The sequence below is a fragment of the Streptomyces sp. NPDC048659 genome (genome assembly GCF_040650575.1).
GTDB lineage: Bacteria > Actinomycetota > Actinomycetes > Streptomycetales > Streptomycetaceae > Streptomyces.
Window position 1 is genome coordinate 112,004 of sequence record NZ_JBEZHM010000011.1, and the last position, 55,161, is coordinate 167,164.

Annotated in this window: 58 protein-coding genes (2 of these 58 only partly in view); 29 read left to right on the forward strand and 29 right to left on the reverse strand. The window is 72.7% G+C overall.

The window, feature by feature from the left end:
- The 8 genes from AB0C99_RS11750 to AB0C99_RS11785 form a co-directional block, all read right to left on the reverse strand.
- A protein-coding gene (locus AB0C99_RS11750) for an aminoglycoside phosphotransferase family protein (protein ID WP_362473019.1) crosses the window boundary here: on the reverse strand, window positions 1-25 show its 5' portion. Its footprint begins 863 nt before the window's first position; only the first 25 of its 888 coding nucleotides appear in the window; the start codon lies at window positions 23-25; the stop codon falls past the left edge of the window.
- Between the two features lie 21 nt (window positions 26-46).
- Entirely contained in the window at window positions 47-1,225 is a 1,179-nt protein-coding gene (locus AB0C99_RS11755; protein WP_362473021.1) for a GNAT family N-acetyltransferase, read from the reverse strand.
- Between the two features lie 13 nt (window positions 1,226-1,238).
- Window positions 1,239-1,769, reverse strand: a complete 531-nt coding sequence (locus AB0C99_RS11760; RefSeq protein ID WP_362473024.1) for a MaoC family dehydratase — start codon at window positions 1,767-1,769, stop codon at window positions 1,239-1,241.
- Window positions 1,766-2,623: a CoA ester lyase gene (locus AB0C99_RS11765; RefSeq protein WP_362473027.1), complete on the reverse strand. Its 858-nt coding sequence runs from the start codon at window positions 2,621-2,623 to the stop codon at window positions 1,766-1,768. Before AB0C99_RS11765 ends, AB0C99_RS11760 begins: the two co-directional genes overlap by 4 nt.
- The gene (dmpG, locus tag AB0C99_RS11770; protein WP_362473030.1) at window positions 2,620-3,648 is read right to left on the reverse strand and encodes a 4-hydroxy-2-oxovalerate aldolase; all 1,029 of its coding nucleotides are present in this window, start codon (window positions 3,646-3,648) and stop codon (window positions 2,620-2,622) included. The genes AB0C99_RS11765 and dmpG overlap by 4 nt, the downstream gene beginning before the upstream one ends.
- Window positions 3,645-4,523 carry an acetylating acetaldehyde dehydrogenase gene (locus AB0C99_RS11775; RefSeq protein ID WP_362473033.1) on the reverse strand — a complete coding sequence of 293 codons (879 nt, stop codon included), beginning with the start codon at window positions 4,521-4,523 and terminating at the stop codon, window positions 3,645-3,647. The genes dmpG and AB0C99_RS11775 overlap by 4 nt, the downstream gene beginning before the upstream one ends.
- A gap of 34 nt (window positions 4,524-4,557) precedes the next feature.
- Window positions 4,558-5,358, reverse strand: coding sequence for a fumarylacetoacetate hydrolase family protein (locus AB0C99_RS11780; RefSeq protein ID WP_362473036.1), 801 nt, complete (start codon window positions 5,356-5,358; stop codon window positions 4,558-4,560).
- A 193-nt stretch (window positions 5,359-5,551) separates the two neighbouring features.
- Entirely contained in the window at window positions 5,552-5,719 is a 168-nt protein-coding gene (locus tag AB0C99_RS11785; protein WP_362473039.1) for a hypothetical protein, read from the reverse strand.
- A gap of 347 nt (window positions 5,720-6,066) precedes the next feature.
- Here AB0C99_RS11785 and AB0C99_RS11790 point away from each other — a divergent pair, with 347 nt between their 5' ends.
- The 4 genes from AB0C99_RS11790 (at window position 6,067) to AB0C99_RS11805 (ending at window position 9,367) form a co-directional block, all read left to right on the forward strand.
- The gene (locus AB0C99_RS11790) at window positions 6,067-7,047 is read left to right on the forward strand and encodes an XRE family transcriptional regulator (protein WP_362473042.1); all 981 of its coding nucleotides are present in this window, start codon (window positions 6,067-6,069) and stop codon (window positions 7,045-7,047) included.
- Window positions 7,048-7,063: 16 nt separating this feature from the next.
- On the forward strand, window positions 7,064-7,636 hold the full coding sequence (locus AB0C99_RS11795) for an HD domain-containing protein (RefSeq protein WP_362473045.1): 573 nt from the start codon (window positions 7,064-7,066) through the stop codon (window positions 7,634-7,636).
- A 163-nt stretch (window positions 7,637-7,799) separates the two neighbouring features.
- Window positions 7,800-8,723: a hypothetical protein gene (locus tag AB0C99_RS11800; protein WP_362473048.1), complete on the forward strand. Its 924-nt coding sequence runs from the start codon at window positions 7,800-7,802 to the stop codon at window positions 8,721-8,723.
- Between the two features lie 92 nt (window positions 8,724-8,815).
- Window positions 8,816-9,367 (forward strand): YciI family protein, encoded by a 552-nt coding sequence (locus AB0C99_RS11805; protein WP_362473051.1) that lies wholly within the window; start codon window positions 8,816-8,818, stop codon window positions 9,365-9,367.
- 58 nt (window positions 9,368-9,425) lie between these two features.
- Here the strand turns inward: AB0C99_RS11805 and AB0C99_RS11810 are convergent, their stop codons facing one another.
- From AB0C99_RS11810 to AB0C99_RS11825, 4 genes are all read right to left on the reverse strand, one after another.
- The gene (locus AB0C99_RS11810) at window positions 9,426-10,541 is read right to left on the reverse strand and encodes a GGDEF domain-containing protein (protein WP_362473054.1); all 1,116 of its coding nucleotides are present in this window, start codon (window positions 10,539-10,541) and stop codon (window positions 9,426-9,428) included.
- Between the two features lie 129 nt (window positions 10,542-10,670).
- On the reverse strand, window positions 10,671-11,468 hold the full coding sequence (locus AB0C99_RS11815) for an enoyl-CoA hydratase-related protein (protein WP_362473056.1): 798 nt from the start codon (window positions 11,466-11,468) through the stop codon (window positions 10,671-10,673).
- 40 nt (window positions 11,469-11,508) lie between these two features.
- On the reverse strand, window positions 11,509-12,648 hold the full coding sequence (locus AB0C99_RS11820; RefSeq protein WP_362473203.1) for an adenylate/guanylate cyclase domain-containing protein: 1,140 nt from the start codon (window positions 12,646-12,648) through the stop codon (window positions 11,509-11,511).
- A 210-nt stretch (window positions 12,649-12,858) separates the two neighbouring features.
- Complete coding sequence (locus AB0C99_RS11825; protein WP_362473059.1) at window positions 12,859-13,710, reverse strand: biotin--[acetyl-CoA-carboxylase] ligase; 852 nt, start codon at window positions 13,708-13,710, stop codon at window positions 12,859-12,861.
- A 134-nt stretch (window positions 13,711-13,844) separates the two neighbouring features.
- Between AB0C99_RS11825 and AB0C99_RS11830 the strand changes: the two genes are divergently transcribed.
- From AB0C99_RS11830 to AB0C99_RS11845, 4 genes are all read left to right on the forward strand, one after another.
- The gene (locus AB0C99_RS11830; protein WP_362473061.1) at window positions 13,845-15,446 is read left to right on the forward strand and encodes an acyl-CoA carboxylase subunit beta; all 1,602 of its coding nucleotides are present in this window, start codon (window positions 13,845-13,847) and stop codon (window positions 15,444-15,446) included.
- Between the two features lie 44 nt (window positions 15,447-15,490).
- Window positions 15,491-15,703, forward strand: a complete 213-nt coding sequence (locus AB0C99_RS11835) for an acyl-CoA carboxylase subunit epsilon (RefSeq protein WP_362473063.1) — start codon at window positions 15,491-15,493, stop codon at window positions 15,701-15,703.
- 97 nt (window positions 15,704-15,800) lie between these two features.
- Window positions 15,801-15,929 carry a hypothetical protein gene (locus AB0C99_RS11840; RefSeq protein WP_362473066.1) on the forward strand — a complete coding sequence of 43 codons (129 nt, stop codon included), beginning with the start codon at window positions 15,801-15,803 and terminating at the stop codon, window positions 15,927-15,929.
- Between the two features lie 101 nt (window positions 15,930-16,030).
- Window positions 16,031-16,636 carry a nucleoside triphosphate pyrophosphatase gene (locus AB0C99_RS11845; RefSeq protein WP_362473069.1) on the forward strand — a complete coding sequence of 202 codons (606 nt, stop codon included), beginning with the start codon at window positions 16,031-16,033 and terminating at the stop codon, window positions 16,634-16,636.
- A 34-nt stretch (window positions 16,637-16,670) separates the two neighbouring features.
- On the opposite strand, the gene AB0C99_RS11850 is transcribed toward AB0C99_RS11845, so the two are convergent.
- Window positions 16,671-17,096: a hypothetical protein gene (locus AB0C99_RS11850; protein WP_362473072.1), complete on the reverse strand. Its 426-nt coding sequence runs from the start codon at window positions 17,094-17,096 to the stop codon at window positions 16,671-16,673.
- Between the two features lie 373 nt (window positions 17,097-17,469).
- On the opposite strand from AB0C99_RS11850, the gene AB0C99_RS11855 reads away from it, so the two are divergent.
- Together AB0C99_RS11855 and AB0C99_RS11860 are read left to right on the forward strand one after the other, a co-directional pair.
- Complete coding sequence (locus AB0C99_RS11855) at window positions 17,470-19,224, forward strand: biotin carboxylase N-terminal domain-containing protein (RefSeq protein WP_362473074.1); 1,755 nt, start codon at window positions 17,470-17,472, stop codon at window positions 19,222-19,224.
- A 133-nt stretch (window positions 19,225-19,357) separates the two neighbouring features.
- Window positions 19,358-19,903: a helix-turn-helix domain-containing protein gene (locus AB0C99_RS11860; protein ID WP_362473077.1), complete on the forward strand. Its 546-nt coding sequence runs from the start codon at window positions 19,358-19,360 to the stop codon at window positions 19,901-19,903.
- A 184-nt stretch (window positions 19,904-20,087) separates the two neighbouring features.
- On the opposite strand, the gene AB0C99_RS11865 is transcribed toward AB0C99_RS11860, so the two are convergent.
- Window positions 20,088-21,062 (reverse strand): DeoR/GlpR family DNA-binding transcription regulator, encoded by a 975-nt coding sequence (locus AB0C99_RS11865; RefSeq protein ID WP_362473079.1) that lies wholly within the window; start codon window positions 21,060-21,062, stop codon window positions 20,088-20,090.
- A gap of 188 nt (window positions 21,063-21,250) precedes the next feature.
- Entirely contained in the window at window positions 21,251-22,690 is a 1,440-nt protein-coding gene (locus tag AB0C99_RS11870) for an NAD(P)H-quinone dehydrogenase (RefSeq protein WP_362473082.1), read from the reverse strand.
- A 232-nt stretch (window positions 22,691-22,922) separates the two neighbouring features.
- On the opposite strand from AB0C99_RS11870, the gene AB0C99_RS11875 reads away from it, so the two are divergent.
- The 4 genes from AB0C99_RS11875 to AB0C99_RS11890 all read left to right on the forward strand — a co-directional run bounded on the left by AB0C99_RS11875 (window position 22,923) and on the right by AB0C99_RS11890 (window position 27,572).
- Window positions 22,923-23,360: a gamma-glutamylcyclotransferase gene (locus AB0C99_RS11875; protein WP_362473085.1), complete on the forward strand. Its 438-nt coding sequence runs from the start codon at window positions 22,923-22,925 to the stop codon at window positions 23,358-23,360.
- A 246-nt stretch (window positions 23,361-23,606) separates the two neighbouring features.
- Window positions 23,607-24,410 (forward strand): purine-nucleoside phosphorylase, encoded by an 804-nt coding sequence (locus tag AB0C99_RS11880; protein WP_362473087.1) that lies wholly within the window; start codon window positions 23,607-23,609, stop codon window positions 24,408-24,410.
- 117 nt (window positions 24,411-24,527) lie between these two features.
- Window positions 24,528-26,183: a phospho-sugar mutase gene (locus tag AB0C99_RS11885; RefSeq protein WP_362473090.1), complete on the forward strand. Its 1,656-nt coding sequence runs from the start codon at window positions 24,528-24,530 to the stop codon at window positions 26,181-26,183.
- A gap of 240 nt (window positions 26,184-26,423) precedes the next feature.
- Window positions 26,424-27,572 (forward strand): hypothetical protein, encoded by a 1,149-nt coding sequence (locus AB0C99_RS11890; protein ID WP_362473206.1) that lies wholly within the window; start codon window positions 26,424-26,426, stop codon window positions 27,570-27,572.
- A 150-nt stretch (window positions 27,573-27,722) separates the two neighbouring features.
- On the opposite strand, the gene AB0C99_RS11895 is transcribed toward AB0C99_RS11890, so the two are convergent.
- The gene (locus AB0C99_RS11895) at window positions 27,723-28,370 is read right to left on the reverse strand and encodes a PH domain-containing protein (protein WP_362473093.1); all 648 of its coding nucleotides are present in this window, start codon (window positions 28,368-28,370) and stop codon (window positions 27,723-27,725) included.
- Window positions 28,371-28,606: 236 nt separating this feature from the next.
- On the opposite strand from AB0C99_RS11895, the gene deoC reads away from it, so the two are divergent.
- Genes deoC through AB0C99_RS11910 form a run of 3 tightly spaced genes read left to right on the forward strand, consistent with a single transcriptional unit; the run spans window position 28,607 to window position 31,891 of the window.
- Window positions 28,607-29,566: a deoxyribose-phosphate aldolase gene (gene deoC / locus AB0C99_RS11900; RefSeq protein ID WP_362473095.1), complete on the forward strand. Its 960-nt coding sequence runs from the start codon at window positions 28,607-28,609 to the stop codon at window positions 29,564-29,566.
- 5 nt (window positions 29,567-29,571) lie between these two features.
- Window positions 29,572-31,008, forward strand: a complete 1,437-nt coding sequence (locus AB0C99_RS11905; protein ID WP_362473098.1) for an aldehyde dehydrogenase family protein — start codon at window positions 29,572-29,574, stop codon at window positions 31,006-31,008.
- Entirely contained in the window at window positions 31,001-31,891 is an 891-nt protein-coding gene (locus AB0C99_RS11910; RefSeq protein ID WP_362473101.1) for an aldehyde dehydrogenase family protein, read from the forward strand. The genes AB0C99_RS11905 and AB0C99_RS11910 overlap by 8 nt, the downstream gene beginning before the upstream one ends.
- Before the next feature lie 60 nt (window positions 31,892-31,951).
- Here AB0C99_RS11910 and AB0C99_RS11915 read toward each other — a convergent pair whose 3' ends face one another.
- Entirely contained in the window at window positions 31,952-32,344 is a 393-nt protein-coding gene (locus tag AB0C99_RS11915) for a hypothetical protein (protein WP_362473104.1), read from the reverse strand.
- A 52-nt stretch (window positions 32,345-32,396) separates the two neighbouring features.
- On the opposite strand from AB0C99_RS11915, the gene AB0C99_RS11920 reads away from it, so the two are divergent.
- Window positions 32,397-33,092: a uridine kinase gene (locus AB0C99_RS11920; RefSeq protein WP_362473107.1), complete on the forward strand. Its 696-nt coding sequence runs from the start codon at window positions 32,397-32,399 to the stop codon at window positions 33,090-33,092.
- A gap of 127 nt (window positions 33,093-33,219) precedes the next feature.
- On the opposite strand, the gene AB0C99_RS11925 is transcribed toward AB0C99_RS11920, so the two are convergent.
- Entirely contained in the window at window positions 33,220-33,942 is a 723-nt protein-coding gene (locus AB0C99_RS11925; protein ID WP_362473110.1) for a SigE family RNA polymerase sigma factor, read from the reverse strand.
- Between the two features lie 170 nt (window positions 33,943-34,112).
- On the opposite strand from AB0C99_RS11925, the gene afsQ1 reads away from it, so the two are divergent.
- The 5 genes from afsQ1 (at window position 34,113) to AB0C99_RS11950 (ending at window position 37,904) form a co-directional block, all read left to right on the forward strand.
- Window positions 34,113-34,790: a response regulator transcription factor gene (afsQ1, locus tag AB0C99_RS11930; protein WP_205628185.1), complete on the forward strand. Its 678-nt coding sequence runs from the start codon at window positions 34,113-34,115 to the stop codon at window positions 34,788-34,790.
- A complete protein-coding gene (locus tag AB0C99_RS11935; RefSeq protein ID WP_362473113.1) occupies window positions 34,787-36,325 on the forward strand; it encodes a HAMP domain-containing sensor histidine kinase in 1,539 nt (512 codons plus the stop codon). Before afsQ1 ends, AB0C99_RS11935 begins: the two co-directional genes overlap by 4 nt.
- Window positions 36,322-36,942 carry a hypothetical protein gene (locus tag AB0C99_RS11940; protein WP_362473116.1) on the forward strand — a complete coding sequence of 207 codons (621 nt, stop codon included), beginning with the start codon at window positions 36,322-36,324 and terminating at the stop codon, window positions 36,940-36,942. Before AB0C99_RS11935 ends, AB0C99_RS11940 begins: the two co-directional genes overlap by 4 nt.
- 104 nt (window positions 36,943-37,046) lie before the next feature.
- Complete coding sequence (locus AB0C99_RS11945; protein WP_362473119.1) at window positions 37,047-37,613, forward strand: VanZ family protein; 567 nt, start codon at window positions 37,047-37,049, stop codon at window positions 37,611-37,613.
- Window positions 37,614-37,703: 90 nt separating this feature from the next.
- Window positions 37,704-37,904 (forward strand): PspC domain-containing protein, encoded by a 201-nt coding sequence (locus tag AB0C99_RS11950; protein ID WP_362473122.1) that lies wholly within the window; start codon window positions 37,704-37,706, stop codon window positions 37,902-37,904.
- A gap of 89 nt (window positions 37,905-37,993) precedes the next feature.
- Here AB0C99_RS11950 and AB0C99_RS11955 read toward each other — a convergent pair whose 3' ends face one another.
- Window positions 37,994-38,428, reverse strand: coding sequence for a hypothetical protein (locus AB0C99_RS11955; protein ID WP_362473125.1), 435 nt, complete (start codon window positions 38,426-38,428; stop codon window positions 37,994-37,996).
- A 141-nt stretch (window positions 38,429-38,569) separates the two neighbouring features.
- A complete protein-coding gene (locus AB0C99_RS11960) occupies window positions 38,570-39,724 on the reverse strand; it encodes an adenosine deaminase (RefSeq protein ID WP_362473128.1) in 1,155 nt (384 codons plus the stop codon).
- Between the two features lie 105 nt (window positions 39,725-39,829).
- Between AB0C99_RS11960 and AB0C99_RS11965 the strand changes: the two genes are divergently transcribed.
- Together AB0C99_RS11965 and AB0C99_RS11970 are read left to right on the forward strand one after the other, a co-directional pair.
- Window positions 39,830-40,693, forward strand: coding sequence for a GNAT family N-acetyltransferase (locus AB0C99_RS11965; RefSeq protein WP_362473130.1), 864 nt, complete (start codon window positions 39,830-39,832; stop codon window positions 40,691-40,693).
- 98 nt (window positions 40,694-40,791) lie between these two features.
- A complete protein-coding gene (locus AB0C99_RS11970; RefSeq protein ID WP_362473132.1) occupies window positions 40,792-41,565 on the forward strand; it encodes an alpha/beta hydrolase in 774 nt (257 codons plus the stop codon).
- 53 nt (window positions 41,566-41,618) lie between these two features.
- Here the strand turns inward: AB0C99_RS11970 and AB0C99_RS11975 are convergent, their stop codons facing one another.
- Window positions 41,619-42,572, reverse strand: coding sequence for a LysR family transcriptional regulator (locus tag AB0C99_RS11975; RefSeq protein WP_362473135.1), 954 nt, complete (start codon window positions 42,570-42,572; stop codon window positions 41,619-41,621).
- 62 nt (window positions 42,573-42,634) lie between these two features.
- Between AB0C99_RS11975 and AB0C99_RS11980 the strand changes: the two genes are divergently transcribed.
- The 3 genes from AB0C99_RS11980 to AB0C99_RS11990 all read left to right on the forward strand — a co-directional run bounded on the left by AB0C99_RS11980 (window position 42,635) and on the right by AB0C99_RS11990 (window position 45,725).
- Window positions 42,635-43,906, forward strand: coding sequence for an MFS transporter (locus AB0C99_RS11980; protein ID WP_362473138.1), 1,272 nt, complete (start codon window positions 42,635-42,637; stop codon window positions 43,904-43,906).
- A gap of 65 nt (window positions 43,907-43,971) precedes the next feature.
- A complete protein-coding gene (locus AB0C99_RS11985) occupies window positions 43,972-44,667 on the forward strand; it encodes a L,D-transpeptidase (protein ID WP_362473140.1) in 696 nt (231 codons plus the stop codon).
- 92 nt (window positions 44,668-44,759) lie between these two features.
- Entirely contained in the window at window positions 44,760-45,725 is a 966-nt protein-coding gene (locus tag AB0C99_RS11990; RefSeq protein ID WP_362473143.1) for a sigma-70 family RNA polymerase sigma factor, read from the forward strand.
- Here AB0C99_RS11990 and AB0C99_RS11995 read toward each other — a convergent pair whose 3' ends face one another.
- Window positions 45,726-46,001, reverse strand: a complete 276-nt coding sequence (locus AB0C99_RS11995; RefSeq protein WP_362473146.1) for an STAS domain-containing protein — start codon at window positions 45,999-46,001, stop codon at window positions 45,726-45,728. It abuts the gene before it with no gap.
- A gap of 69 nt (window positions 46,002-46,070) precedes the next feature.
- Between AB0C99_RS11995 and AB0C99_RS12000 the strand changes: the two genes are divergently transcribed.
- Window positions 46,071-46,718 (forward strand): HAD family hydrolase, encoded by a 648-nt coding sequence (locus AB0C99_RS12000; protein WP_362473149.1) that lies wholly within the window; start codon window positions 46,071-46,073, stop codon window positions 46,716-46,718.
- A 28-nt stretch (window positions 46,719-46,746) separates the two neighbouring features.
- Here AB0C99_RS12000 and AB0C99_RS12005 read toward each other — a convergent pair whose 3' ends face one another.
- The 7 genes from AB0C99_RS12005 to AB0C99_RS12035 all read right to left on the reverse strand — a co-directional run.
- Complete coding sequence (locus AB0C99_RS12005) at window positions 46,747-48,024, reverse strand: thymidine phosphorylase (protein ID WP_362473150.1); 1,278 nt, start codon at window positions 48,022-48,024, stop codon at window positions 46,747-46,749.
- A gap of 116 nt (window positions 48,025-48,140) precedes the next feature.
- Window positions 48,141-48,545, reverse strand: coding sequence for a cytidine deaminase (locus tag AB0C99_RS12010; protein WP_362473153.1), 405 nt, complete (start codon window positions 48,543-48,545; stop codon window positions 48,141-48,143).
- Window positions 48,542-49,804, reverse strand: coding sequence for an ABC transporter permease (locus tag AB0C99_RS12015; RefSeq protein WP_362473156.1), 1,263 nt, complete (start codon window positions 49,802-49,804; stop codon window positions 48,542-48,544). Before AB0C99_RS12015 ends, AB0C99_RS12010 begins: the two co-directional genes overlap by 4 nt.
- Complete coding sequence (locus AB0C99_RS12020; RefSeq protein WP_362473159.1) at window positions 49,801-50,919, reverse strand: ABC transporter permease; 1,119 nt, start codon at window positions 50,917-50,919, stop codon at window positions 49,801-49,803. Before AB0C99_RS12020 ends, AB0C99_RS12015 begins: the two co-directional genes overlap by 4 nt.
- A complete protein-coding gene (locus AB0C99_RS12025; protein WP_362473162.1) occupies window positions 50,916-52,631 on the reverse strand; it encodes an ABC transporter ATP-binding protein in 1,716 nt (571 codons plus the stop codon). The genes AB0C99_RS12020 and AB0C99_RS12025 overlap by 4 nt, the downstream gene beginning before the upstream one ends.
- A 117-nt stretch (window positions 52,632-52,748) precedes the next feature.
- Window positions 52,749-53,807 (reverse strand): BMP family ABC transporter substrate-binding protein, encoded by a 1,059-nt coding sequence (locus tag AB0C99_RS12030; protein WP_362473165.1) that lies wholly within the window; start codon window positions 53,805-53,807, stop codon window positions 52,749-52,751.
- Between the two features lie 319 nt (window positions 53,808-54,126).
- Window positions 54,127-55,161, reverse strand: partial view of an amidohydrolase gene (locus AB0C99_RS12035; protein WP_362473168.1) — the 3' portion only. It continues 210 nt past the right edge of the window; 1,035 of the gene's 1,245 nt are visible here — the last part of the coding sequence; its start codon lies beyond the right edge, outside the window — the gene reads right to left on this strand; it ends in the stop codon at window positions 54,127-54,129.

Genomic DNA, 55,161 nt, shown 5'->3' on the forward strand with positions numbered 1-55,161 from the left:
GCGGGATGGGGGTGTGTTGTGTCATGAGACGCTCTCTCCGGATTGGTCAAAAGTGATCGGCAAGCCACGGTTCACGTTCGGTGGTGGCGGCCAGGAACCGGGCGATGGTGAGCGGAGGGGCGGCCACTCCGGCCAGGGCGGCGGCGACCGTGCTGCGGTAGCCGCCGGCGTACCAAACGGCAAACTGTCCTCTGGTCAGCGTGATCCGTCCCGCGTGCGTAGTGGGCTCCAGGTCGCCCTTCCCGTCGGTGATCCTGAGCATGAAGCGCTCGGTGGTCTCGCCGCTCTCGGTGACGATTTCGATCGGGAGAGTGGCACTGACCTCGTCGGGCCAGCCGCGGAGCCGTACCGCTTGGCGCAGATCCAGGATGCGGAGCATCCACGGATGCCAGGAGCGCGCGGTCAGGGAGCCGGGGTGATCCAGGCGGTGCAGCAGGAGTGGTGCGGGCGGCAGGCCGGTGCGCTGGAAGACGACGGTGGGGATGCGGCTGTTGTGGCGGCCGAGGAAGGCGAGCATGGCGCTGCCCGTATCCTGATCCGTCGCCCAGAAATCGTGCACGACGACCTGTCGCCCTTCGATGGGATGGTGTTCATTGGCCACGGAAAGGACGCCGGTGGGCTCCTGTCCGGGGCGGCTGAACTGATAGGTGGCCAGGCCGGGGTGTTTGCCCTGCTGCCATTCCGGCCACCACTCCGGTCGCTGCCACGTTCCGTTCCACCAGGCGGCCAGGTCGTTCTGGAGCAGGCGGACCTTCGCGTTCGTCCCGTGGGTGATCTCGAAGCCTGTTTCGGTGAAGCACCGTCTCAGTGCGTCGGTGGGGACGGTCCACGAGTAGACCTGGGTGGGCGCTTCCCAGCCGAGGCGCCGGGCGTAGCCGCTGGAGGCGGTCCAGAGGGTGGAGATCACGGCGCCCTGGTCGCGCAGGGGGCGTAGGCGTTCGGAGATCATCCGGATGGAGAGGTGGGCTCCACGTTCCTCCGGGGCGACGCATCCGGCGCCGAGGAGCGCGGAGGGCACCGGGGCACCGCCGAAGAACTGCGGCAGGAGGAGGCCGAGACCGCCCGCCACGACGTGACCGTCCCGGACCGCGACGCGGATGTCCGCGTGGGAGCGCAGGAGAGTGATGTCGTCCACGGGGTGGCCGTAGCTCCGGGCCGCGAGGCGGTCGTACTCCTGCCAGCGGTCGTCGTCGGTGACCTTGGTGAACACGGCCGGGTCGGGCATGGGACGTCCGCTCCTAGTAGTTGGTGCGGTCTCGGACCGTGACGCTGTCGAGAGGGACGAGAAAGCTCCTGCTGAACGTCATGACGGCTTCGTCGCGCTGGTTGCGGCCGGTCGTGCGGCAGGTGACGATTCCCGTTTCGGGTCGGCTCCTGGACACCCGGCGGCCGGTGACCTCCGTATCCGCGTAGAGGGTGTCGCCGATGAAGACCGGGTGGGTGAAGCGGATCTCCTGGAAGCCGAGGTTCGCCAGGGTAAGGCCGCTGGTGCTGCGTACGGTCATGCCGCCGACGATGTGGAGGGTGATGCTGCTGCACACCAGGAGGCGGCCCCACTCCGTCCGGCTGCTGTAGTGGGCGTCGGTGTGCAAGGGGGCGTCGTTGCCCCCGAGCGTCGTCATCAGGACGCTGTCGGCCTCGGTGAGGGTGCGTCCGGGCCTGTGCTCGATGACCAGGCCCAAGGTCAGCTCGTCGTACCCGAGGCCGACGACTTCCCGGTAGCGGCCTTCGGCGATCCGCCGGTACCCCTGGGGGACGCTGGTGCTCATGCGTGCTCCTCGCGCGGAGTACCGGCTCGGGCCAGGAGGGAGCGGGCGGCGGCGACCATGGGCGGGCCGATCATCCGATGGCCGACACGGACGATCCGTCCGCCGGCGGTCTCCGCAGCCTCGACGATGGCGCGGGCGGCGGCGATCTCCTCGTCCGTCGGACCGAACACCTCCGTCACCGTGGAGAGCTGCCGGGGGTGCACGCAGCTCTTTCCGGCGAAGCCGAGGGACTTGACCTGTTCGGCTTCCCGCCGCAGTCCGTCGAGGTCGTCCAGGTCGAAGAACGGGGAGTCGATGGCAGGGATGCCCGCGGCGGCGGCGCTGGTGACGAGCGTGGACCGGGCGTGGAGCATGGCCTCCCACGCCATGGTGCTTCCGGTGGCCGCGGCGTAGTCGGCCGTCCCGAACAGGACCCCGGCGATACGGTCGGCCCGCACGATCGACGGCAGCACCTCCATGGCGTACGGGCTCTCGATGAGCGCGTACAGCAGGGGCGTGTAGCCGGGCGTGTCGAGGACCCCGGCGACGATCGCGATGTCGCGCGGCGATTCCACCTTGGGGATCAGGACGATCCGCGGCTTCCTGGGGAAGGCCGCGATGGCGGCGAGGTCACGCACTCCGTCGAGGGTGGCGGGCGAGCTGATCCTGACGCCGAGCGTGGTGCCGGTGACGGCGGAGGCGGCGAAGAAACCGCAGGCTGCGGCACGGGCGGACGACTTGGCTACAGCGGGAACGGAGTCCTCCAAGTCCACCAGAGCGACGTCCGCGCCGCACTGGTACGCGGTCGGGAAGCACTCGGACGCATGACCCGGGGTGATGAACCAGACTCCGGCGGGCGCGACCTTGGCGGTCACCGTCCCGCTCCCCGCGAAGCGAGGCCGCGGGCGGCCTCCGGGATCACGTCTTCCTGCCCGGCGATCACTTGACGGCGGCCGAGTTCCTGGAACAGATCCCAGGGGTGGATGCCTTCGCGCGTAGCGGCCTCCAGGACGGGCTTCCTGAAGCCGGAGAAGACGCCGGCGAGGCCGGACGCCAGACTGACGGAGTCGATCGACGGCGGCGCGGGCATGAGGTTCCGCCCGGCGAGGTCGGCGGCGTCGGCCAGGCGTCGGACGTCGATGCCGGTGGCGTGGCCGTAGCGCTCCAGCACGGGCACGAGGACTTCCAGTTGGGCGTTGCCCGCACCCGCGCCGAACCCCCGGGCGCACGCGTCGATGACGCCGGCACCGGCCTGGGCTGCGGCAACAGAGTTGGCAACGGCCATGCCGAGGTTGTTGTGCCCGTGGAAGATCACGGGAACCTCCACTGCGGAGACGATGCCCCCGATGCGGGCGGTGACGTCCTCGGGCAGATAGAAACCCGCGCTGTCCATGATGCCGACGGCCTGAGCCCCGTACCCGACCAGGAGCGCGCACTGCTCGGCCAGCTGCCCGGGGGCGGCCATGTGGCTCATCATCAGCACGGCCTGTGCTTCGGCGCCGAGCTCCCGGATCACTCCGAGGTGACGTTCGGCGGCGGTCGCCTCGGTGCAGTGCACCGCGATACGGGCCACGTCCGCGCCGTGGCGTACGACGGCGTTGCGCAGGTCGGCCGAGGTTCCCCAAGCGGGCGCCATAAGGACGGCCATCCTGCTATGCGTGAGGGCCTCGCGGGCGGTGGACAGCATCTCGTCGTCGCTGATCCTGCTGTGCCCGACCTGGAAGGAGGACGCGCCGAGCCCATTGCCGTGGCCGACCTCGACGACCGGGACGCGGGCCGCGTCGGCGGCGGTCGCATAGGCGCGGATCTGGTCACGGCCGAGCTGGTGGCGTACGGCGTGCTGGCCGTCGCGCAGGGTCGGGTCGTGGATGATCAGGTGGCCCTGATTGCCGGGGGTCATCGTGCGTTCTCCTTCACGGCCGAGGTCCGGGTGACGGCGTGCTGTTCGGCGGCGTGGATGGCGGCGGCGCTGATCACTTCGAGGTTCCCCGCGTACACCGGCATCGTGGTGCGGGTGGCGGTGACTTCCACGGCCACCCGGATGGTGTCGCCGGCGACGGTGCATGAGGCCACATGGAAGCCGGGGACGAAGGACCGCATGGTCTCGGCCACGGAATCCACGATCGTGCGGGCCGGCTCCGCTTCGGCACCCGGGGCCACAAGCGTCATCGCGCTGCGAAACCGTGGCGGCGGCGAGGCGGGGCTGATGTTCAGCATGGTCTTGGCGGTGCCCGCCCGGGTGAAGTGCCGGATCGCGGACTGTGTCGTCTCGATGTACTCGTCGAGGTTCAGACGGCTGGCACGGCCGACGCTCATGGTCGCGGCCGTGGCGACCATCTCCACGTGGGTGGGCACGTAGTGCTGGGCGATGGCGTGGAGGACGGGGATCGAGGTCTGGCCGCCGCACGAGGCGAGGCTGATGTGCTGGTGGGCAGCGGCCTGCTCGCCGTTGACGGCGGGAACGATCAGCGTCCCGGTGTTGGCGGGGGTCAGATTGATGACCGTCGCTCCGGCGTCGGCGAGCCGGGCCGCGTGCTCGGGGTGAGCGAAGGCGTTGGTCACGTCGAAGACGATGTCGAACGTCTCCTCCACGTCGGTCAGGGCGGCGACGCCGCCCGACGCGGTGGCGCAGCCCATGGCGGCGGCCTTGATCAGGCCGGTGCTGTCGTGGGCGCGGCCGACGACGAGACCGCAGTGCAGGTGCGGGGAGTTCCGGATGCGCTCGACCAGGTCGAGGGCGAGGAGACCGGTACCGAGGACAGCCGTGTTCAGCACGTGTACTCCACTCTTCGAAGGAAGCGGGCAGGACTCAGACGGCGTGCGTACGGATGGCGGGGAGCTGGGTCGATGTGGCCCGGATGTCCATGCCGGGGACGAGAGGGATTGCGGCGTGCACGGAACCGGCCAGGATGATGTCGCCCGCGCGCAGCGTTGTTCCGAGCAAGGGGAGGTGGTGCGTCAGCCACACCAGCGCCTTGAACGGGTCGCCGAGGATGTCGCGCCCTTCCCCGGCCGCCACTGTCGTCCCGTTGACGCCCACCGTGATGTGCTCGGCGGCGATGTCCCCGATGTCGTCGACGGGGACCGGAGCACCGGTGATGACCCCGGCGCAAGCAGCGTTGTCGGCGATGCTGTCGACCAGCGTGATGTTCCAGTCCGTAAAGCACGTGTCGAGCACTTCGAACGCGAGGAACACCTCCGCCACGGCGGTCCGGACCGCGCGCAGGTCCGCCGGACCGTTCAGGTCGCGACCGATACGGAAGGCGATCTCCGTCTCAATCCGCGGGGCCATGAATTCCCCGACATTCACGCGACTTCCGCTGGGCGCGATCATGTCTGCCAGGATGAATCCGGAGTCGGGCTCGTGAATGTCCATCTGCTGCTGCATGGCGAGTGAGGTCAGGCCGATCTTGTGGCCGGCGACTCTGCCACCCACCGAGACCCGACGCTCCACGTTGAGCCGCTGAATGCGATACGCGTCTTCAAGAGTCAGCCCCGGGAAGCGGTCGGCCAGCGGCAGTACGGGAGCACGACGACAGCTCGCGTCCGCCAGTTCCCCGGCCAGGGCGGCGAGAGACGGTCGCTGCCGCGAGAGTCGTAACCGGGTCACAAGAGCTGGATGTTGTCGGCGGACGTCGTCCGCTCGGTCCCGCCCTTGGGGCGGATGTGGGCGATCCGTACGGCTCCGTGACTGTGGAGCTCGTGTGTCACGGCGACAAGGACACCTTCCCCGTGCGACGCGATGTCCCGGACGTTCCTGTTCAGGAGGGGGTGCTGCTCGTATCCGTCCGGATCGACCGGCCTCACGGTCCCGCCTCCGGCCTGCTCTCGGAGCGGCGCATGAAATTCTCCCAGCCGTCGGCCGCCCGCAGGCGCAGGGCCCGGCTCGGCGCACCCGGCCGGGGCTCCGGCGGCGTGTACGTCCGGCCGTTCGCGCCGGGGGCCCTACGAGGCGTTTGAGGCATGGTCACGTCGTGGCTCCTCTCGGTTCGGGGCAGCGGCGGCCACGGATCCGGATACGGCGTGGGTCACTGCCTCGGAGACCGCTCGGGGTCCTCCTTCCCCGAGCGGCTGCGTCAACCGGCAGCACCCTTCGGAGTGCTGCCGGTTTGCGCGTCTTGAACGTACGGTCGCTGTGAGCGCGGTAGGACTGACTGGCAGTACGAGTTGGGGGCAACACGCACTCGGGGAGCAGGCCATGACGGCGAGACCGTCCGCACGGGGCCGTGCGGCGAGGGGATCGGTCGCTGGGTTCGTGCTGCGGTTGGCGCGGGAGAGCATCCCCCGCACGCAGACGGCGATGGCAGAGGCTTTGGACGTGGACCTCGGCACGTTGCAAGGCTGGGAGTCGGGACGCCGGCCACTCGCGAACATGAAGGCGGGCACGCTGCTCAGGCTGAGGCGCCGGCTGGGGCTGCTCGGCGCGGATCCGCGAGTGGTGGGGTTACTCGACCCCGCGATGGATGCCGACCAAATCATCGGGGCCGCGCTCGACACGCCGGAGGAGCCGGACCTGCACCCGCTGGCGTCGTGGGTGCACACAAGGGACACGGCGCACATGCTGGCATGGGCCCTGACGGGGCTGGCGCCCCCGGCTCTCGCGGGCCGGGTTCCGGCGCCCCGGCGGGGGCCGTCGGCTTACGCTCCCCAACTCGGCACCGCAGAGCAGACGCAGTTCTTCGAGCACCTGCGGGAGACCGCCGAGGCGGCGCGGCGCCCGGCAGGCGGGGCTCTACTGCACCGCCAGGCGCTCTACCTCGCCTCGTACGACCGGGGACCGGCGGCTGTGTCTTGGACGGCCCAAGCCCTGCACGCACGGCGTGGTGTGCTGGCCCGGCGGGGATGGTCGGAACACTGGGCGGAGGCGCGCTCGACGGCAACGGCCTTGGCCCGGCTGGGGGACCCCCAACCCCTTCTGGACTTCATCGAGCGCTCCCTGGCCGACGACGACACCGCCGAGGCAGCGAACCTGAACTACTGGGCCTACTGGCTCGGCGGCGCACGCCTGCCACAGTCCGACGACCGGTTCATGCGAGACCGAGAACCGACCGCCTGGGACCCCGTCACCCTGCTGCGGGGCCTGGTGCGCGGGTTCCACTACGCCCCCGGGTATGTCGACCTGTACGCACACACCCTGTGGGCTCTGCTGACCGCGCACCCTTGGCTTCCGGCGGCCGCGAAGGGGTTGGCGGCTGAGCTTGGGGAACGTACGGAGCGGGTGCTGGACGGAGGAGGGATCTCGGGGAGGTCCCGTCGCGAACTCGATTTCGTGCACTACGTTTTGCGTGATCGCACCTGAGAGCGGAGGTCAGCACATGGCAGACGACACGGCGAGGGGCACGGCCGGCTTCATCTTCGAGATGGGCGTGATGAAGCAGGCCAAGAGGACCGGCTGGTGGTTCACCGGCAACAACAACCCGGAGTCGATCGCCGACCATTCGTTCCGCGTCGGGATCATCGGCGCCGTCCTCGCGATGATGGAAGGCGTGGATCCGGCGAAGGTCGCGCTGATGTGTCTCTTCCACGACACCCAGGAGACCCGGATCGGGGACATCCCTCACATCGGCCGCCGCTACATCAAGGCAGCGTCCAACGAGACCGTCACCGCCGACCAGGTCGCCCGCGCTCACCCGGCGGTGCAGGCCGGAGTCCAGCGTGTGGTCGAGGAGTACGAGGCCAACGACAGCCCCGAGGCGATCGTGGCCAAGGACGCGGACAAGCTGGAATGCCTGGTGCAGGCGGTGGAGTACCGGGCTCAGGGAAACACGCTGGTGCAGGACTGGATCGACACGTCGCTGAACAGCCTCAAGACGGCATCCGCCCGCGAACTGGCCGAGGCGGCACTCACGATGTCGCCGCTGGAGTGGCGTCGGACATTCCTCGGCTGACCGCGCGAGCCCGAGCCGGCGGGCCGCTCACCCTCAAGTGGCATATTCACTCGATGTGTTCATACGGCCACGCTGCGTGCGGTACGGTTCACATAAATCGGCCCCCGCGATGGCGCCAACCATCAGCGAGGGCCTACACCCACTAGTGGATTGCACCTCCACCATGATGTATCGCAACTTTATCGCGCCCTCGCGCGGCTTCACCCAGTTCTCGCACGAGCTCATCCGCCATCCGCGGCTCTGCTCCGACGCCGTGCGGCTCCTCACCTGGCAGCTCAGCCTCCCCGACGGGGCGCGCGAGTCGTTGTCGCGCAGCGCCGAGCGGGCCCGGATCGGGGCGTGCGCGTTCACCCGGGCGAAGCGTCAGCTCATGGCCGAGGGCTTCGTCCACGAGCGGCGGGTCCAGGGGCCCGGCGGGCGGTGGGTGACCCGGCAGCTCGTCTCCAACGTGCCGCTGAGCGAGGGTCAGGCCGCCAAGCTGCTGGGGAGTTCGGCGGCAGCGGCGCAGGTCGCGCCGAGTGCCCGGATTCCGGCCGTCGGTGCTCCGACCCCCCGGGCCACCGACCGTCATCCAAGAAAAGACGACGGGGAGAACACCCCCTACCGTCCGCCCGCGCCCGAGTCGAAAACGGAGCCGGAGACAGAACGGGTGAGCGAACGGGCGGCGGAGGGGACCCCGGCGCCCGAGCCGCCCGAGCCGGAGACGCCGGAGGAAGCCCGCGCGCTCATCGGCGTACTGCCGCTGCTCTCCCCCGCCCTGCGCCACGTCCCGCCCGGAATGCGCGAGGAGTTGACCCGGCTCGTGGCGCGGTGGCTGGCCGCCGGGCACACGTCCGAGGCCGTCCACGAGCACATCCTGCGCGGCCTGCCCCCCGCCGGGACGCCCGTGCACCGGCCCGGCGGCCTGCTGCGCTACCTGCTGCGCGAGGTGCCGCCCGTACGGCTGCCGGGCCCGCCCGCTCCGCCGTCGCGGCTCGCCGGGATGCGCGAGTGCGAGGGCGAGCACGTCCAGGCGACACTGTTCCGGCCGGTCGGCGACGAGACCCTGTGCTGGCTCTGCCGCTCCGAGGGCGCCGCCTTCCCGTAGGCGCCGGGCGGGGCCGGACGAGTGCGGCCGGACGGACGGGGCCGGACGGAAAGGGCTGGACGGGCGCGGCCGGGCCCGGTGATGCTCGCCGCATGGAATTCCTCGTCCTCCACCGCGACCGCCCCGGCTCCCTCCCCCTCCGCGAAGAGCTCCTGGAGGCCCACTGGGCCTACATGGACCGCTACGAGAAGGAACTGATCGCCCGGGGGCCGCTGTTCGACCCGGACGGGGACGCGCTCCTCGGCAGCGTGCACCTCGTGGAGCTGCCGGACGCCGCCGCCGCCCGCGCCTTCGCGTGCGACGAGCCCAACTACCAGGCGGGCGCCTACCGGGACGTCATGGTGCGCCGCTGGGGTAACGCGCTGGGGCGGACCATGTGGGAGTTCCCCGGGGACCGGGCCGAGGGGGAGTTCTTCTGCGTGCTCGGCCTCGGCCAGGGCGCGCCCGTCGACCCGGAGCCCCCGGCCGACCGGGACGCCGACCTCGTCGCGTACGGCCCGCTGCGCTCCGACGACGGCGCCGCCTGGCTCGGCACGGCGGCCCTGCTCCGGGCCCCGGACGCGGCGGCGGCGCGGGCGGTCCTGAGCGCGGAGGGGTACGCCGACGTCGAGGTGTACGCGTGGACGTTCGGCGGGCGCCGGTAGGACCCCGGACCCGCACCCGTCCGGACGGCCCCCGGGCCCGCCCAGATAGCCCCCGCCCCTACACCGGCGGCGCGTCCCGGAAGCGGCGGCGGTCCCGCGCGCCCGGCGGCGCGTCCGCCAGGCGGATGACCGTGCCGTCGCGGCCCGCCACCACCGGCTTCGGGGAGCGGGCCGCCTTCGCCTGGTACTGCGCCGCGTCCGCGAGCCGGAACAGCCGGCGGGCCGACTTCAGCGGGCCGATCGGGTCGCCGGTCGAGGCGACCCCGCAGGCGACCCCCTCGCCCAGCTCCAGCTCCGCCGCCCGCACGCACAGCTCCTCGGCGACGGCCACCACCTCGTCGGCGCCGGGGCCGACGGAGAGCAGGCAGAACTCGTCACCGCCCAGGCGGGCCGCCAGCGCGCCCGAGAGGCGCGCCCCGCACCGTGACAGTACGGAGCCGAATCGTTCCAGCAGGCGGTCGCCGACCGCGTGGCCGTGCGTGTCGTTGACGCGTTTCAGACCATTGAGGTCGCACACCACCAGGCTCACCACCGAACCGTCGGCCCGGTAGCGCTCGATCGCCTCGTCGAGCCGGGTGTCCACGGCCCGCCGGTTGGCGAGCCCGGTCAGCGGGTCGGTGAAGGCGAGCTTGCGGACCTCCTCCAGCCGCTCCGACTGCGCGATCCCGGCGGCGACCACGGCGGCCAGCACCGTCGCGAAGTCCGCGTCGTCCCGGTCGAAGCACACCTCCCCGGCCCGCCGGGCCACGTACAGCTCGCCCCAGGCGCGGCCGTGCAGCACGATCGGCGCGACCACACAGCAGCCGCGCCCGCGCCGCCGCAGCCCGGCGACCCGGCCGGTCTGCACCTTGTCGAAGGCGGTCTCCACCCAGGCGTCGGGCTCCCCGCCGCCCGCCCACTGCTCGTGCAGGAACTCGGTGATCTCCGGGAACTGGTGCACGGGATACGTCTCGGAGTCCGGGAACTCCTCCTCCCCCGCCGCCCGTTCCCCCGCGTTCACCAGGACGCGCAGGCGCCCGTGGTCCCGCTCCCAGACCGAGAGCGCCGCGAAGCTGCCGCCGAGCGCCTCGCAGGCACCCAGCGCCGCGGCCCTCCAGAACTCCCGCGGGGTGTGCGCCGCCGCCATCGCCTGCGCCAGCGCCACCACGGCCCGCAGCCGCACGTCCTCACCCATTCCTCCAGCTTAGGGAGGTTTGATCCATTTTCCCTTTCGAGACGTCACAGAAAGTTACATATAGTGAAAATCAGGACGCAATCGGGACAAATGAGGAAGCCGGCCGAGGCGGTGAGGTGCGGGGGCGGGCTACTCCCCCGGCCAGTTCGGCTTCCGCTTCTCGTTGAACGCCGCCACGCCCTCGGCCCGGTCGCCCGAGAAGGCCACCGAGCGCCAGGCCGCGTCCTCGACCTCCAGGCCCGCCCGCAGGTCCAGGCCCTGGCCCAGGCGCATCGCCTTCTTGGCCGCGCGCAGGCCGACCGGCGAGTTCGCCGCGATCCGGCCCGCCAGCTCCAGGGCCCCGGTCCGGGCGTCCTCCGCCAGCACGTCCACCAGGCCCAGCTCGCGCGCCTCGGCCGCCTCCACCCGGCGGGCCGTGAAGACCAGCTCCGCCGCGCGGGCCGCGCCCACCCGGCGCGGCAGCAGCTGCGTACCGCCGCCGCCGGGGATGACGCCCACGGAGACCTCGGGCAGGCCGACCACGGCGGTCGCGTCGGCGACGATCACGTCGCAGGCCAGCGCCAGCTCGAAGCCGCCGCCGAGGGCGAAGCCGTGCACGGCGGCGACGGTCGGCATGGGCAGCTCCAGGACGCCCGTGTACGCCGCGCGGGCGGTCGGCCGCTGCCGGACCAGGTCGGCGTCGCTGAAGGAGTTGCGCTCCTTGAGGTCGGCGCCGACGCAGAAGGCCCGGTCGTTCGAGGAGGTCAGCACGGTGACGCGGACGGCGGGGTCGGCGGCGAGCGCGTCGCAGGCGGCACCGAGGGAGCGGGCCATCTCGGAGGAGACCGCGTTCATCGCCTTGGGCCGGTCGAGGACGAGCTCGGCGACGAATCCCTCCCTACGGACTGCGACGAACTCACCAAAGCGCTGCTCGGACCGCTCCGCCATGACCGCACACCCTCCCGGTTAACGACTGTTCACCGGGATCCTAGGTCGGACGGCGCCCCAGCAGCCAGGGCTCCACGACGCCCAGTCCGCGGACCGGCCGCTGCCACATCGGCTGGAGCGCGAAGCGGTACGTGGCGGGGCGCTCGCCCTCCCGCTCCGCGCGGGCGGCCTCCTCGGCCGCCTTGGCCTCGGAGACGGGCGCCTCGCCGGTCCTGGTCAGCTCCTCGGCGAAGGCGCTGTCGACCAGGACGGCGTCCTTGGGGGCTATCGAGGTGAGCCTGCTGGCCAGGTTGACCGTGGTGCCGAAGACATCGCCCATCCGGGTCGTCACCGTGCCGAAGGCGATGCCGACGCGCAGCGCGGGCATCGTCTCGTCGTGGCTGAGCGTCTCGATCAGGCGCAGCGCGATCTCGGCGGCGGTCCCGGCGTCGTCGGCGGCGTACAGGACCTCGTCGCCGAGGGTCTTGATGAGCCGGCCGCCGTGCGCGGCGACCAGGTCGGCGCAGGTGGTCTCGAACGCCTCGACGAGCTCGCCGAGCTCCTCCTCCTCCAGGCGGCGGGTGAGCCGGGTGAAGCCGACGAGGTCCGCGAAGCCGACCGCGAGCCGCCGGTCGACCATCTCCTCGTCGTCGGCGGCCTGCACGACCCGCCCGGTGGCGGCGGCGAGCTGGCGGCGCCACACGTAGATCAGGAACTCCTCCAGCTCGGGCAGGAGCAGCTCGACCAGGGGGTACGTGACCTCGGTGCGGGTCATGCCGGGCTCGGGCGGCTCGGTCAGGCCCTCCAGGAAGGAGTCGATCTGCCACTCGGCCAGGCGCGCGGTGGTCTGCCCGGTGGAGCGGGCGACCTGGACGGCCATCGGCTCGCTGAGCAGCCCGGCCTCGACGAGACCGGCGAGCCGGCGCAGGGCGAGGACGTCGGCCTCGGTGAGCGCCTTGGCCTGGCCGATGTCGGCGAAGCCCATGGCGCGCCAGAAGCGGGAGGCGAGCTCCATGGAGACGCCGGCGGTGCGGGCGGCCTGGAAGGGGGTGTAGCGGCGGTCGGCGCCCAGGATGAGCTGTTCGAGGCGGATCGCCAGCGGGTCGTCGGTCGGCTCGGCCGTGTGGTCGACGACGTGGTGGGGGGTGGGGTACGCGGAGGGTTCCGGCGCCGGTCCGGCCGGCCCGGCCGGTTCGGCCACGCCGCCGCCGCTCGCGTCGTCGACGGTCACCGGCCGCCTCCTGCCCGTTCCCTGCCCACTGTCCTGCCGTTCTGTCGCGTGGCAGGCGCGCACGACCGCGCCCCACGAATCGGGCTCCACGATACGACAGGTGTGTGCTGGCTCACGCCCGAACCGGCCGCCACCCGGGGTGACCGACCGGTTCGGACGCGCCGCGCGTCCGGGGCCGGGTCAGCCGGCCGCGCGCAGGTGGACGATGTCGCCCGCCGCGACGGCCTCGGTGCCGCCGCCCTCGGTGGCGACGACCAGGCGTCCGTCGCCGTCCACGCCGACGGCCTCGCCCTCCAGCTTCCGCTCGCCGGGCAGCTCGGCGCGGACCCGGCGGCCGAGGGTGGCGCAGCGCTCTTCGTACGCGGCCAGGAGCCCGGAGGCGGCCGGGTCGCCGCCCGCCCGCACCCACGCCCCGTACCACTGCTCCAGGGAGCGCAGGACGGCCCGCAGCAGGGTGTCGCGGTCGGTGGAGACGGCGTCGGCGAGGAGCAGGGAGCCGGCCGCGGGGACGGGGAGCTCGTCCGGGCGCAGGCTGACGTTGAGGCCGAGGCCGACCACCACGCCGTCGGCGCCGGCCCGCTCGGCGAGGATGCCGCCGGTCTTGCGCTCCTCGCCCGCGACACGCACCAGCAGGTCGTTGGGCCACTTGAGGGTCAGGTCGGCCCCGGCGGCCTTCGACAGGCCGGTGGCGGCGGCGACGCCGGTGAGCAGCGGGAGCCAGCCCCAGCGGTGCACGGGCACGTCGGGCTTGAGCAGCACGGAGAGGAAGAGCCCGGAGCGGGCGGGGGCGGTCCAGGCGCGGTCGAGCCGGCCGCGCCCGGAGGTCTGCTCCTCGGCGACGAGCACCGCGCCCTCGGGCAGCGCGTCGGCGCGGGCGGCCAGGTCGGTGTTGGTGGAGCCGGTGGACTCGACCACGTCGAGGGAGGTCCACAGCCCGTCGGGGAGGACGAGCGCGTGGCGCAGGGCGGGCGCGTTGAGCGGCGGCCGGTCGAGGTCGGACCAGCGCCCCGCGGAGCCTTGGGAGGACGTCATGCAAGCCAGCGTAGGTGTGGCAAACGCCGCACTGCCGAACCGTATCGGCGCCGATACGCTACGGGTCAGTAGCTCAGCAGTAGCCCATTCGTAGTCAACGAACCCCCCGTGACCAGGCAGGGAGCCGCATCCCGATGTCCGAGCCGGCAGAGCACGACGAGATCGACATTCACACGACCGCGGGCAAGATCGCGGACCTGCAGCGCCGGATCGGCGAGGCGACGCACGCCGGTTCCGGACGGGCGGTCGAGAAGCAGCACGCGAAGGGCAAGCTGACCGCGCGCGAGCGGATCGCCCTGCTGCTCGACGAGGGTTCGTTCGTGGAGCTGGACGAGCTGGCCCGGCACCGGTCCACCAACTTCGGGCTGGAGAAGAACCGCCCGTACGGCGACGGCGTCGTGACCGGTTACGGCACGGTCGACGGGCGTCCGGTGGCCGTCTTCTCGCAGGACTTCACGGTCTTCGGCGGCGCCCTCGGCGAGGTCTACGGCCAGAAGATCATCAAGGTGATGGACTTCGCGCTGAAGACCGGCTGCCCGGTCATCGGCATCAACGACTCCGGCGGCGCCCGCATCCAGGAGGGCGTCAGCGCGCTCGGCATGTACGGCGAGATCTTCCGCCGCAACACCCACGCCTCCGGGGTGATCCCGCAGATCTCGCTGGTCGTCGGCCCCTGCGCGGGCGGCGCGGTCTACTCGCCCGCGATCACCGACTTCACGGTGATGGTCGACCAGACCTCGCACATGTTCATCACGGGCCCGGACGTCATCAAGACCGTGACCGGCGAGGACGTCGGCTTCGAGGAGCTGGGCGGGGCGCGCACCCACAACACCACCTCGGGTGTCGCGCACCACATGGCGGGCGACGAGAAGGACGCGATCGAGTACGTCAAGTCCCTGCTGTCCTACCTGCCTTCGAACAACCTCTCCGAGCCGCCCGCCTTCCCGGAGACGGCCGAGACCGAGGCGACCGACGAGGACCGCGAGCTCGACACGCTCATCCCGGACTCGGCGAACCAGCCGTACGACATGCACACGGTCATCGAGCACGTCCTGGACGAGGGCGAGTTCCTGGAGACCCAGGCGATGTTCGCGCCGAACATCCTGACCGGCTTCGGCCGCGTCGAGGGCTTCCCGGTCGGCGTGGTCGCCAACCAGCCGATGCAGTTCGCCGGCTGCCTCGACATCGACGCGAGCGAGAAGGCCGCGCGCTTCGTGCGCACCTGCGACGCCTTCAACATCCCGGTGCTCACCTTCGTCGACGTGCCGGGCTTCCTGCCGGGGGTGGACCAGGAGTACGGCGGCATCATCCGGCGCGGCGCGAAGCTGATCTACGCGTACGCCGAGGCCACCGTCCCGATGATCACGGTCATCACCCGCAAGGCGTTCGGCGGCGCCTACGACGTGATGGGCTCCAAGCACCTGGGCGCCGACCTCAACCTGGCCTGGCCGACCGCGCAGATCGCCGTCATGGGCGCGCAGGGCGCGGTCAACATCCTGCACCGCCGCGCGATCGCGGAGGCCGAGGAGGCCGGCACGGCGGACGCGGAGCGGGCGCGGCTGATCCAGGAGTACGAGGACGCCCTGCTCAACCCGTACATCGCGGCCGAGCGCGGCTACATCGACGGGGTGATCCCGCCGTCCGACACCCGCCCGCAGATCGTGAAGGGCCTGCGTCAGCTGCGGACGAAGCGGGAATCCCTGCCCCCGAAGAAGCACGGCAACATCCCGCTCTAAACGCGCTGTCCAGTCGCCGTCCGATCGCTGGGAGGGACACCGGCATGATCAGAGTCGTACGAGGAAATCCGACCCCCGAGGAGCTGGCCGCCGCACTGGCGGTGGTCCAGGCCCGGGCCGCGGCCACGGCGGCGGCGGCCGCCGCGGGCGGCGGCCCGCGCACCCCGGAGGGCTGGTCGGACCCCGCCCGGATCGCCCGCGAGCTGCCCCACCGGCCGGGCCCGCGCGCGTGGGCGCGGTCCTACTGGCCCGCCTGAGCCCGGGCGCGGACCGGGGCCCGTCCGGCACATCGCACGGGACGCTTGAGTACCCGTACTCAGGCGCCCCGGCCGCCGGGGCAGCAGGATCGGGACCATGCTGTGGTCCGACCCGAAGAACGAGCCGCCGAAGGACATGCGCGACATGCAGGCGATGCTGCGCCGCGCGGGCGTGCTGCTGGGATGCGCCATGGTGGTGCTGATGCTCGTGCTCAGCGGGCGCTGAGGGCGCGCGGGCGCTGAGGGCGCGCGGCGGGCCGGAAGCCCGCCCGGCGGCCCGCCCGCTCGCGCGCGGCACCCGCCCGGGGCGCTCGCTACGCTGCCCCCATGACTGCTGACCGCCGCCGTGTCGTCCTCGCCTCCGCCTCCCCCGCCCGCCTCGGGCTGCTCCGCCAGGCGGGGCTCGCCCCCGAGGTGATCGTGAGCGGCGTCGACGAGACCAGGACGCACGCCCCGACCCCGGCCGAACTGGCCCTCGCCCTCGCCGAGGCCAAGGCCGCCCACGTCGCCGCCCGCCCCGAGGCCGCCGGCGCGCTGGTCATCGGCTGCGACTCGGTCCTGGAGCTCGACAGGCAGGCCCTCGGCAAGCCCGCCGACGCCGCCGAGGCCACCGCCCGCTGGCAGGCCATGCGCGGCCGGGTCGGCATCCTCCAGACCGGCCACTGCGTGTACGACACGACGGCCAAGCGCTACGAGTCGGCCACCGCCTCCACCGTCGTCCGCTTCGGCAGCCCGAGCGACGCCGAGATCGCCGCGTACGTCGCCAGCGGCGAACCGCTGCACGTGGCGGGCGCGTTCACGCTCGACGGGCGCTCGGCTCCCTTCATCGAGGGCATCGACGGCGACCCGGGCAACGTGATCGGCCTGTCCCTGCCGCTGCTGCGCACCCTGCTGGCGAAGCTGGACGTGTCCATCACGGACCTCTGGGTCTGAGCCTTCCCGTGCGGAGGGCGCGGGCCGGGGGGCCTCAGGCGGGCGCCGGGGCCCCCTCCTTCGCCGCCCCGGGCTCCCCGTACGCCACGAGCGTCAGCACGATCAGCCCGACGACGAGCATCATGAACGCGAAGGCCCCCCAGCCCAGCAGACCGACCGTCACCGCGCCCAGCACGCCGTGCACCACGGCGCAGCCGATCAGCAGCGCCCGGCCCGCGCGGCCGGGGCGGCGGTCGCGGAGGGCGGCGATCAGCGGGACGAGGCCGCAGAGCAGCAGCAGCGCCCCGGAGCCGAGGCCGAGCGCCCAGGTCCCGGCGTACATCGCGTCGGGGTGGAGCCCGTCGAGGGACATCGACTGGGCCTTCACGAAGCGCGCCATCACGGCGTTGAGGGCGACGATGCCGGGCGCTTCGAGGAAGAGCACGGCGGCCGTCACGAGCGCTATCGGTCTTCGGGCCACCTCGGCCACCCCCTGAATGCGGCTGTTACCTCCGGTACGAACAACAGGGCGAAGGCTACTGGCCGGTAAATCCCCGGACAAGGGTTCGCGCGCCCGGACGGGCGGACGCCACTCGGGCAAAGAATGGCTGAGCCATTCGTAGGGACTCCACAAAGAAACCCGTTTGGCGACTGGTCACGCGAACAGAGACCTGCGCCACACCTCGGGGCTACTGTGCCGTAAAGAAACCCTGCGTACCGTGGTGCGACAAGGGATTTCACGACCCGAGCGCGCCTCGTATCACGCTCCGTGTGGGCAAGCTCACCACTGGGGACGGGTCGAAAGGCCGTGTCGGCAGTCCCTAAACTCAGCTTGTTTCAAGGAGGGAGCCATCGTGCGCAAGGTGCTCATCGCCAACCGTGGCGAAATCGCTGTCCGCGTCGCCCGGGCCTGCCGGGACGCCGGGATCGCCAGCGTAGCCGTCTACGCCGATCCGGACCGGGACGCTCTGCACGTCCGCGCGGCCGACGAGGCGTTCGCCCTGGGCGGTGACACCCCGGCCACCAGCTACCTGGACATGGCCAAGGTGCTCCAGGCAGCGGCCGACTCCGGTGCCGACGCGATCCACCCGGGCTACGGCTTCCTCTCCGAGAACGCCGAGTTCGCCCAGGCCGTCCTCGACGCCGGCCTCACCTGGATCGGCCCGCCGCCGCAGGCCATCCGCGACCTCGGCGACAAGGTCGCCGCGCGCCACATCGCGCAGCGCGCGGGCGCGCCGCTGGTCGCCGGCACCCCGGACCCGGTCTCGGGCGCCGACGAGGTCGTCGCCTTCGCCGAGGAGCACGGCCTGCCGATCGCGATCAAGGCCGCCTTCGGCGGCGGCGGCCGCGGCCTGAAGGTCGCCCGCACCCTCGAAGAGGTGCCGGAGCTCTACGACTCGGCCGTCCGCGAGGCCGTCGCCGCCTTCGGCCGCGGCGAGTGCTTCGTCGAGCGCTACCTGGACAAGCCGCGGCACGTCGAGACCCAGTGCCTCGCCGACACCCACGGCAACGTGGTGGTCGTCTCCACCCGTGACTGCTCCCTCCAGCGCCGCCACCAGAAGCTGGTCGAGGAGGCCCCGGCGCCGTTCCTGTCGGAGGCTCAGAACGCCGAGCTGTACGCGGCGTCCAAGGCCATCCTGAAGGAGGCCGGCTACGTCGGCGCGGGCACCGTCGAGTTCCTGGTCGGCGTCGACGGCACGATCTCCTTCCTGGAGGTCAACACCCGCCTCCAGGTGGAGCACCCGGTCACCGAGGAGGTCACCGGCCTCGACCTGGTCCGCGAGATGTTCCGCATCGCCGACGGCGAGGAGCTCGGCTACGGCGACCCCGAGATCCGCGGCCACTCCTTCGAGTTCCGCATCAACGGCGAGGACCCGGGCCGCAACTTCCTCCCGGCGCCCGGCACCGTCACCCTCTTCGCCCCGCCGACCGGCCCCGGTGTCCGCCTGGACGCGGGTGTCGAGTCCGGCTCGGTCATCGGCCCGGCCTGGGACTCGCTGCTCGCGAAGCTGATCGTCACCGGCGCCACCCGCGAGCAGGCGCTCCAGCGCGCCGCCCGCGCGCTCGCCGAGTTCAAGGTCGAGGGCATGGCCACGGCCATCCCGTTCCACCAGGCCGTCGTGGTCGACCCGGCGTTCACCGCCGACCCGTTCCGCATCCACACCCGGTGGATCGAGACGGAGTTCGTCAACGAGATCAAGCCCTTCGCCCCGGCCGGCGCGGACGCCGACGAGGACGAGAGCGGTCGCGAGACGATCGTCGTCGAGGTCGGCGGCAAGCGCCTGGAGGTCTCCCTCCCGTCCTCGCTCGGCATGTCGCTGGCCCGCACCGGCCTGGCCGCCGGCGCCAAGCCGAAGCGCCGCGCCGCGAAGAAGTCGGGCCCGACCGCCTCCGGCGACACCCTCGCCTCCCCGATGCAGGGCACCATCGTCAAGGTGGCCGTCGAGGAGGGCCAGGAGGTCAAGGAGGGCGACCTGATCGTCGTCCTGGAGGCCATGAAGATGGAGCAGCCGCTGAACGCGCACCGCTCCGGCACGGTCAAGGGCCTCTCCGCCGCGGTGGGCGCCTCGATCACCTCGGGCGCCGCGATCTGCGAGATCAAGGACTGATCCGAGGACGGATCCAAGGACGGATCCAAGGACGCGAACCGGGCCCCTGACCACGGGGTACGGTACGAAGGGCCCGGGGCGACGACCGCCCGCGGGCCCTTCGTGTCACCCGCCCCCGGCCCAAGGAGTACGGATGCGAGCCGACGCGCGCCGGAACCACGAGCGGCTGCTCACCGAGGCCCGCGCCGCGTTCACCGCGCACGGGACGGACGCGTCCCTGGAGGACATCGCGCGGCGCGCCGGGGTCGGCATCGGCACGCTCTACCGGCACTTCCCCAACCGCGAGGCGCTGCTCGGCGCCGTCTTCCAGGACGCCCTGGCGGCCCTGCTGCGCCACTCCGCGGAGCTGGCGGGCGCGCCGGAGCCGCGGGCGGCGCTGGTGGCGTGGCTGCGCGCCCTGATCACCCACGCGGGTGAGTACCGGGGGCTGGCCATCGCCCTCATGTCGGCTTCCCGGGACCGGAGTTCGGCGCTGGCCGCGTGCGGGGAGCCGCTGCGGGCGGCGGGCAGCGAGCTGCTGGTGCGCGCCCAGCGGGCGGGCGCGGTGCGCGCGGAGGTGGCGATCGGCGACCTGGTCCAGCTGACCAACGCGATCGCGCTGGCCGCCGAACGCTCGCCGGAGGACCCGGAGCTGGCGGACCGGCTGCTGTCCCTGGCCGTCCACGGCATCACGACCTGAGCGGACGGGGGCGCCGGACGGCGGGCAGCGGGGCGGCGGCACCGGACGGCGGACAGCGGGGCGACGAACAGCGGGCGGGGACAGCGGCACCGGTGCAGGGGCACCGGACAGCAGGCCACGGCGCCGGACGGCGGCACCCGGAGCCCACGGGCCCCGGCGGTCGGCACCCGTGCCGTCCGGCCGCTCAGCGCCGCCGCATGTCCGCGACCCGCACCGGCCGTTCGGGGGCGAGCACCTCGCCGAGGCCGCCCGGGCCGCCGGGACCGCCCGGGCCGCCGCGGAACTGCCCGCCCGGGACCCGCCCGCGCTGTCCCGGCAGCGGGACGTCACGGCGCGGGCGACCGCCCGGGGGGTGCTGGTCGCCCCCGTGGCCCAGGCCCGTGCCGGCGACCGCGATCTGCACGCCCTGGTCGGCCAGGGCCTGGAGCTCGGTGGCGGCGCGCTCGTCGTGGGCGGGCGGCTCGTCGGTGACCAGGCGGGTGATCACGTCGGTCGGCACCGTCTGGAACATGGTGTCGGTGCCGAGCTTGGTGTGGTCGGCGAGGACCACCACCTCCGCCGCCGCCTGCACCAGCGCCCGGTCCACGCTCGCGGAGAGCATGTTCGAGGTGGACAGGCCGCGCTCGGCGGTCAGCCCGCTGCCGGACAGGAAGGCCCGGGAGACCCGCAGCCCCTGGAGCGACTGCTCGGCCCCGCTGCCCACCAGCGCGTAGTTGGAGCCGCGCAGGGTGCCGCCGGTCATGACGACCTCCACCCGGTTGGCGTGGGCGAGGGCCTGGGCGACCAGCAGCGAGTTGGTGACGACGGTGAGCCCGGGCACCCGGGCGAGCCGGCGCGCCAGCTCCTGCGTGGTGGTGCCGGCGCCGACGACGATGGCCTCGCCCTCGTCGACGAGGCTCGCGGCCATGTCGGCGATGGCGGTCTTCTCGGCGGTCGCGAGATGGGATTTCTGCGGGAAGCCGGATTCGCGCGTGAATCCGCCCGGCAGCACCGCACCGCCGTGGCGGCGGTCGAGGAGTCCTTCTGCCTCCAGCGCCCGCACGTCTCGCCGTACGGTCACTTCTGAGGTCTGGACGACGCGGGCGAGCTCGCGGAGCGATACGGCTCCATTGGCGCGCACCATTTCGAGGATCAACTGGCGACGTTCTGCAGCGAACACGAAACTGACAGTAACGTGATCGGCCGATGATTTTCAGCACTATGCGCCGAATTGCAGAAGATGCACACAAGCGGGGTCCCCAAGTGGTATGGGAGACCCCGCCGTTGTCCCGAGTTGCCGGGGGTTGTCCGACCAGGCGAACCGTTCCCGCAGGCGGGAAGGGTTCCGGCCGGGCTCGGACAGGGCCCTTACGCCTCGCCCGCGGCCTTTCGGGTGTGCAACTGCCGTGCCACTTCCGCGATCGAGCCCGACAGGGAGGGGTACACGGTGAAAGCATTTGCGATCTGTTCGACGGTCAGATTGTTGTCGACCGCGATCGAGATCGGGTGGATCAGCTCGCTCGCACGGGGGGCGACGACACAGCCACCGACCACGATGCCGGTGCCCGGACGGCAGAAGATCTTCACGAAGCCGTCCCGGATGCCCTGCATCTTCGCGCGGGGGTTGCGCAGCAGCGGCAGCTTGACGACCCGGGCGTCGATCTTGCCCGCGTCCACGTCCGCCTGGGTGTAGCCGACGGTGGCGATCTCCGGGTCGGTGAAGACGTTGGAGGAGACCGTCTTCAGGTTCAGCGGGGCCACCGCGTCGCCCAGGAAGTGGTACATCGCGATCCGGCCCTGCATGGCGGCGACCGAGGCGAGCGCGAAGACGCCCGTGACGTCACCGGCCGCGTACACGCCGGGGGCGGAGGTGCGGGAGACCTTGTCGGTCCAGATGTGACCGGAGTCCTTCAGCCGGACCCCGGCCTCCTCCAGGCCCATGCCGGCCGAGTTCGGGATGGCGCCGACGGCCATCAGGCAGTGCGTGCCGGAGATGACCCGGCCGTCCGACAGGGTGACCTCGACCCGGTCGCCGACCCGCTTGGCGGACTCCGCGCGGGAGCGCGCCATGACGTTCATGCCGCGGCGCCGGAAGACGTCCTCCAGGACGGCGGCGGCGTCGGGGTCCTCGCCCGGCAGCACGCGGTCGCGGGAGGAGACCAGGGTGACCCGGGAGCCGAGCGCCTGGTAGGCGCCGGCGAACTCGGCGCCGGTGACGCCGGAGCCGACCACGATGAGCTCCTCGGGGAGCTCGCCGAGGTCGTAGACCTGGGTCCAGTTCAGGATCCGCTCGCCGTCCGGCTGGGCGTCGGGCAGCTCGCGCGGGTGGCCGCCGGTGGCGATCAGGACCGCGTCGGCGGTGAGGGTCTCCTCGCTGCCGTCGGCGGCGGTGACGATCACCTGGCGGGAGCCGTCCATGGCCTGCCGCCCGGAGAGCCGCCCGCGCCCGCGCAGCACCCGGGCGCCGGCCCGGGTGACGGAGGCGGTGATGTCGTGCGACTGGGCGAGCGCCAGGCGCTTCACCCGCCGGTTCACCTTGCCCAGGTCCACGCCGACCACCCGGGCCGCCTGCTCCACGTGCGGGGTGTCGTCGGCGACGATGATGCCCAGCTCCTCGTACGAGGAGTCGAAGGTGGTCATCACCTCGGCCGTGGCGATCAGGGTCTTGGAGGGGACGCAGTCGGTCAGGACGGACGCGCCGCCGAGACCGTCGCAGTCGACGACGGTCACCTCCGCGCCGAGTTGGGCGCCCACGAGGGCCGCCTCGTAGCCGCCGGGTCCGCCGCCGATGATCACGATCCGGGTCACTGGGATCTACGCCTCGCGCTCTCGTTCTGCTGCCGGGGGGTCCCCCCGCTGGGATGCAGTGCGTACGCCATTGTCCCGCACGCTTCAAGTGCGTACCCCATTCTCCCGTACCGGCCCGGCGGGCACGCGGCGGGGGCGTACCGACGGGTCACCGGCCCCGGGGGCCGTCGCGGCCGGGGCCCCTACCACGGACTTCGTCATGCACCCCGCCCCCTCCCGTACCCTCGATCCCATGTCGCTCTACGCCGCCTACGCCGGCAACCTCGACGCGCGGCTCATGACCCGCCGCGCTCCGCACTCGCCGCTGCGCGGCACCGGCTGGCTGAACGGCTGGCGGCTGACCTTCGGCGGGGAGCAGATGGGGTGGGAGGGCGCGCTGGCCACCATCGTGGAGGCGCCGCGCTCCCAGGTCTTCGTCGCGCTGTACGACCTCGCCCCGATGGACGAGGACTCGCTGGACCGCTGGGAGGGCGTCGGCCTCGACATCTACCGGCGGATGCGGGTGCGGGTGCACACCCTGGACGGCGAGGAGCCGGCCTGGGTGTACGTGCTGAACGCGTACGAGGGCGGGCTGCCGTCCGCCCGCTACCTGGGCGAGGTCGCCGACGCGGCGGAGTCCGCCGGGGCGCCGCACGACTACGTGATGGAGCTGCGCAAGCGCCCGTGCTGACACGGGGCGCCGGGGCGCGCCCCGGCCCGCCGGTCGCCGCGCCGTCGCCGCACGCCCCGTCGCGGTCCTCGGCACGCCCTGCGTCGCGATCTTCGTCGGAAACGACAAGACAACGATCGCAGGTCCGTCCGCAACGTCATCTACGCGCGTAGGGATTCTCCGGCTAGGCTGCTGCGCGTAACAAATACGCGTACCAAACCCGTCCGGGGCTCCCCTCGGACCCCCCTCCCCGAGGCGAGAGAGTCAGTGAACGCAACTGCCACCCCGTACGAGGCCGCCGAGGCCGCTGCCGCCCGCCTTCGCGAGCTGACCGGAGTCGAGAAGCACGACGTCGTCCTGGTCATGGGATCCGGCTGGGCACCGGCCGTCGACGCCCTGGGCGCCCCCGAGGCCGAGTTCCCGGTCACCGAGCTCCCCGGCTTCCCGCCGCCGGCCGTCGAGGGCCACGGCGGCAAGGTCCGCTCGTACAAGATCGGTGACAAGCGGGTCCTGGTCTTCCTCGGCCGCACCCACTACTACGAGGGCCGCGGCGTCGCCTCCGTCGTCCACGGCGTGCGCACCGCCGTCGCCGCGGGCTGCGACACCGTCGTGCTGACCAACGGCTGCGGCGGCCTGCGCGAGGGCATGCGCCCCGGGCAGCCGGTCCTGATCAGCGACCACCTGAACCTGACGGCCGCCTCGCCGATCGTGGGCGCCAACTTCGTCGACCTCACCGACCTGTACTCGCCGCGGCTGCGCGCGCTGTGCAAGGAGGTCGACGAGACGCTGGAGGAGGGCGTCTACGTCCAGTTCCCCGGCCCGCACTACGAGACCCCGGCCGAGATCAACATGGTCCGCGTCATGGGCGGCGACCTGGTCGGCATGTCCACCGTCCTGGAGGCCATCGCGGCCCGCGAGGCGGGCGCCGAGGTCCTGGGCATCTCCCTCGTCACCAACCTGGCCGCGGGCCTGTCGGGCGAGCCGCTGAACCACGAAGAGGTCCTCCAGGCGGGCCGTGACTCGGCCGCGCGCATGGGCGAGCTCCTGACCCGCGTGCTCGACCGCATCTGAGTCCGTAACCGGCGGCGGAGCCCCGGTTCGGGAAGGGGCGGGGCGGGGAACAGCTCCAGCGGCCCGCCCCGCTCCGCCCCGCCGCCCGCCCGCCGCCATCGCCCCGAAAGGCACACCGTGACGCAGGAAGACGACCTCCTCGCCCGGGCCCACGCCTGGCTCGCCGAGGACCCCGACGCCGAGACCCGCGAGGAGCTCGCGAAGCTCCTCGACGCGGGCGCGACCGAAGAGCTCGCCGAGCGCTTCGCCGGCACGCTCCAGTTCGGCACCGCCGGCCTGCGCGGCGAGCTGGGCGCCGGCCCGATGCGGATGAACCGCGCCGTGGTCATCCGCGCCGCCGCCGGCCTCGCCGCGTACCTCAAGGCGAAGGGCGAGAGCGGCGGCCTGGTCGTCATCGGCTACGACGCCCGCTACAAGTCCGCCGACTTCGCCCGCGACACCGCCGCCGTGATGACCGGCGCCGGGCTGCGCGCCGCGGTGCTGCCGCGCCCGCTGCCGACGCCCGTCCTGGCGTACGCCATAAGGCACCTGGGCGCCGTCGCCGGTGTCGAGGTGACCGCCAGCCACAACCCGCCGCGCGACAACGGCTACAAGGTGTACCTGGGCGACGGCTCGCAGATCACCCCGCCGGCCGACGTGGAGATCGCCGCCGAGATCGACGCGGTGCGCGCGCTCGCCGACGTGCCGCGCCCCGAGTCCGGCTGGGAGACCCTCGGCGACGAGGTCCTGGAGGCGTACCTGGCGCGTACGGACGCGGTGCTGACCCCGGGCTCCCCGCGCGGCGCGCGGACCGTCTACACGGCCATGCACGGCGTCGGCAAGGACGTCCTGACGGCCGCCTTCGCCCGGCACGGCTTCCCGGCGCCGGTGCTGGTCGCCGCGCAGGCGGAGCCGGACCCGGCCTTCCCGACGGTCGCGTTCCCGAACCCGGAGGAGCCGGGGGCCATGGACCTCGCCTTCGAGACGGCGCGGGCGGCGGAGCCGGACCTCGTGATCGCCAACGACCCGGACGCGGACCGCTGCGCGGTGGCCGTGCCCGACGCGTCCGCCGAGGGCGGCTGGCGGATGCTGCGCGGCGACGAGGTCGGCGCGCTGCTCGCGGCACACCTGGTGCACAAGGGCGCCCGGGGCGTGTTCGCCGAGTCGATCGTGTCGTCCTCGCTGCTCGGCCGGATCGCGGAGGCGGCGGGTGTCGGCTACGAGGAGACGCTGACCGGCTTCAAGTGGATCGCCCGCGTCGAGGGCCTGCGGTACGGCTACGAGGAGGCGCTGGGCTACTGCGTCGACCCCGAGGGCGTCCGCGACAAGGACGGCGTCACGGCGGCGCTGCTCGTCGCCGAGCTGGCCTCGGTGCTCAAGGAGCAGGACCGCACCCTGACCGACCTGCTGGACGACCTGGCGGTGGCCCACGGGCTGCACGCCACGGACCAGCTCTCGGTGCGGGTGCAGGACCTGAGCATCATCGCCAACGCGATGGCGGCGCTGCGCGAGAACCCGCCGGTGCGCCTCGCGGGCCTCACCGTCGTCTCGGCGGAGGACCTGACGAAGGGCACCGAGTCGCTGCCCCCGACGGACGGCCTGCGCTACCACCTGGAGGGCGACTACAAGGCCCGGGTGATCGTGCGCCCCTCCGGCACCGAGCCGAAGATCAAGTGCTACCTGGAGGTCGTGGTCCCGGTCGGCGGCGCGGACGAGCTGGCGACGGCCCGCGCGACCGGCGCCGACGTGCTGGCCGCGCTCAAGAAGGACCTGGCCGAGGCCGCGGGCCTGTAGCGGCGGGAGCCCCGCCGGAGGGCCCGTACGGAATCGTTTCCGTACGGGCCCTCCGGCGTTCCCCGGCCCGCGTCCCGCCGGGCTCCCCCTTCGGGTGAACCGGGTACGGCAGGTGACGTAACCCGCGCCCCGCGCGGAGGCGGCCGGGGCGAGGGTGACCCGGTGCCCCCGGTGCCCTCCCGGCTGACCCCCCGCCGCGCCGTGCCCGCCGCGCGCGGGCCCGTGCCGCCGCCCCGCCGGCTGCCCCGGCTGCTGCGCCGCCGCCCGCCGGGCCCGCCGCCCGGCCCGCTGCCGGGCGCGCTGCGGCGGGCGGCCCCGGCGCTGCTCGGCTATCTGGCCGTGCGGCTGCTCGGCCTCCTGGTGCTGGCCCGCTGGGCGCACCTGAAGGGCCACGGGGTGTGGCCGACGCTGGCGACCTCCTGGGACTCGGGCTGGTACCTGGACATCGCCGCGCACGGCTACGACCGGGCCCTCGGCCCGCCCGGCGACCACGACAACCTGGCCTTCTTCCCGCTGTACCCGCTGCTGGTCAGGGCCCTGTCGGCCGTCGCCCCGGGCTCGGCCGCCTCGGCGGGCCTGGGGCTGGCCTGGGGCTGCTCGCTGCTCGCCGCCTGGGGCGTCTTCGCCGTCGGCGACCGGCTGCACGGGCGCCGTACGGGGACGCTGCTGGCGGTGCTGTGGGGGGCGCTGCCGGTCGCGGCGGTGCAGTGGATGGGGTACACCGAGTCGCTGTTCACGGCGCTGGCCGCGTGGGCGCTGTACGCGGTGCTGCGCGGGCGCTGGGCGTGGGCCGCGGGCCTGGCGGTGGCGGCGGGGCTGACCCGGCCGACCGGGGTCGCGGTGGCGGCGGCGGTGGCGGCGGGCGCCCTGCTCGCGGCGCGGCGCGGGGAGCGGCGGGCCTGGGCGGCGGTGTGCGCGGCGCCGCTGGGCTGGCTCGGCTACGTGGCCTGGGTGGCGGCGCGGCTGGGCCGCCGGGACGGCTACTTCGCGGTGCAGCGGCGGTGGGGCAACGAGTGGGACGGCGGGGCGACCACCCTCCGGCTGCTGCGCGGCGTGCTGGTCTACGCGCGCGGGCCCTCGCTGTTCCTGGTCGTGGTCTCGCTGGTGCTGGTGGTGTCGGCGGGCCTGTTCCTGCTGGCGCTCGCGGACCGCCAGCCGCTCCCGCTGCTGGTCTTCTCCGGTGTGCTGCTGCTGGTGGTGCTGGGCAGCGGCGGCGTCTACTTCCCGCGCGCCCGCTTCCTGCTCCCGGCCTTCCCGCTGCTGCTCCCCCTGGCGCGGGGCCTGGCCGGGTCCCGCCCGGCGGCGCGGACCCTGGCGCTCGCGGCGGCGGCCCTGTCCTCGGCGTGGCTGGGCGCCCACATGCTGCTGGTGTGGCCGGGACCGCCGTGAGTCCGGGGCCCGGCCCGGTCGGAGGTGAGCCCGCCGGGACCCGGCCCGCCGAGGGCTCAGCCCGCCCGGCACCCGGCCCGTCGCGGGAGAGCCCGCCGGGGACTCAGCCCGTCCGCGAGCCCGGCCCTCCCGCGAGCCCGCCCCGAAAACTCAGCCCGTCGCCCAGAGGACCACGAGGAGGACGAGGCCGGCGGCGGCCGGGGCCAGTACCTCGTACGCCCAGCGGATGGCGGGGGTGCCCTGCGTCTCGGGGCGGTCGCCGAGCCGCTCGGCCATGTCGCGCAGGTCGGCGACGGTCTGGTCGCTGGGGGCGACCCGGGAGGCCCGGTCGGTGACGTCGGCGGTGGCCGAGGTGCGCCCGTGCGGGTCGTCCTGGGAGGCGCGGGCGGCCTTGCGGGCGGCGCGCTTGCGCTGGCGCAGCGAGACGGGGACGGCCCACAGCTGGTAGGTGGCGCCGTCGCGGGTGAGGACCTCGCTGGAGTAGCCGGCGCGCAGGTCGGCGACGGTGCCCCAGGGCAGCGCGATGGTGCGGAAGGGGTTGCGGATCCGCAGCCGCTCCTCGTTGGCGAAGACGGCGGGGCGGATGGTGAAGGCGACGATCAGCGGGACCACGAGGACCAGCCCGGCGAGCGCCATCCACGGCACGCGGCCCTCGCCGCGCAGCATCGAGTCACCGCCGAGGAGCACGGCGATGACGAGCAGCGTGACCCCGCCCGCGATGCCGAGCGGCGACCGGAAGACCTGGTCGGCGTAGGCGGGCTCGGAGGGCTGCGGGGCGGGCGGCTCGGGGGTCGTCATGCGCCCGATTGTGCCTCAGGGCTCCCCGTTCGGCTCAGGCGGCTCTCGGGCCTGTCGTCACACTCCCGTCTGCCTCGGGGCGGCGTCCCGCCGGTGCCGTACCGGCGCCATGCCGGGGGCATGTGACGGAGTTCACCCGCACCCCCGCGCCCCGTACCCACCTGGGCTTTCGGGCGCTCGTCCGAGCAGGCCCCTGTACAGGCCGCTACGCGCGTAGATATGCTCGACTGGTGACCATGCCCACCACTGCACCCGCAGCACACGCTTTCGCCGACGTGACCGCGTCCGACAGCACGCTGCGCCGCTTCCTCCACGGGCTGCCCGGCGTCGACGCCGTCGGCCTGGAGGCGCGCGCCGCGTCCCTCGGTACCCGCTCGATCAAGACCACGGCCAAGGCCCACGCCATCGACCTGGCCATCTCCATGATCGACCTGACGACGCTCGAAGGCGCGGACACCCCGGGCAAGGTCCGGGCGCTCGCCGCCAAGGCCGTCCTCCCCGACCCGACCGACCGCACCACGCCGACCACGGCCGCCGTCTGCGTCTACCCCGACATGGTGGCCACCGCCAAGGCCGCGCTCGCGGGCTCCGGCGTCAAGGTCGCCTCGGTCGCCACCGCCTTCCCGGCCGGGCGCGCCGCGCTGCCGGTGAAGCTGGCCGACACGGCCGACGCCATCGCGGCGGGCGCCGACGAGATCGACATGGTCATCGACCGTGGCGCCTTCCTCGCCGGGCACTACCTGAAGGTCTACGAGCAGATCGCCGCGATCAAGGCCGAGTGCGGCGACCGCGCGCGGCTGAAGGTGATCTTCGAGACGGGCGAGCTCTCCACGTACGACAACATCCGCCGCGCCTCCTGGCTCGGCATGATGGCCGGCGCGGACTTCATCAAGACCTCGACCGGCAAGGTCGCGGTCAACGCCACCCCCGCCAACACGCTCCTGATGCTGGAGGCCGTGCGCGACTTCCGCGCCCAGACCGGCGTCCAGATCGGCGTGAAGCCCGCGGGCGGCATCCGCAACACCAAGGAAGCCATCAAGTTCCTGGTCCTGGTCAACGAGACCGCCGGCGCGGACTGGCTGGATAACCACTGGTTCCGCTTCGGCGCCTCCAGCCTGCTCAACGACCTGCTGATGCAGCGTCAGAAGCTGGCGACCGGCCGCTACTCCGGCCCCGACTACGTGACGGTGGACTGATCGACATGGCATCTGTATTCGAGTACGCGCCGGCGCCCGAGTCCCGGTCCGTCGTCGACATCGCCCCCTCCTACGGCCTGTTCATCGACGGCGAGTTCGTCGACGCGGCCGACGGCAAGGTCTTCAAGACCGTCTCCCCCTCCACCGAGGAGGTCCTGTCCGAGGTCGCCCAGGCGGGCGCCGAGGACGTGGACCGCGCGGTGAAGGCGGCGCGGAAGGCGTTCGAGAAGTGGTCGGCGCTGCCCGGCTCCGAGCGCGCCAAGTACCTCTTCCGGATCGCCCGGATCATCCAGGAGCGCAGCCGCGAGCTGGCCGTCCTGGAGACCCTGGACAACGGCAAGCCGATCAAGGAGACCCGCGACGCGGACCTCCCGCTGGTCGCCGCGCACTTCTTCTACTACGCGGGCTGGGCCGACAAGCTGGACCACGCCGGCTACGGCGCCGACCCGCGCCCGCTGGGCGTGGCCGGCCAGGTCATCCCGTGGAACTTCCCGCTGCTGATGCTGGCGTGGAAGATCGCCCCGGCCCTCGCGACCGGCAACACGGTCGTCCTGAAGCCGGCCGAGACGACCCCGCTCTCCGCGCTGTTCTTCGCGGACATCTGCCGCCAGGCGGGCCTGCCCAAGGGCGTCGTCAACATCCTTCCGGGGTACGGCGACACGGGCGCCGCCCTGGTCGCGCACCCGGACGTGAACAAGGTCGCCTTCACCGGCTCGACCGCCGTCGGCAAGGCCATCGCGCGCTCCGTCGCGGGCACCGACAAGAAGGTGACCCTGGAGCTGGGCGGCAAGGGCGCCAACATCGTCTTCGACGACGCCCCCGTCGACCAGGCCGTCGAGGGCATCGTCAACGGCATCTTCTTCAACCAGGGCCAGGTCTGCTGCGCGGGCTCGCGCCTGCTGGTCCAGGAGTCGATCCACGACGAGCTGCTGGACTCCCTCAAGCGCCGCCTGAGCACCCTGCGCCTGGGCGACCCGCTCGACAAGAACACCGACATCGGCGCCATCAACTCCGCCGAGCAGCTGGCCCGGATCACCACGCTCGTCGAGCGGGGCGAGACGGAGGGCGCCGAGCGCTGGTCCGCCCCCTGCGAGCTCCCCTCGGCCGGCTACTGGTTCGCCCCGACGCTGTTCACCGGCGTCACCCAGGCGCACACGGTGGCCCGCGACGAGATCTTCGGCCCGGTCCTGTCGGTGCTGACCTTCCGTACCCCCGACGAGGCCGTCGCCAAGGCCAACAACAGCCAGTACGGCCTGTCGGCGGGCATCTGGACGGAGAAGGGCTCCCGCATCCTCGCGGTCGCGAACAAGCTCCGGGCCGGCGTCGTCTGGGCCAACACGTTCAACAAGTTCGACCCGACCTCGCCCTTCGGCGGCTACAAGGAGTCGGGCTTCGGCCGCGAGGGCGGCCGCCACGGCCTGGAGGGCTACCTCGATGTCTGACACGACCCGTCTTGGCGTCTTCAAGACCTACAAGCTGTACGTGGGCGGGAAGTTCCCGCGTTCCGAGAGCGGCCGGGTGTACGAGGTGACCGACTCCAAGGGCAACTGGCTGGCCAACGCGCCGCTCTCGTCCCGCAAGGACGCCCGTGACGCGGTCGTCGCCGCCCGCAAGGCGTTCGGCGGCTGGGCGGGCGCGACCGCGTACAACCGCGGCCAGATCCTCTACCGCGTCGCCGAGATGCTGGAGGGCCGCCGGGACCAGTTCGTCCGCGAGGTCGGCGAGGCCGAGGGCCTGTCGAAGTCGAAGGCGGCGGCGGTCGTCGACGCGGCGATCGACCGCTGGGTCTGGTACGCGGGCTGGACCGACAAGATCGCCCAGGTCGTCGGCGGCGCCAACCCGGTGGCGGGCCCGTACTTCAACCTGTCCACCCCGGAGCCGACCGGCGTCGTCACCGTCCTCGCCCCGCAGGACTCGTCCTTCCTGGGCCTGGTCTCGGTGATCGCCCCGGTCATCGCGACCGGCAACACGGCGGTCGTCGTCACCAGCGAGAAGGCCCCGCTGCCCGCCCTGTCCCTGGGCGAGGTGCTGGCCACCTCCGACCTGCCCGGCGGCGTGGTCAACCTGCTCTCCGGCAAGGCGTCCGAGATGGGCCCGCACCTCGCGGCCCACCAGGACGTCAACGCGATCGACCTGACCGGCGCCGACGCCGAGCTGGCGCGCGAGCTGGAGATCGCGGCGGCGGACAACCTGAAGCGGGTCCTGCGCCCGCGCGCCGAGGACTTCACCGCGTCCCCCGGCACGGACCGCATGACCGCGTTCCTGGAGACCAAGACGGTCTGGCACCCGACGGGTTCGCTGGGCGCCTCCGGCTCCGCCTACTGAGCCCCGCGCACCCGACGCCCCCGGCACGGCCCCCGAGGCCGCGCCGGGGGCGTCGGCCGTCTACGGGAGCAGCGACTGCGTCAGCGGCCCCGCCACGGGCAGGTCGGCCAGCGCCCCGCCCTTGGTGACGTGGTCGGTGAGCAGGGTGGTGCCGACCGGCTTGAAGTCGGCGATCTGGGTGCCCAGCCCGTTGTCGAGCGGGTCCACGCCGGTGTTGGCCAGCGGGTCGAGCTGGAGCCGGGTCAGCGGCGCCACCGCGTGCCCGACACCCGACAGGGCGGCGGCGCCGTCGACCTGGGTGAGCGAGTCGCCCGGCAGCGGCACCGGCAGGGCCTGCGCGGCCTGCGCCGCACCGCCCACGCCGAGCATGGCCGCGCCGGCCGCCGTGACCGTGAGACCGGCCTTCAGCAGGGCACCGCGGCGGGGGGTCCTGGATTCTGCGTGACGCGCCATGAAGATCCTTCCGGAGAGTGAGAGGGCGGGTACGGACAGTAGTGGAGGTGTGATGCTCGATACCAACGGGCCGCCTCGGTGGTCCCCTTTACGGGGTAATGGTTCACACTGGTGTCCCGTGAGTTCCCAACCGATCCCGACCCGGGTCGTCCTGCTCGCGGGCCCCTCAGGCTCCGGCAAGTCGTCCCTCGCCGCCGTCACCGGCCTCCCGGTGCTGCGCCTCGACGACTTCTACAAGGAGGCCGACGACCCCTCGCTGCCGCTGGTCGAGGGCAGCGCGGACGTCGACTGGGACTCCCCACGCTCCTGGGACGGTGACGCGGCCGTCGCCGCGATCGTGGAGCTCTGCCGCAGCGGCCGGACCGCCGTGCCGGTGTACGACATCTCCACCAGCTCCCGCGTGGACCACGAGACCCTCGACATCGAGCGGACCCCGCTGTTCGTGGCCGAGGGCATCTTCGCCGCCGACATCGTCGCGCGGTGCAGCGAGCTCGGCGTGCTGGCCGACGCGCTCTGCCTGCGCGGGCGCCCCTCCACGACCTTCCGCCGCCGCCTCCTGCGCGACCTCAAGGAAGGCCGCAAGTCGGTCCCCATGCTGCTGCGCCGGGGCTGGCGCCTGATGCGCGCCGAGCGCTCGATCGTGGCCCGCCAGGCCGCCCTGGGCGCCCACCCCTGCGGCAAGGACGAGGCGCTGGGCCGGCTGGCCGCCGCCGCGGCGGGCCGCTGCCGCACCCCCGCGACCCGCTGACCCGGGCCCGGCCCCGTACACGCGCCGAGGGCCGGACAGGATCCCCCGATCCTGTCCGGCCCTCGCCGTTTTCCCCCGTACCCCCGTACGGTCCCCCGTGCTTCCCCCGTGTTCCCCCGTACCGCCCTCAGGCGACCAGCTCGCCGAAGGACTCCTCCTCGTCACGGCCGAAGCTCAGCACCTCGTCCTCGCGCAGCCTCCGCAGGGAGCGCCAGATGCTCGACTTCACCGTGCCGACACTGATGTCCAGGATCTCCGCGATCTCCGGATCCGTACGGCCCTCGTAGTAGCGCAGCACCAGCATCGTGCGCTGGAGCTCGGGCAGCCGGGCCAGGGCCTGCCACAGGACCGCGCGCAGCTCGGTGCCCCGCATCGCGTCCGTCTCGCCCACCGTCTCCGGCAGCTCCTCGGTCGGGTACTCGTTGAGCTTGCGGCGGCGCCAGGCGCTGATGTGCAGATTGGTCATCGTGCGCCGCAGGTAGCCCCCGACCGCGGCCTTGTCGCTGATCCGGTCCCACGCCCGGTAGGTGGAGAACAGCGCGCTCTGCAGCAGGTCCTCCGCCTCGAAGCGGTCGCCGGTCAGGTGGTAGGCGGTGGCGTACAGGGAGGCCCGGCGCTCCTGGACGTAGGCCGTGAACTCGGCCTCCGAACAGCCGGAGCGCTCCCCCGTGACCTCCCCGTACACCGCTGCCCCGTCAGCCACGGCGACCATGTACGGCGCCTTGTGCTGACGCCCGACGCTGCGAACGCACCCCCGTCCGTTCACCGCGCCGGACTTCTCCGCACTCCGGGTGACGTCGTGGAGGCGCGTGACAACTGCGCTTGAGGTGGTGCTGTGCAGTGCGTTCATTTCGCGCCCCCCGCCGGTTGGAGTCCGTAGGTCCTTGATGTCGAGAAGCCTGCCCGGCCCACTTCATCGGGGTGTCCCCCGACTGTCACAGGCGTGTCACAGGCGGGGGGTCGAAAGGCCCCCCGGCCGGACGGTCGATCCCGGACGGCCTGATGGGACAGAATGAGGCCGTGCCTTTCCTGTTGCTGATCGAGGACGACGACGCCATCCGCACGGCCCTCGAACTCTCCCTGTCACGCCAGGGCCACCGTGTGGCCACCGCGGCGACGGGAGAGGACGGCCTGAAGCTCCTCAAGGAGCAGCGGCCCGACCTGGTCGTGCTGGACGTGATGCTGCCCGGCATCGACGGATTCGAGGTGTGCCGCCGGATCCGGCGTACGGACCAGCTGCCGATCATCCTGCTGACCGCCCGCAGCGATGACATCGACGTGGTGGTGGGGCTGGAGTCCGGCGCCGACGACTACGTGGTGAAGCCCGTGCAGGGCCGGGTGCTCGACGCCCGGATCCGGGCCGTGCTGCGGCGCGGCGAGCGGGAGTCCACCGACTCGGCCAGCTTCGGCTCGCTGGTCATCGACCGTTCCGCGATGACCGTCACGAAGAACGGCGAGGACCTCCAGCTCACCCCGACCGAGCTGCGGCTGCTCCTGGAGCTGAGCCGGCGGCCCGGACAGGCCCTGTCCCGGCAGCAGTTGCTGCGGCTGGTGTGGGAGCACGACTACCTGGGCGACTCGCGCCTGGTGGACGCCTGTGTGCAGCGGCTGCGGGCCAAGGTCGAGGACGTGCCGTCCTCGCCGACCCTGATCCGCACCGTGCGGGGTGTCGGCTACCGGCTGGACGTCCCTGCGTGAGCAAAGGGATCATCGCGGGGCTCCGGCTCACCAGCCTGCGGCTCCGGCTCGTCGTCGTGTTCGCCCTCGTCGCCCTCACCGCCGCCGCGGCGGCGTCCGGGATCGCGTACTGGCTGAACCGCGAGGCGGTGCTGACCCGCACCCAGAACGGGGCGCTCAACGACTTCCGGCAGGAGATGCAGAACCGGGCGGCGACGCTGCCGCCGCGGCCCACCGAGGAGGAGCTGCGCCGCACCGCCGAGCAGATGGCGAGCGGCAGCGCCGGCTACAGCGTGCTGCTGATCGGCGAGCGGGACGCGGGCAAGCCGATCGTCGGCGCCTCCGACCCGGACGCCTTCACGCTCGCGGACGTGCCGCGCTCGCTGCAGACCGCGGTGGAGACCAAGCGTCCTGTGACGGACGCCAACGACTTCCCGTACCACCTGTTCTGGCAGCGGACCCAGCGCGAGTCGACGCCCTACCTGGTGGGCGGGACGAAGATCGACGGCGGCGGGCCGACCGGCTACATGTTCAAGTCGCTCGCCGCGGAGAAGGCCGACCTCAACTCGCTCGGCTGGTCCCTCGGGATCGCCACCGGGCTCGCGGTGATCGGCTCGGTGCTGCTCGCGCAGGTCGCCTCCTCGACCGTGCTGCGGCCGGTGCAGCGGCTCGGCGAGGCCGCCCGGCAGCTCGGCGAGGGCAAGCTGGACACCCGCCTCCAGGTCTCCGGCACCGACGAACTGGCCGATCTGTCCCGTACGTTCAACAGCGCGGCCGAATCGCTGCAGAAGCGGGTCGCGGACATGAGCGCCCGGGACGAGGCCAGCCGGCGCTTCGTCGCCGACATGTCGCACGAGCTGCGCACCCCGCTGACCGCGCTGACGGCCGTGACCGAGGTCCTGGAGGACGAGCAGGACTCGCTCGACCCGATGATCGCGCCCGCGGTCGCGCTGGTGGTCAGCGAGACCCGGCGGCTCAACGACCTGGTGGAGAACCTGATGGAGGTGACCCGCTTCGACGCGGGCACCGCCCGGCTGGTCCTGGACGACGTGGACATCGCCGACCAGATCACCGCCTGCATCGACGCGCGGGCCTGGCTCGACGCGGTGGACCTGGACGCCGAGCGCGGGATCGTGTCCCGGCTCGATCCGCGCCGGCTCGACGTGATCCTGGCCAACCTGATCGGCAACGCGCTCAAGCACGGCGGCTCGCCGGTGCGGGTCTCGGTGCGCACCGAGGAGACGGAGACCGGCGAGGACCTGGTGATCGCGGTGCGCGACCACGGGCCCGGCATCCCCGAGGAGGTGCTGCCGCACGTCTTCGACCGCTTCTACAAGGCGAGCGCCTCCCGGCCCCGCTCCGAGGGCAGCGGCCTCGGCCTGTCGATCGCGATGGAGAACGCGGTGATCCACGGCGGTTCGATCACCGCCGCCAACTCGGCCGACGCGGAGGGCCGGGTGGACGGCGCGGTGTTCGTGCTGCGGCTGCCCCGGGACGCCTCCGGGATCGCGCGGGAGCTGCAGACCCGCAGCAGCCAGGGTGAGGAGGAGCGTTGAGACGTCGTCGTACGGGCGCCGGTGCCCTGCTCGCGGCGGGCGCGGTGCTGGCCGCCGGGCTGCTGTCGGGCTGCGGGATCCGGACCACCTCGGTGCCGGTGGACGCGGGCGCCGCGCCCACCCGGGTGCCGTGCAACGTGACCGACGAGTCGTCCGCGCCGGGGGTGCCGGGGGTGCCGCTGCGCGTGTACCTGCTGTGCGGGGCGCAGCTGGAGCGGGTGGACCGGCGCTCGCCGCTGCCGGAGGAGAAGACGGTCGGCGACCCGGTGCGCACGGCGTCGGCGCTGCTGACGCAGCTGGAGACGGAGCCCTCGGACGGCGAGCGGCAGGCCGGGTTCGCCACGGCGGTGAAGGGGCCGCTGGTGGTGACCGCCGGGCACCGGGGCGACCCGAAGGGCACGCTGCGGCTGAGCCGTCAGCCGGAGGACCTGCCGCCGACGGCGTTCGCGCAGATCGTGTGCACCTTCGCGGAGAGCGCGGCGGGCGCGGGCGGGGACACGGTGGTGCTGGGCGGGCCCGGCCCGTACGAGCCGCGGCGCTACCGGTGCACGCAAGAGCTGAAGGAGCGCCCGGACTCGGCGGTGCAGACGGTCCAGACGGGGCCGGGCGCTTCCTGAGCGCGCGGCGGCCCGGGGGCTTCCTCATCGGGCCGCGCCCCGTCGCTGACCTCGGGTTTCGGGGGGCCGGAACCGATTCCGCCGGGGCGCGCGTCTTGGGGGGCGTGCAGCGTCAAGGTTCGGGTGATTCCGACGGTTCGGGCGGCAGTGCCGCCGTGGTCGTGCGCGTGGCGGGGTTCGTCCTCCTCCTCGCCCATCTGCTGCTGGTCGCCTGGGTGGCGCTCCGCCCCCGCGACGTGGCCTGGGTGATGGCGCCGAATCTGACCCCGCTGGCCGGGATCAGAGGCGATCTGGCGCTCGGCGCGGCCGAGGCGGTCCGGCGGATCGGCGGGGAGCTGCTGCTGCTGGCTCCGCTCGGGGTGCTGCTGCCGATGGCGGACGGGCGGCTGTGCGTCTCCCCGTGGGCCTCGCTGGTCCGGACGACGGCGGCGGGGGCGCTGCTGTCGGTGACGATCGAGCTGTTGCAGACGGCGGTGCCGGGGCAGGTCGTGGACGTGGACTCGGTGCTGCTGAACACGGCGGGGGTGGCGCTCGCCCATCTGCTGGTGGTGCCGGCCGGGCGGGCGCGGCTGCGCCGCAGGTCGGGGACGGTCTCCTCCTCGGGGAGGAGACCGGCGCGTTCCCCGCAGGGGGCGACCCCGACGATTCCCAGGGTCGGGATCGCCCCGTAGACCGACGCTTCGTCCCCCGGTGCCGGGCGAGGATGGAGTCACATCGGGGGGCCGACGAGCGGCCCCCGCGAGACTCCGAAGGAGCCCACCATGGCCGCACTTGCCCGCCCCCGTGAAGGACGCGTGATCGGTGGAGTGTGCGCGGCGCTGGCACGGCGCTTCGGCATCTCCTCGACGACGATGCGCGTGATCTTCGTGGTGTCCTGTCTGCTGCCGGGGCCGCAGTTCCTGCTGTACCTGGCGCTGTGGGTGCTGCTGCCGGCGGAGAAGGCGTCGAGCACCGCCTGGTAGCCGCGCCCGTCCGTCCGTACACATGCCTGAGGGCGCCCCTCCCGGTCCGGGAGGAGCGCCCTCGGGCGTGTGCGCGGTGCGGGGCCGGATCAGACCGGGAGGCCGAGGCCGCCGGTGGGCAGGCCGCCGGTGAGCTGGCCGACCGGGAGGCCGCCGAGGAGGCCGGTGAGCTGGCCGGCCGGGGTGTGGGCGAGGCCGGCCTGGACGCCGTCCATGGGGACCTTGGTGGCCTGGTCGGTGACCGGCGGGAGGGCCTTGGTGGCCTGGTCGGCGATCTGCGGGAGGGTGCCGACGCCCTGCTCGGCGCCGAGGTTGAGGGCGTTCTGGCCGGCGCCGAGGGTCTCGGCGACGCCGGAGGGCAGGTCGGTCACGTCCTCGCCGAGCGGGACGACGCTGGTGACCGTGCCGAGCGCGTCGGTGCCGACGAGCGGCAGCGCGGCGGCGGAGGCCGTCCCGGCGGCGGCAGCGGCGAATGCGGCACCGAGGGCGGCGACACCGAGCGTCTTGGCGGCAGACTGCTTCATCAGAAAATCGTCCTCAGGAATCTCAGTGGGGAATGCAGAGTGGCTACGCAAACTAATCAGCGAAAGGCCCCGCCGCAAACACCGGAAGGCGGCCGGGCGTGGTGGGCCCGGCCGCTCCGATGATCATCCTGGAAGGGGTGCTCAGCCCGCCTGGCGGGAAGACTCGCTGGTCGTGGCGGTCTGCTGGAACAGCCATTCGGACTTGAGCTCCGCATAGCCCGGCTTGATCACGTCATTGATCATTGCGAGCCGTTCATCGAAAGGAATGAACGCTGATTTCATCGCATTGACCGTGAACCACTGCATGTCGTCGAGCGTGTAGTCGAATGCCTCGACCAGCAATTCGAATTCCCGGCTCATGCTCGTGCCGCTCATCAGCCGGTTGTCGGTGTTGACCGTCGTACGGAAGTGCAGCTTGCGGAGCAGCCCGATGGGGTGGTCCTTGTACGAGTCGGCGGCGCCGGTCTGCAGGTTGGAGGTCGGGCACATCTCCAGCGGGATGCGCTTGTCCCGCACGTACGCGGCCAGCCGGCCGAGGGTGACCGAGCCGTCGTCGGCGACCTCGATGTCGTCGATGATCCGCACCCCGTGGCCGAGCCGGTCGGCGCCGCACCACTGCAGGGCCTGCCAGATCGACGGCAGGCCGAACGCCTCGCCCGCGTGGATCGTGAAGTGGTTGTTCTCCCGCTTCAGGTACTCGAAGGCGTCCAGGTGCCGGGTGGGCGGGAAGCCCGCCTCGGCGCCCGCGATGTCGAAGCCGACGACCCCGCTGTCCCGGTAGCGGTTGGCGAGCTCCGCGATCTCCAGGGCGCGGGCGGCGTGCCGCATCGCCGTGAGCAGGGCGCCGACCCGGATCCGGTGTCCGTTCGCCCTGGCCTGGCGCTCGCCCTCGCGGAAGCCCTCGTTCACCGCCTCGACGACCTCTTCGAGAGTCAGCCCGCCCTCCAGGTGCTGCTCGGGGGCGTAGCGGACCTCCGCGTAGACGACGCCGTCCTCGGCGAGGTCCACGGCGCACTCGGCGGCGACCCGGACCAGCGCCTCGCGGGTCTGCATGACGGCGCAGGTGTGGGCGAAGGTCTCCAGGTAGCGCTCCAGGGAGCCGGAGTCGGCGGCCTCCCGGAACCAGGTGCCGAGCTTGTCGGGCTCGGTCTCGGGAAGGTTCTCGTAACCCTGGGCACGGGCGAGTTCGATGATCGTGCCGGGGCGCAGTCCACCGTCGAGGTGGTCGTGGAGAAGCACCTTCGGGGCGCGGCGGATCTGGTCCGCGGCGGGGGTGCTGGGGATCTGGCTCGTCATTTCCGCACTGTAGCGCCTACGCGCGTAGAGCGCGCCCCTTTCGGCGCCGTCCGCCCGCCCGGAAATCCGGTGCGGACGCCCGTACCGGCGGCCTAGCCTGGGCGTATGCCCGCCACCCCGCCCTCCGGAGCCGAAGCCGCCGGTGCCGCCGAAGCCTTTGGTGCCTCTGGTGCCTCCGGTGCCTCTGATGCCTCGACAGTCGCCGTCGACGCCGACGCCGAACTGCGCCGCCTGCACGGCTTCATCGCCGCGTTCACCCGGCGGCAGGCCGCGCGCACCGTCCCCGTCCCCGGCGGCTTCGCCGCGCTCGACGACGCGTACGCCCTGTCCCACGGGAACAACCACGTCCTGATCGACGGCCCGACCGACCCCGAGGCGCTGCCCGCCGTCGCGGACGAGGCCCTGGCCGGGCTGCCGCACCGCGCGGTGTACGTGCTCGACGCGGCGACCGGGGACGCCTGCGCGGAGCCGATGGCCCGCGCCGGGTACGCCCTCACGCGCACGGTCCTGATGCGCCACACCGGACCCGCCCCCGCGCCCGGCGGGGCCCGCGAGGTCGGTCTCCCGGCGCTGCGCGGGCCGGTCGCCGCGAGCTGGCGGCGCTTCCTGCCGGACGCCCCCGACGAGGTGGTCCGGGTCCTGGTGGAGCGGCGCGCGGCCCGGCTGCGCGGCACCGACGACGTACGCTTCCTCGCCTCGCTCGACGAGACCGGCGAACCCGCCTCCTGGGCCGACCTCTATCTGGACCCGGCCGCCGGGCTCGCCCAGATCGAGGACCTCGTCACGGCGGCGGACCACCTCGGGCGGGGCCACGCGGGCGCCGTCCTCGACACCGCGCTGCACCTCGCGGAGCGGGCCGGCTGCCCCGACCGCTTCCTCATCGCGCTGGCCGACGACTGGCCCCGCCGCTGGTACGAGCGGCGCGGCTTCGTCGTGGTCGGCGGTGTCCACTGCTTCGAACGGACGTGAGACCGCCGCCCGTTCGCCCGACGGGACGCGCCGGACGATATGTAACAGTGATCGCGCGTACGGATGGCGTACACCTCCGCTTCTGAGACTGTTCCGTCATGGCGCACTACGCACTCGTAGGGACGACCGGCTCCCGGAGACCCCGGCTCGGGCGGCCCGCAGGAGCGACGAACCCGGTCACGGAGGCGGGCGGGGTGGTCCTGCTGCTCCCCGACGGCGAACCCTCCTCCACCCGGGGCCCGTCCCCGCTCGCCCACGCCGGCACGCTCCCGCTGGCCCGCCGGCTGGCCCGCGCGGGCCGGGCCGACGGCCTCGTCGCGCACGTGGTGCGCTACCGGGGGCGCGGCTGGAACGGCGCGGACGCGCAGCTCGCCGAGGACGCGCGCTGGGCCGTGTCCGAGGCGGTCCGCCGCTACGGCGACGTGCCGGTCTGCCTGCTGGGCCGCGGCATGGGCGCCCGGGCGGCGCTGCGGGCGGGCGGGCACCCGGCGGTGTCGGCGGTCCTGGCGCTCGCGCCCTGGCTGCCCGAGGAGGACCGGGCGGCCGAGCCCGAGCCGGTGCGCCAGCTCCTCGGGCGGCGGGTGCTGATCGTGCACGGCACCAACGACTCCCGGACCGACCCCGAGCTGTCCTACCGCTTCGCCGAGCGGGCCAAGAAGTCCAACCGGGACACCTGCCGCTTCGAGGTGCACGCCGACGGGCACGCGCTGCGGCAGTACCACGAGGAAGTCGGCAACCTGGCCGCCGACTTCGTACTCTCCGCCCTCTTCTCCCGCGCCCAGAGCCGGCCGCTCGCGGACGCGATGGCCGCGCCGCCGCCGCTGGGGCTGCGGATGCCGCTGGCGGCGGGGTTCGGACGCTCGTTCCGCTGACGGTCCGCCGAGAGTGCGCTGACGGCCCGCTCCCGTCACCCCCGTCGCCCCCGTCACTCGGGCAGCAATGTGCCCCGCTGGCCGAGCAGGAACTTCTTGAAGGCGGCCACCGGCGGGGTGTCCGGGTGCCCGTCGAGCCAGGCCACGCCGATCTCGCGGACCGCCCGCGGCGAGGTCACGCCCAGCTCGACCACCCCGGGCCGGGCGACCGCGGGCGGCGGCAGCAGGGCGACCCCGAGGCCCGCCGCGACCAGGCCGCGCAGGGTCTCGGCCTCCTCGCCCTCGAAGGCGATCCGGGGCGCGAACCCGGCCTGGGCGCACAGGTCGTCGGTGATCCGGCGCAGCCCGTACCCCGGCTCCAGGGTCACGAAGGTCTCGTCGGCGGCCTCGGCCAGCCGGATCCGCTTGCGGCCCGCGAGGCGGTGGTCGTCCGGGACCACCAGCCGCAGCCGCTGCTCGTCGAGGCGGCGGGCCACCAGGTCGGGGGCGTCGGGCACCGGCGAGGTCAGGCAGAGGTCGAGCTCCCCGGCCCGGAGCCGCTCGATCATCGCCTCGCCGTAGTTCTGGACGAGGCTGAAGCGGACCTTGGGGTGGTCCACCCGGAAGGCGCGGATGAGGCCGGGCACGGTCTCGGAGCCCATGGTGTGCAGGAAGCCGAAGGCGACCCGGCCCGAGGCGAGGTCGGCGTCGGCCCGCACCGAGTCGGCGGCCTTCTCGACCTCGGCGAGCGCCCGTTCGGCGGCGGTCAGGAAGCGGCGGCCGGCCGGGGTGAGCGCGACCGTGCGCCCGCGGCGGGCGAAGAGGGCGACGCCGAGGTCCTCTTCGAGCCGGACCACGGCCCGCGAGAGGGTCGACTGGGGCACGCCCATCTCGGCGGCGGCCCGGGTCACGTGCTCGTGCCGGGCGACCGCCGCGAAGTACGCGAGCCTCGGCGCGAGCACCGGTCCCATGTCTTCTTCGTTACTGTTCGGTGACAGCCGATGCCCTGACCTGTACTCATGCGCCATGGGAACGATTACAGCAGGTTCGTGCATTGGACGCATGAACCGGACGGTCCTACGTTCGAACCATGCCTTCCGCCAGTACCAAGGCGGCCGCCACCAGCCCGGCCGCCGATTCCCGCCTCTCCCCCGGTGCCCCCGGCTACCGCCGGATGAGCCTCGCGCTGTTCGCCGCGGGAGTGGCCGCCTTCGCCCTCCTCTACTCCACCCAGGCCCTCCTCCCGGCCGTCTCCGCCGCGTTCGGCGCCACCGCCTCGGCCGCCTCCTGGACGGTCTCCGCCGCGACCGGCGCGCTCGCCCTGTGCGTGCTCCCCCTCAGCGCCCTGTCCGAGCGCTTCGGGCGCCGCTCGATGATGACGGCCTCGCTCGCGGTCGCCGTCGGCGTCGGCCTCCTCGTCCCCTTCGCGCCCAGCCTGGAGGTCCTGATCGCGCTGCGCGCCGTGCAGGGCGCGGCGCTGGCAGGCGTGCCGGCCTCGGCGATGGCCTTCCTCGCCGAGGAGGTGCGGCCGAAGGCGCTGATCGCGGCGATCGGCCTGTTCGTGGCGGGCAACTCCATCGGCGGCATGAGCGGACGGATCGTCACCGGCTGGGTCGCCCAGCTGTGGGGCTGGCGGGCGGGCCTGGCGGCCGTCGGCCTGCTCTCGGTGGCCTGCGCGGTCGCCTTCCGGCTGCTGCTGCCCAAGGCCCGGCACTTCACCCCGGGCCCGCTGAACCCCGGGGCGCTCGTCCGGACCGTGCGGGGGCACCTCGCGGACCCGCTGCTCAGGCGGCTGTACCTGATCGGCGCGCTGTTCATGACGGTCTTCGGCGCCGTGTACACGGTCATCGGCTACCGGCTGGTCGAGGCTCCGTTCTCGCTGCCGCAGGGCGTGATCGGCTCGATCTTCCTGGTCTACCTGGTCGGCACGGTCTCCTCGGCCGCCGCGGGCAAGCTGGTCGGCCGGATGGGCCGGCGCGGGGCGCTCTACCTGGCCGTCTCCACGACGGCGGCGGGCCTGCTGCTGTCGCTCGCCGACGCGCTGCCCGCCGTCCTCGCGGGCCTGGTGCTGATCACGGCCGGCTTCTTCGCCGGGCACGCGGTCGCCTCCTCCTCGGTCAGCCGCACCGCGAAGACGGGCCGCGCGCAGGCGTCGGCGCTGTACCAGTCCGCGTACTACCTGGGCAGCAGCGCGGGCGGCACGCTCGGCGCGGTCGCCTACCACGCGGGCGGCTGGGCCGGGACGGTCCTGATCGGTCTGGTGGCGGTGCTCGGCGTCGTGTCGGTCACCCTCTGCGGCACGCACAGCGCGCGCGTCGAGGCGCGCCGGACCGAGGCCGAGCGGCTCGGCCTCGCCTGCTGAGCGAACGCAACTGTTCGGCTCCCCCGAGCGTCGTAAAGGCAGGACTCAAGGGGGAGTTGACAGATATGAAGGCGATACGGAGGAGAGCGGGCATCGGCCTCGCGGTCACCGCGCTGGTCGTTCCGGCGACGGTGGCGATCGGCGCCGCGCCCGCGGCGGCGGCGTCCTGCAACGCGACGGCGGGCCCGTACCAGAAGCAGGTGGAGAAGTTCCTCGGCCGGCCGGTGGACGGGCGCCAGTCGTCCACCGACTGCAAGGCGATCCAGAACTTCCAGCTCAAGCACGGCATCACGCCCTCGGCGGGGTACGCCGGGACGGTCACCTGGCGCACGATGTCCACGATGCTGGCGCAGCGGGCCGCGGGGACCAATCCCAACAAGGACCGCAAGTGCCCGACGAACAAGGGCCGGATCGCCTGCGTGGACCTGACCCGGCAGCTCAGCTGGATCCAGGACGGCGCGAAGCTGAAGTACGGCCCGGTGCCGGTGCGCACCGGCAAGGCGGCCTCGCCGACCCGGACCGGCGCCAAGAAGATCTACTGGCGCAACATCAACCACTGGTCGACGCTGTACAACGTGTCGATGCCGTACGCCCAGTTCTTCGACGGCGGCCAGGCGTTCCACTCGACCACCAAGTCCATGTGGAACCCGCCGGGTTCGGGCGGCTGCGTGAACATGCGGTCGGCCGACGCCAAGGCGTACTGGAACCTGCTCAGGAACGGTGACGACGTGTACGTGTACGGGCGCAAGCCGGGCACGTGACGCGGGACGGCCCCGCGATGTCGGTGCCCTGCGGTAGCTTCCCCTCATCGGCCCCGACCACGGTGCCGGTGAGGGGCGAGTGGGGTGGACCGATGACGGACGTGCTGACCGAAGACCTTGAGAAGTACCGTACGGAGCTGACGGGTTACTGCTACCGGATGCTCGGCTCCGCCTTCGAGGCGGAGGACGCGGTGCAGGACACCATGGTGCGCGCCTGGCGCGCGCTCGACTCCTTCGAGGGGCGCTCCTCGCTCCGCTCCTGGCTCTACCGGATCGCCACCAACGTGTGCCTGGACTCGCTCAGCGCGGGCAACCGCCGGGCCCGGCCGATGGACCTGTCGGAGCCCACCCCGGTCGCCCAGGCCCGGCTCAACGAGCGGCCCGAGATCACCTGGCTGGAGCCGGTGCCGGACGGGCGGGTGCTGCCCTCGGTGGCGGACCCGGCGGAGACCGCGGTGTCCCGGGAGACCGTGCGGCTCGCCTTCGTGGCGGCGCTCCAGCACCTGCCGCCGAAGCAGCGGGCGGTGCTGATCCTGCGCGAGGTGCTGGCCTGGAAGGCGGTCGAGGTGTCCGAGCTGCTCGGCACCACCGTCGCCTCGGTCAACAGCGCGCTCCAGCGGGCCCGCGCCACGCTGGCCGAGCAGGCGCCGGCCGCCTCGGACGCGGCGAATCCGCTGGACGAGGAGCAGAAGGCGCTGCTGGACCGCTATGTCGCGGCCTTCGAGGGCTACGACATGCAGGCGCTGACCGCGATCCTCCACGAGGACGCGACGATGTCCATGCCGCCTTACGACCTGTGGCTGCGCGGCCACGACGACATCGTGGGCTGGATGCTGGGTGTCGGCGAGGTCTGCCGCGGCTCGAAGCTGGTGGCGACCGTGGCGAACGGGCAGCCGGCCTTCGCGCACTACCACCCGGACCCGGAGGGCGGCTTCGCCCCGTGGGCGCTGATCGTGCTCCAGCTGCACGACGGGAAGGTGGGCGGGATGGACTTCTTCCTGGACACCAAGCGCTGGTTCCCGCTGTTCGACCTGCCGGAGCGGCTGCCCGCCGCCTGATCAGCACAGCAGCCCGCCGAGGCCGACCAGGCCGAGTACGGAGCGCAGCTCGGGCCCGGCTCCCCGGAAGGTGAGCCGGTGCCCGCGCCGCCGGGCGGCGAGCCGCAGCCGGGCGAGGGCGTCGACGGCGGCGAGGCCGCCGGGCGGGTCGAGCCCGGCGAGCTCGCAGACGACGTCGGCGGGCTCGGCGGCGGCGAGCAGCGCGCAGAGCCCGGCGACCTGCTCCGGGGCGGGGCGGCCGGTGAGCCGCAGTTCGAGCGTTCGAAGACTGTCCACACCAGGTGGACCCCCGCGGGGCCCGCAACTCATCGCGGGGCGCTTCCGGGCGCCCCGTAGGCTCGGCCCATGACTCATGATCGTGTCGAACTGGTGATCTTCGACTGCGACGGCGTGCTGGTCGACAGCGAGCGGGTGTACTGCCGGGTGGACCGGGAGGTCTTCGCGGAGGTGGGCGCGGAGTTCACCGAGGAGGAGATGGCGGAGCTCTTCATAGGCGTCTCCCACGGGCGGCTCACCGAGCTCGTGTCCGAGCGGGCCGGGCGCCCGCTGGCCGCGGACTGGCAGCGCCCGTTCCGGCAGCGGTACGAGGACGCGCTGGACGCGGAGCTGACGGTGGTCGAGGGGGTCACCGAGGTCCTCGACGCCCTGGACGTGCCCTTCTGCCTCGCCTCCAACGGGAGCCCCGAGAGCATCCGCGCCAACCTCACCCGCACCGGCCTGCTCGACCGCTTCGAGGGCCGGATCTTCAGCGCCCGGCACGTGCCCCGCCCGAAGCCGGCCCCCGACCTCTTCCTGCACGCCGCCGCCACGATGGGCGTCCCGCCGGAGCGCTGCGCCGTCGTGGAGGACAGCCCGTACGGCGTCGCGGCCGCCCGCGCGGCCGGAATGCGCGCCTTCGGCTACGCGGGCGGCCTGACCACCGCGCCCCGGCTGGCGGGCCCGGGCACGGTGGTCTTCGAGGACATGCGGGAGCTGGTGGGACTGCTCGGCTAGCGCCTGTCCTCCGGGTCGGGACCCGGGGTCAGGAGATGCGGTCCAGCACGATCGGGTTCGCCGTGAAGGGGGTGCCCGCCGGGGCGATGTCCCAGGCCGCGGCCAGGGACTTCAGGGCGTAGTCGAACTTCTCCGGGGTGTCCGTGTGCAGGGTCAGCAGCGGCTGGCCCGCGGTGACCGTGTCGCCCGGCTTGGCGTGCAGTTCGACACCCGCGCCGGCCTGCACCGGGTCCTCCTTGCGGGCGCGGCCCGCGCCCAGGCGCCAGGCGGCGACGCCGATGTCGTACGCGTCCAGGCGGGTCAGGACGCCCGAGGACGGGGCGGTGAGGACGTGCTGCTCGCGGGCGACCGGGAGGGCCGCGTCCGGGTCGCCGCCCTGGGCCTGGATCATGCGGCGCCAGACGTCCATCGCGGAGCCGTCCGCGAGGGCCTTGGCCGGGTCGGCGTCGGTGATGCCGGCCGCGGTCAGCATCTCGCGGGCCAGGGCGACGGTGAGCTCGACGACGTCCGCCGGGCCGCCGCCCGCCAGGACCTCCACGGACTCGCGGACTTCGAGGGCGTTGCCCGCGGTGAGGCCGAGCGGGGTCGACATGTCGGTGAGCAGCGCGACCGTCTTCACGCCGCTGTCGGTGCCGAGCTGCACCATCGTGGAGGCCAGCTCGCGGGCGTCCTCGATGGTCTTCATGAAGGCGCCGGTGCCGACCTTCACGTCGAGGACGAGCGAGCCGGTGCCCTCGGCGATCTTCTTCGACATGATCGAGGAGGCGATCAGCGGGATCGCCTCGACCGTGCCGGTCACGTCGCGCAGCGCGTACAGCTTCTTGTCGGCGGGGGCCAGGCCGTCGCCCGCCGCGCAGATGACCGCGCCCGTGGTGTCGAGGACGTGCAGCATCTCCTCGTTGGAGAGCAGCGCCCGCCAGCCGGGGATGGACTCCAGCTTGTCGAGGGTGCCGCCGGTGTGGCCGAGGCCCCGGCCGGAGAGCTGCGGCACGGCCGCGCCGCAGGCGGCGACCAGCGGGGCGAGCGGCAGGGTGATCTTGTCGCCGACGCCGCCGGTGGAGTGCTTGTCGGCGGTGGGGCGGGAGAGGGAGGAGAAGTCCATGCGCTCACCGCTCGCGATCATCGCCGCGGTCCAGCGGGCGATCTCGTCGCGGTTCATGCCGTTGAGCAGGATCGCCATGGCCAGGGCGGACATCTGCTCGTCGGCGACCTCGCCGCGGGTGTAGGCGTCGATGACCCAGTCGATCTGCTCGGGGCTCAGCTCGCCCTTGTCCCGCTTGGTGCGGATGACGGAGATGACGTCCATGGTGGAGCCTCTTTCTACGCGCATAGAGGGGTGAAGAGAGGGGTTAGGAGAAGGGTGGTACTCGTGGGAAGGCCGGAGCGGCCCTTCCATGGTGGCGGAAGGGCCGCTCCTGCGTCCTACTTGCTCAGGTGCTCCGGGCCGAACGCCTGCGGCAGCATCTCCGCCAGCGTGATCAGGCCGGCGGGCGTCTCCAGGACGAGCTCGGGGCCCCCGAACTCGTACAGCAGCTGCCGGCAGCGACCGCACGGGACCAGCGGGCCGCCGCTGCCGTCCACGCACACGAAGTGCGTCAGCCGGCCGCCGCCGGTGGCCTGGAGCTGCGACACGAGGCCGCACTCGGCGCACAGCCCGAGGCCGAAGGAGGCGTTCTCCACGTTGCAGCCGGAGACCGTCCGCCCGTCGTCCACGAGCGCCGCCGCGCCGACCGGGAAGCCCGAGTACGGGGCGTACGCGCGGGCCATCGCCGCGCGCGCCGCCGTCCGCAGGGCCTCCCAGCCGGACTCCGCGAGGGGCGTCGTCACTTGCCCTGGCCCTTGCGGTAGGGCAGGCCGTCCGCCTTCGGCATCCGCAGCCGCTGCGCCGACAGGGCCAGCACGAGCAGCGTGGTGACGTACGGGGCGGCGTCCACGAACTGGCTCGGGACCTCGTCGGTGAACGCGTACCAGAGGAAGAAGCCGGCGGCGAAGGCGGCGGAGATGCCCGCGACCACGTACTTCTTCTTGTACAGCTGCCACAGCATGGCGATCACAAGCAGCAGCGCGACCAGCAGCAGCAGGGCGTGCACGTTCTCGGCGCCGCCGCGCAGCTTGAGGCTGTCGGTGAAGCCGAAGAGGCCCGCGCCCATCGCCATGCCGCCCGGCATCCAGTTGCCGAAGATCATCGCGGCGAGACCGATGTAGCCGCGGCCGCCGGTCTGGCCCTCCTGGTAGATGCCGGTGGCGACGATCGCGAGGAACGCGCCGCCGAGACCGGCCAGGCCGCCGGAGACGGTGACGGCGATGTACTTGTACTTGTAGACGTTGACACCGAGCGACTCGGCCGCGACCGGGTTCTCACCGCAGGAGCGCAGCCGCAGGCCGAAGGAGGTCCGCCACAGCAGCCACCAGGTGCCCGGGATCAGCAGGATCGCGACCACGGTCAGCAGCGACAGGTTGGTGACCAGGCCGCCGAGGATGCCGGCGATGTCGGAGATCAGGAACCAGTGCTTCTGCTGGAGGTCCTGCAGCCAGTCCGAGAGCCCTGGCACCGTGATCTGGGTGATCTGGTCGATGCGCGGGGACTGCTTGGAGGAGCCGCCCTCGGCCTCGCCGAAGGTGAAGTTCGACAGGTAGCGGGTGAAGCCCACCGCGAGGATGTTGATCGCCACACCGGAGACGATGTGGTTCACGTTGAAGGTCACGGTGATGATCGCGTGCAGCAGGCCGCCGATGGCGCCGCCCAGGATGCCGACGAGCACGCCGGTCCAGGGACCCCACTGGTAGCCGGCCCAGGCACCGAACCAGGTGCCCAGGATCATCATGCCTTCGAGACCGATGTTGACGACACCGGCGCGCTCGGCCCACAGGCCGCCGAGACCGGCGAGGCCGATCGGCACGGCGAGCTGGAGGGCGCCGGAGACCTGGCCGACGGAGGTGAGGTCGGAGGCCCCGGAGACGACCCGGACCAGCGAGAACAGGACGAGAGCGGCCGCGACGATCAGCAGGATCCAGGGCCAGGTCAGCTTGCGGCGCCCGGCGCTCTTGGGCGCGGCGCTCGGCTTGGCGACGGTGCCGGTGCTCATGCCGCCACCTCCTTGTCGGTCTTGATGGCGCCGCCGGCGGCGAGCTGCTCGCCGACCTTCTGCTGCTGGCGGCGGAGGCCGTAACGGCGGACGAGCTCGTAGGAGACGACCACGGCGATCACGATGATGCCCTGCATGATCTGGGTGATCTCCTTCGGGTACCCGGCGGTGTCGAGCGAGCTCGACGCCTTGTCCAGGAACGCGAAGAGGAGCGCCGCGAAGAGGATGCCGACCGGGTGGTTGCGGCCGAGCAGCGCGATGGCGATGGCGGTGAAGCCGACGCCGACCGGGAAGTCGAGGCTGTACGTGTGGGTCTCGCCCAGCAGCGTCGGCATGCCGGACAGGCCGGCCAGCGCGCCGGAGATGAGCATCGTGGTGAGGATCATCCGCTTGGCGTCGACGCCGCTGGCCTGCGCGGCGGACTCGCTGGCGCCGGTGGCGCGCAGGTCGAAGCCGAACTTGGTGCGGTTGAGCGCGAACCAGTAGACGACGCCGAGCGCGAGCGCGACGAAGGTGAAGCCGTAGATCGTGCCGTTGCCCTCGCCCATGTCGATGCCCGGGAACCAGCCGGACTCGGCGATGTCGCCGGTGGTGAGGTTGTTGGAGCCGGCCGGCTGGACGCCGAAGTTCTTCGGCAGGATCAGCCAGGCCACCAGCGCGGTGGTGATCGCGTTGAGCATGATCGTCGAGACGACCTCGGAGACCCCGCGGGTGGTCTTCAGGATGCCCGCGACACCGGCCCAGGCGGCACCGGTGAGCATCGCGACCAGCACGATCAGCAGGATGTGCAGCGGACCGGGCAGCGTGACCGCGGCACCGACGACGGCCGAGATCATCGCGGCCAGGCGGTACTGCCCGTCGACGCCGATGTTGAAGAGGTTCATCCGGAAGCCGACGGCCACGGCCAGGGCCGCCAGGTAGTAGATCCCGGTCTGGTTGATGATCAGGACCTGGACGTCCGAGTACGCCGCGTTCTCGATCATCAGCTGGATCGGCTCGATCGGGTCGAGGCCCGTCGCGAGCAGCACCAGCACGGTGAGGACGAACGAGGTGACCAGGGCGAGCACGGGACCCGCGGCCCCGATGATCAGCTTGTCCTTGTCGATTTTCATCATCGGGCGTCACCGTCTTCGGGGTGCTCTTCGGCGCCTTCGAGGTGGCCGGTGGCCGCGCCGGTCATGGCGGAGCCCAGCTCCTCGGGCGTGATGGTGGCGGGGTCGGCGTCGGCGACCAGCTTGCCGCGGTACATGACGCGGAGGGTGTCGGACAGACCGATCAGCTCGTCCAGGTCGGCGGAGATCAGCAGCACCGCCAGGCCCTCGCGGCGGGCGTCGCGGATCGCGTCCCAGATCTGCGCCTGCGCGCCGACGTCCACACCGCGGGTGGGGTGGGCGGCGATCAGGAACTTGGGGTTGTGGCTCATCTCGCGGCCGACGATCAGCTTCTGCTGGTTGCCGCCGGAGAGCGAGGCCGCGGTGACCTCGATGCCGGGGGTGCGCACGTCGTACTCGCGCACGATCCGCTCGGTGTCCTTGCGGGCGGCCTTCGGGTCGAGGATGCCGCGCTTGGAGTTGGGCTCCTCGGTGACGTGGCCGAGGATGCGGTTCTCCCAGAGCGGGGCCTCCAGGAGCAGGCCGTGGCGGTGCCGGTCCTCGGGGATGTAGCCGATGCCGCCCTCGCGCCGCTTGCGGACCGAGACCTTGGAGATGTCGGTGCCGTCCAGGCTGATGACACCCGCGTCGGGGCTGTTCATGCCCATCAGGGCCTCGATGAGCTCGGTCTGGCCGTTGCCCTCGACACCGGCGATGCCCAGGATCTCGCCCTTGTGGATGGTGAACGAGACGTCGTCGAGCAGCCTGCGGCCGGCGACGGCCTCGTCGTGCACCTCCACCACGGTGGCCGGGTCGGCGGGCGCGGCGGTGGTCAGCGGCGCGGTGGCGGCGGCCCCGGACTCGACGAGGGACAGGCCCGTCACCTGGAGCATCGGGACGTCCGTCACCGTCGACTCGCGGGTCTCCGGCGAGGGCAGCTCGGTGCCGACCATCAGCTCGGCGAGCTGCTTGGTGGTGGCGGTCTTCGGGTCGGCGGTGCCGACCGTGGTACCGCGGCGGATGACGGTGATGTCGTCGGCGACCTTCAGGACCTCGCCCAGCTTGTGCGAGATGAAGATGACGGTCAGGCCCTCGGACTTGAGCTCGCGCAGGTTGTCGAAGAGCGCGTCGACCTCCTGCGGGACGAGGACCGCGGTCGGCTCGTCGAGGATGAGGATCTTGGCGCCTCGGTAGAGGACCTTGAGGATCTCCACGCGCTGCCGGTCGGCGACGCCGAGGTCCTCGACGAGGACGTCGGGGCGGACCCCGAGGCCGTACGCGTCGGAGATCTCCTGGATCTTCCGACGGGCCTTGCCGCCGATGCCGTAGAGCTTCTCGCCGCCGAGGACGACGTTCTCCAGGACGGTGAGGTTGTCCGCGAGCATGAAGTGCTGGTGCACCATGCCGATGCCGCGCGCGATGGCGTCACCCGGGCTCGCGAACGTGACCTGCTCGCCGTCGATGGCGATGGTGCCCTCGTCCGGCTTCTGCATCCCGTAGAGGATCTTCATCAGGGTGGACTTGCCGGCACCGTTCTCGCCGATGAGGGCATGGACGGTGCCCTTGCGGACGGTGATGGCGATGTCCCTGTTGGCGACGACGCCGGGGAACCGCTTGGTGATGCCGTGGAGTTCGACGGCAGGGGGGCTGGACGCGTTGATGGCGCACTCTCCTTGGCCGGAAGGAGCGGGAGCGGAGGGGCAGGGCGGGGCGAAGTTATCGTGCCGGTGTGACATCTACACGCGTAGCGCTGCCGAAAATTGAAAACCCGTACGGGAATGCGCCCGCAGCCCGGTGCCAGTGGACGGTGCCACTGGGACCGGGCCCCGGGCTCAGGTCGTGACCTGGTGCCGTTACGGCGTGGTCTTGACCGTGATCTTGCCGTCGACGATGTCCTTCTTCGCCTGGTCGACAGCGGCGATGAGCTCGGTCATCTTCTTGTAGGCGGGGTTGGAGTCGGCCAGGCCGACGCCGTCCGTGGCGAGGCCGTAGCGGATCTCACCGGTCTGCGGCTTGCCGTCCTTGACCGACTTGATCAGGTTGAAGACGGAGTCCGAGACGTCCTTGGTGACCGAGGTGAGGATGCTGTCCTTGTAGGCGGCCAGACCCTTCTGGTTGTACTGGTCGGAGTCGACGCCGATGGCCCACTTGCCGGCCTTCGAGGTGGCCTCGATCGCGCCGGAGCCGGCGAGACCGGCGGCCGCGTAGATCACGTCGGCGCCCTTGTCGAGCTGGCCCTGCGCGGCGGCCTTGCCGAGGTCGGGCTTGGAGAAGCCGTCGAAGTTCGGCGGCTGGGTCAGGTACTGGGTGAGCACCTCGGCCTTGGGGTTGGTGGCCTTGACGCCCTGGGTGAAGCCCGCCTCGAACTTCTTGATCAGCGGGACCTCGACACCGCCGATGAAGCCGACCTTGCCGGTCTTGGACGCCTTGGCGGCGGCGACGCCGGCCAGGTAGGAGCCCTGCTCCTCGTTGAAGACGAGGTTGGCGATGTTCGGGCCGGTCTTCGACGTGTCGTCGATGAGGCCGAAGGTGGTCTTCGGGTACGCCTTGGCGACCTTCTCGATGGCCGGGGCGTAGGCGAAGCCGACGCCGATGACCGGGTTGTTCCCGGCGCGGGCCAGAGCGGTCAGGCGCTGCACCTTGTCGGCGTCGCCCTCGCCCTCGGACGGCTCGGCCTCGGCACCCTTGACGCCGAGCTCGTCCTCGGCCTTCTTCAGGCCCTCGTAGGCGGCGTCGTTGAACGACTGGTCGCCGCGGCCACCGATGTCGTACGCGATGGCGGCCTTGGTGGCACCGGCGGAGGAGCTGGGGCTCGAACCGGTGTCCGTCGACGACTTGCCACAGGCGGTGGCGGACAGGGCGAGGGCCGCGGAGGCGATGCCTACCGTGGTGATCCTGGTGATCCGGCGCAAGAGGAGGGTCCCTTCGAGACTGACCGAAAGCGCCTCTTCCGGCGCTGGTTTCGCGGCGATCGTAACGCGCGTAGATGTCAGTTAAAGACCCGTTCATGAGTCGTTATCGGATCGACGCGAACCAGCCAACCGACCACCCCCGGCGTCCGGCCCGACACGGCCCGTCATACACGCTGGTACGGGCCTGGGGGCCGGGCCCGGAACCGACACGCCGGGGGCTCGGCCGGACGGCGGAACGGGGTGCGGCCGGGCATTAAGTCGTACTTAATGCCCGGTATTCGGGGCTTCTGCGAAAACCAGCCGTTCCGCCCGCGCGGGGTCAGCGCCCGAGGCCGGTCCCGGGGGTCGCGTCGAGCAGCGCCGCGGCGGTGAAGAGCTCCACGCCGACGGTGATGGCGGCCTCGTCCACGTCGAAGTCCCCGGCGTGCAGATCGCGCACCCGGGTGTCGCCGGGGGCCCGGACGCCGAGCCGGGCCATGGCGCCGGGGACGTGCTCCAGGTACCAGGAGAAGTCCTCGCCGCCGAGGGACTGCTCGGTGTCCTCGATCGCGAACGCGCCGCGCCGGGCGGCCATCGCGTCCCGCAGCAGCTCGGTGACGACCGGGTCGTTCACGACCGGCGGGACGCCGCGGACGTAGTCGATGGTGGTCTTGGCCCGGAGCAGGCCCGCGATCTCGTCGATCGCCGCGTGCACCAGGTCCGGGGCCTCGCGCCAGGCGGGCAGGTCCAGGCAGCGGACGGTGCCGGAGAGCTCGGCGTGCTGCGGGATCACGTTGCAGGCGTGCCCGGCGTCGATCCGGCCCCAGGTGATGGAGAGGCCCGAGCGGGCGTCCACCCGGCGCGCGAGGACCGCGGGCACGTCGACGGCGACCCGGGCGGCGGCGGTGACCAGGTCGGTGGTCAGGTGCGGGCGGGCGGTGTGGCCGCCGGGCCCGTCGAGGGTGACCTCCAGGCGGTCGCAGGCGGAGGTGATGGGCCCGGCGCGCAGCCCGATCCGGCCCGCGTCCACGCGGGGGTCGCAGTGCACGGCGATGATCCGGCCGATCCCGTCCAGCACCCCGGCCTCGATCGCGTCGGCGGCGCCGCCGGGCAGCACCTCCTCGGCGGGCTGGAAGATCAGCCGCACCGGGGCCGGGAGGCGGCCCTGCCGGTCCAGCTCGGCGAGGACGAGGCCGGCGCCGAGGACCGTGGTGGTGTGCACGTCGTGGCCGCAGGCGTGGGCGCGGTCGGGCACGGTGGAGCGGTAGGCCACGGACTTGGTGTCCGGAATGGGGAGCGCGTCGATGTCCGCGCGGATCGCCAGCATCGGCCGCCGGCCGTCCCAGCTGCCGATGTCGCAGGTCAGACCGGTGCC

Coding starts and splice junctions, on each gene's coding strand:
- AB0C99_RS11755 (WP_362473021.1), bottom strand. CDS start 1,225: ATGCCCGACCCGGCCGTGTTCACCAAGGTCACCGACGACGACCGCTGG.
- AB0C99_RS11760 (WP_362473024.1), bottom strand. CDS start 1,769: ATGAGCACCAGCGTCCCCCAGGGGTACCGGCGGATCGCCGAAGGCCGC.
- dmpG (WP_362473030.1), bottom strand. CDS start 3,648: ATGACCCCCGGCAATCAGGGCCACCTGATCATCCACGACCCGACCCTG.
- AB0C99_RS11795 (WP_362473045.1), top strand. CDS start 7,064: ATGGCAGACGACACGGCGAGGGGCACGGCCGGCTTCATCTTCGAGATG.
- AB0C99_RS11800 (WP_362473048.1), top strand. CDS start 7,800: ATGATGTATCGCAACTTTATCGCGCCCTCGCGCGGCTTCACCCAGTTC.
- AB0C99_RS11805 (WP_362473051.1), top strand. CDS start 8,816: ATGGAATTCCTCGTCCTCCACCGCGACCGCCCCGGCTCCCTCCCCCTC.
- AB0C99_RS11810 (WP_362473054.1), bottom strand. CDS start 10,541: ATGGGTGAGGACGTGCGGCTGCGGGCCGTGGTGGCGCTGGCGCAGGCG.
- AB0C99_RS11815 (WP_362473056.1), bottom strand. CDS start 11,468: ATGGCGGAGCGGTCCGAGCAGCGCTTTGGTGAGTTCGTCGCAGTCCGT.
- AB0C99_RS11825 (WP_362473059.1), bottom strand. CDS start 13,710: ATGACGTCCTCCCAAGGCTCCGCGGGGCGCTGGTCCGACCTCGACCGG.
- AB0C99_RS11830 (WP_362473061.1), top strand. CDS start 13,845: ATGTCCGAGCCGGCAGAGCACGACGAGATCGACATTCACACGACCGCG.
- AB0C99_RS11835 (WP_362473063.1), top strand. CDS start 15,491: ATGATCAGAGTCGTACGAGGAAATCCGACCCCCGAGGAGCTGGCCGCC.
- AB0C99_RS11840 (WP_362473066.1), top strand. CDS start 15,801: ATGCTGTGGTCCGACCCGAAGAACGAGCCGCCGAAGGACATGCGCGAC.
- AB0C99_RS11845 (WP_362473069.1), top strand. CDS start 16,031: ATGACTGCTGACCGCCGCCGTGTCGTCCTCGCCTCCGCCTCCCCCGCC.
- AB0C99_RS11860 (WP_362473077.1), top strand. CDS start 19,358: ATGCGAGCCGACGCGCGCCGGAACCACGAGCGGCTGCTCACCGAGGCC.
- AB0C99_RS11875 (WP_362473085.1), top strand. CDS start 22,923: ATGTCGCTCTACGCCGCCTACGCCGGCAACCTCGACGCGCGGCTCATG.
- AB0C99_RS11895 (WP_362473093.1), bottom strand. CDS start 28,370: ATGACGACCCCCGAGCCGCCCGCCCCGCAGCCCTCCGAGCCCGCCTAC.
- deoC (WP_362473095.1), top strand. CDS start 28,607: ATGCCCACCACTGCACCCGCAGCACACGCTTTCGCCGACGTGACCGCG.
- AB0C99_RS11905 (WP_362473098.1), top strand. CDS start 29,572: ATGGCATCTGTATTCGAGTACGCGCCGGCGCCCGAGTCCCGGTCCGTC.
- AB0C99_RS11910 (WP_362473101.1), top strand. CDS start 31,001: ATGTCTGACACGACCCGTCTTGGCGTCTTCAAGACCTACAAGCTGTAC.
- AB0C99_RS11915 (WP_362473104.1), bottom strand. CDS start 32,344: ATGGCGCGTCACGCAGAATCCAGGACCCCCCGCCGCGGTGCCCTGCTG.
- AB0C99_RS11920 (WP_362473107.1), top strand. CDS start 32,397: ATGCTCGATACCAACGGGCCGCCTCGGTGGTCCCCTTTACGGGGTAAT.
- AB0C99_RS11925 (WP_362473110.1), bottom strand. CDS start 33,942: ATGAACGCACTGCACAGCACCACCTCAAGCGCAGTTGTCACGCGCCTC.
- AB0C99_RS11950 (WP_362473122.1), top strand. CDS start 37,704: ATGGCCGCACTTGCCCGCCCCCGTGAAGGACGCGTGATCGGTGGAGTG.
- AB0C99_RS11955 (WP_362473125.1), bottom strand. CDS start 38,428: ATGAAGCAGTCTGCCGCCAAGACGCTCGGTGTCGCCGCCCTCGGTGCC.
- AB0C99_RS11960 (WP_362473128.1), bottom strand. CDS start 39,724: ATGACGAGCCAGATCCCCAGCACCCCCGCCGCGGACCAGATCCGCCGC.
- AB0C99_RS11965 (WP_362473130.1), top strand. CDS start 39,830: ATGCCCGCCACCCCGCCCTCCGGAGCCGAAGCCGCCGGTGCCGCCGAA.
- AB0C99_RS11970 (WP_362473132.1), top strand. CDS start 40,792: ATGGCGCACTACGCACTCGTAGGGACGACCGGCTCCCGGAGACCCCGG.
- AB0C99_RS11975 (WP_362473135.1), bottom strand. CDS start 42,572: ATGGCGCATGAGTACAGGTCAGGGCATCGGCTGTCACCGAACAGTAAC.
- AB0C99_RS11980 (WP_362473138.1), top strand. CDS start 42,635: ATGCCTTCCGCCAGTACCAAGGCGGCCGCCACCAGCCCGGCCGCCGAT.
- AB0C99_RS11985 (WP_362473140.1), top strand. CDS start 43,972: ATGAAGGCGATACGGAGGAGAGCGGGCATCGGCCTCGCGGTCACCGCG.
- AB0C99_RS11990 (WP_362473143.1), top strand. CDS start 44,760: ATGACGGACGTGCTGACCGAAGACCTTGAGAAGTACCGTACGGAGCTG.
- AB0C99_RS12000 (WP_362473149.1), top strand. CDS start 46,071: ATGACTCATGATCGTGTCGAACTGGTGATCTTCGACTGCGACGGCGTG.
- AB0C99_RS12005 (WP_362473150.1), bottom strand. CDS start 48,024: ATGGACGTCATCTCCGTCATCCGCACCAAGCGGGACAAGGGCGAGCTG.
- AB0C99_RS12015 (WP_362473156.1), bottom strand. CDS start 49,804: ATGAGCACCGGCACCGTCGCCAAGCCGAGCGCCGCGCCCAAGAGCGCC.
- AB0C99_RS12020 (WP_362473159.1), bottom strand. CDS start 50,919: ATGATGAAAATCGACAAGGACAAGCTGATCATCGGGGCCGCGGGTCCC.
- AB0C99_RS12025 (WP_362473162.1), bottom strand. CDS start 52,631: ATGTCACACCGGCACGATAACTTCGCCCCGCCCTGCCCCTCCGCTCCC.